Raw genomic sequence first — 57,671 nt, forward strand, 5'->3', positions numbered from 1 at the left:
CGTATGCGGTAGTTCCGCACGTACGGATCTGTGCGGGGGGCGGCAGGTAACTGCCGTCCCTACCGCGACCGCTGGTAAAAAATCTTCCCCATCGAAAAGCTCCAGTCCTCAGGCATCGGGAACCTGTACTCGCACGCGGTGCAAAATCCATAGCCATAAAAAAACCACCAATCTGGTGGTTTTTTTATGGTTGAGTTCAACTCAGTCGCCGCGGTATTCACAACCGCTTGTGCAGGTCTCATGAATACGAATGGCTGAGAGCTCTGGGAGCAAAGGCTTCAGCTGATCCCAAATCCATTTCGCCAGGACTTCGCTGGTTGGATTTTCAAGACCCGGAATGTCATTCAAATAGTTGTGATCGAGGCGCTCATAGAGTGGCTTGAAGATCGCTTTGATTTCGGAAAAGTCACGAATCCAGCCGGTATGAGGATCGACTTTGCCCGCCAAATAGACGGCCACACGAAATGAATGCCCATGCAGACGTCCGCACTTATGGCCCTCAGGAACGTGGGGCAGGCGGTGTGCGGATTCGAACGTAAACTCTTTGAAAATTTCCACAGTGTATTCGACTCTAGAAAGTGGCTATCGCCAAGGCGATAAAAGCAGGCGGGCAGTTTAGCAGTAATGGTTTGTCCTATGCGCTAAAACAAACCGCAGGCCCAGCACAGCTGTAAGCTGTTCACGTGAAGGCCCGATGGCTGATGGCACCTAGCCAGATAAATTCAGCTTCAATTAAGTTGAGTTGTTTATCGTTGTAGCCGTACAAAGCATTTATTTTTACGGAGGCCTGATATGAAAGCCGTCACAGCACTGCAGGACACGTAATGAAAGTGAGTGAGCATCCTTACAGGTTTTTCGCATTGCTCCTGGCTCTGTTCTGCTCTGGGCTGGGCGCCCGGGACCTGGATCAGGATGAAGCGCTGAAATTACGCCAGCAAGGAGTGATCCTGCCGCTCGAACAACTGATAGGGCAAGCTCTGGGACGTTACCCTGGCTCAAAGCTGTTGGAGGCTGAGCTTGAGGAGAAACACGGCGTATACCTCTACGACATAGAGTTGCTGACCGTGGAAGGTGTGGTCCGGGAGTTGAAGTTCGACGCTCGCGACAGTCGATTATTAAAGGACAAGGAAGATGATTGATGCGGCTGTTATTGGTTGAAGACCATGTGCCGCTGGCAGATGAGCTGGTCGCTGGGCTTAAACGTCAGGGCTACGCAGTAGACTGGCTTGCCGATGGACGTGATGCGGTTTACCAGGGGGGCAGTGAACCCTATGATTTGATTATCCTGGACCTGGGACTTCCAGGTTTGCCGGGTCTCGACGTACTTCAGCAATGGCGTGCCAGTGGTTTGGCTACCCCCGTCTTGATTCTGACCGCCCGAGGCTCATGGGCTGAGCGCATTGAAGGGCTTAAGGCGGGCGCCGATGACTACCTGAGCAAGCCTTTTCACCCCGAAGAGCTACAGCTGCGAATTCAAGCATTGCTGCGGCGTTCACATGGTCAGGTCAATAAACCCAGGCTAGAGGCTGCGGGTTTGCATCTGGACGAGGGCCGTCAATGCGTGACCCAGGGCAGCGTTGAAATTCAGCTGACCGCTGCTGAATTTCGTTTACTGCGCTACTTCATGCTGCATCCCGAGCAGATACTGTCTAAGAGCCATTTGGCCGAGCATCTCTATGACGGTGAAAGCGAACGCGACTCAAATGTGATCGAAGTTCACGTCAATCACCTACGGCGCAAACTCGGCCGCACGGTGATCGAGACGCGTCGCGGTCAAGGCTATCGCTTCGGTGAGGAAGTCGAGTGAGGTCCATACAGGCTCGTCTCAGTCTGGGATTGATCAGTGTGCTGCTCATCGTGGGGCTGGTGTTGGCTCAGACCAGCTTGTGGTTGTTTGAGCTGGGATTGCAGCGCTACCTTGAGTCAGGGCTGCGCAATGAAAGCCAGAACCTGTTAGTAGCACTTTCACGGGGTCCAGAAGGCCTTCAGCTGGATGAGCGTCACCTGACACCTGCCTACCAGCAGCCTTATTCGGGCCATTATTTCCAAGTCGACTTTCCTGAAGGGCATTGGCGCTCTCGCTCGCTGTGGGATATTGAGTTCCCCACCCCGGAAACGCCGGGCCTGCACACCAATTTCGAGCTGGGACAAAGCGGTCAGTCATTGCTGGTTCTGCGTGCGGACTACCGTCGATTCGGGCAGGCGATTTCCATTACCGTGGCTCAAGACTACACCCCGGTGGAAGCCAGCTTTCAGCGTGTGCAGCAAATTGGTCTGGGGTTGGGGGGCGCGGCGTTGATTTTGATCCTCGTCCTGCAACGCCTCACGGTGCGTCGTGCGCTTAGACCACTGGAGACTGCCCGAGAGCAGATCGCTCAGTTGCAGCTGGGGCAGCGCTCACAGCTCGATGATCAAGTGCCGGTCGAGCTTGAGCCGTTGGTTGCACAGATCAACCACTTGCTCGCTCATACCGAGGACAGCCTCAAGCGTTCACGTAATGCCCTCGGCAACATGGGACATGCGTTGAAAACGCCTCTGGCGGTGCTGGTGAGTCTGGCTGCCAGTGAAAAGCTTGATGCTTACCCCGCCTTGCGCAGCACGTTGCGCGAACAACTGGAGCAGATTCAACAGCGCCTGACCCGTGAATTGAACCGTGCTCGCCTGTCTGGAGACGCCTTGCCCGGTGCGCAGTTCGATTGTGACGCAGAGTTGCCAGGCCTGTTCGCAACACTGGGCATGATCCATGGCGATCACCTGCAGATGAGCATGGCGGTTACGTCCGGCCTACGTCTGCCATGGGACAGGGAGGACCTTCTTGAGTTGATGGGCAATCTGTTGGACAACGCGTGCAAGTGGGCCGACAGCGCGGTGCGCCTGAGTATCACGCACCCGTCGAAGAGTTATTGTTTGCTGATCGATGATGACGGCCCTGGTATTCCTGAGGCTCGTCGCGACGAGGTGCTCGGCCGTGGTTCACGGCTGGATGAACAGGTCAGCGGCCACGGTCTCGGGCTGGGTATCGTGCGTGATATTGTCGATGCATGGGGCGGTCAGCTGAAGTTGCTGTCCAGCCCTTTGGGCGGGCTTCAGGTGCGCATTGATCTTCCCGAGCGAACGATGCTCGATCATTCGGGTACCCACCGTTAATTTCCATTGAATGGAAAGCTGTCTGAGCGACATGGAGAGGTCCTTCTAGCGAGTCGGGCGGGCGTTTTATCGCTATCCGCGATTCACATTGTTTCTTCATCCCGACAACAAATGACGCTTTTGCCTACAACGCTGACGGACGCTTCTCAACTTTTTAGGGTTGGGGCCGCTAACCAATAAAACGTTGCGACCTAAACATTGGAATACCAATAAGAGTGAAAACTTATGCGTCTTAATTTGAAGACCAAAGTACTGTCATTGGCAGTCCTGCCGGTGTTGATTTTTGCTCTGGTAATCAGCGCTACCACGGTGTTGATGTTGCAGGGACAGGCAAAAAAAGAGGTCGAGGACACCCGACAGCGCCTGCTCAACGAAACCAAAGCCACGCTGCAAAGCTACGTCGCCGTGGCGCTGGGTAGCATCAAACCTCTGTACGACGCGGCAGCCCCTGGGGACGCGAGCGTGCGAGCGCAGGTGGTGAAAATGCTTTCCACCATTACCTATGGCAAGGACGGTTATTTCTTCGGTTACGACTCGGAAGCGGTACGTCTGTTCAAGGGCAGTAGCCCGGAAGACATTGGTAAAAGCTTCAAAGACGCCCGCGATCCGAATGGTGTTTACGTCAACCGCGAACTGGTCGCGGTCGGCAAGGCCGGCACCCATTATTTACAATACTCGTCGTCGTTGCCCGGCAACTCTCAAGTATTGATTCCCAAGCTCGCTTTCACCGAATACCTGCCCAAGTGGGACATGGTCATTGGTACCGCCGTCAACCTGGACGGGATCGAAGCTCAGGTCGCGGAGGTCAAGAAGAACGTTGATGCGCGCCTGGAGGAGATGTTGCTGAGCATTGTCGGCGTTGCTCTGCTACTGCTGGTGTTAATTGCCGTCGTTGGGGCGGTCCTGGCGGGCACCATTGTGCGTCCATTGCGTTTGATGAAAGCCAATCTGGACGACATTGCCGCTGGCGAAGGCGATCTGACTCGTCGGCTGGTGGTCACGAGCGGGGATGAGTTAGGCGATCTGGCGAGCTCGTTTAACCGCTTCGTCGACAAAATTCATGGGATGGTGCGCCAAATAACCGAAATGACCACGCAACTGACTGGACTGGTCAGCGAAGTGTCCGACCAGGCCCATCGCTCCGAGCAAGCGATGGAGCGTCAGCGTCACGAAACCGATCAAGTAGCTACCGCGATCAACGAAATGTCCGCAGCGGCTCAAGAGGTGGCTAAAAGTGCACAGGGCGCAGCAGTCGCCGCTCAACAAACCGACGTCGAAGGCCAGGCGGCCAAGCGTGTGGTGGATGGCAGTATCAAGCAGATCCATGCGTTGGTTGATGACATCCGTAGCAGCGGCACGTCGCTGGACAGCCTGCAGAATGACGTGTCTTCGATTGTGAGCGTGCTCGGGGTGATTCGCTCGATTGCTGATCAGACCAATTTGCTGGCGCTAAACGCGGCGATTGAGGCCGCGAGGGCAGGGGAGGCTGGGCGTGGCTTTGCCGTGGTGGCGGATGAGGTGCGGGCGTTGGCCAGTCGGACCCAGCAGAGTACCCAAGAGATCCAGGGCATGATCGATCGTCTGCAACTGGGTACGCAGGGCGCCGTAGACTCCATGCGTCGTTCCAGTGAGGCGGGCGATGGTACGTCGGCGCGAGCCAACGAAGCAGGCGTCTCGCTGGACACGATTGCGGCGCTGATCGGTACGATTAACTCAATGAACGCGCAGATTGCCAGCGCGGCCGAAGAGCAGACCGCCGTCGCCGAAGAGATCAACCGCAGTGTGCATCAGATAGCCCAGTCGGTGGACAGTGTCGCCGACCAAACCCAGCAAAGCGCACAGACTTCGCGCAGCCTGGCAGACCTGGGGCAACGCCTGGGCAAATTGGTTGGGCAGTTCCGTATCTGACCCGCACGGGATAAGGCCGCAATGGCCTTATCCCGCTTAGCTATACCCCATGACCTCTTCCCTATCCAGGCTGATCGCACAGCGGATGGCACTCGTCTGTGGATTGGTGGACTAAGCAGTAGGCCGAGTGAATCCCGGGTCTTACTGACGTGGACAGGACATGAACGAAAACACGCTGCAATACAAAACCTTTCTCGTGCTGTTGGTGCTGGTGACCATCGCATTCATCTGGATTCTTTTGCCCTTTTACGGCGCCGTCTTCTGGGCGGTGATCCTGGGGATTATCTTCGCGCCCCTCCAGCGGCGGTTGTTGCTGCGCTTTGGTTGGCAACGCAATCTGACGTCGCTGTGCACCTTGATGGTCTGCCTGGTGATCGCGATTCTTCCGGTTATCGTAATCAGCACGTTGCTGGTCCAGGAAGGCGCTTCCCTTTACAAGGCTATCGAAAGCGGGCAACTGGACATTGCCAAGTACCTGGCACAGTTCAAAGAAGCATTGCCGCCGTACTTCAGGCATTTACTTGATCGCCTCGGCATGGGCGACCTTAATGGCCTGCGCGATAAAATCGTCAAAGGTGCAATGCAAGGTAGCCAATACCTGGCGACACAGGCGTTCAGCGTGGGTCAGGGCACGTTTGATTTTGTGGTGAGTTTTTTCATCATGCTGTACCTGCTGTTTTTCTTCCTGCGCGATGGTCCTGAGCTGGTGCGCAAAATCCGTATCGCCGTGCCATTGGCCGAACCGCAAAAACGCCGTTTGCAGCTGAAGTTCACCCGAGTGGTACGGGCAACGGTCAAAGGCAATGTTGTGGTAGCCGTGTCCCAGGGCGCGCTGGGTGGGTTTATTTTCTGGGTGCTCGACATCCCAAGTGTCTTGCTCTGGGCGGTCATGATGGCCTTTCTATCATTGTTGCCAGCGGTGGGGGCGGGAATCGTCTGGGCGCCAGTGGCGGCTTACTTCCTGCTCAGCGGCATGATCTGGCAAGGCGTGGTGCTCGGGCTGTTCGGGGTATTCGTGATCGGACTGGTGGACAACGTCCTGCGGCCTATTCTGGTAGGCAAGGACACTAAAATGCCGGACTACCTGATTTTGATCTCTACCCTGGGTGGCATGGCGGTATTCGGCCTGAACGGGTTTGTCATCGGGCCAATGGTGGCCGCGTTGTTCATGTCGACCTGGGGTTTGTTTGTCGGGGCCAAGCGGACCATGCGTTTGCCTGGCTAAATTTCCTGCAAAAAAACCCTGCCTGAGCAGGGTTTTTTGTGCTTCAACGTATCAGCTGACCAGTTGCAGGCCTGCGTGTTGCACCATGTCCAGCAATGGTTGTGGGTAGACACCCAAAACGAAGGCCAGGACTGCAATCACTAGGAGCATCACGCCACCGGTACGCTGTGCCCAGTTGAATGGGGCATCGTGACGGTGCAGCTTGGGCTCGACCAGGTACAGCGTGACCATCACTCGCAGGTAATAGAACACGCCAATACCGCTGCCGATGACCAGCGAACCCAACAACCACCACAGGTGCGACTCGACGCCCGTGGTGATGATGTAGAACTTACCGATGAAGCCGGCCGTCAGCGGGATACCCGCCAGCGATAGCATCATCAAGGTCATCACTGCAGTCAGGTAAGGACGACGCCAGAACAGGCCGCGGTATTCGAACAGAGCGTCCGCGTCACGACCGCTGTAAGGCGAGGACATCAGGGTAACAACACCGAAAGCACCCAAGGTGGTGATCACGTAGGTCACCAGGTACACGCCGATCGCCTCGACCGCGATGCCATTGCTGGCAACCAGCGCGATCATCAGGTAGCCGAAGTGGGCGATAGACGAATAACCGAGCAGACGCTTGAGGTTGGTCTGAGTCAGCGCCAGCAGGTTACCGATCAGAATCGAAGCGACTGCAATGACCGCCAGTACATCGTGCAGCACGCCACTGCTGGCCGCCGGGGAGATCTGGAACAGTCGCACCAGGACAGCGAACACTGCCACTTTACTGGCGGTGGCCAGGAAAGCCGCCACCGGGGCAGGGGCGCCCTCGTAAACATCCGGGGTCCACAAGTGGAAAGGTACCAGTGACAGCTTGAACGCCAGGCCTACCAACATCATGCCCAGGCCCAATGTCGCAATCGGACTAGGCAGGCCGGTCGCCGCCAGGGCCACACCGATACCGCTGAAGCTCAAGCTGCCAGCTTCGGCATACAGCAACGCCATACCGAACAGCAGGAATGCAGAACCTGCGGCCGACAGCACCATGTACTTGATGCCGCCTTCGAGTGAGCGCTTGTTGAAGAAGGCGTAAGCCACCAGACCGTAGACCGGCACCGACAGCAGTTCCAGACCGATGAACAGGCCCGCCAGGTGTTGCGCGCTGACCAATACCAGACCACCGGCCGACGCCAGCAGAATCAGCAGGTAAAGTTCTTCGCGGTTCCCGGGGTAGCCTGAAGACTTCTCACCGAGATAGGCGTGCGCCAAGGTCACGCACGCCAGGGTCGAGGCCAGGATCAGCGCCATGTACAAGCAGGCGAAATTATCGATTTTCAGCAGCGGTGTCACCACCAGTGGCGCAACTTTCAGCGCCGGGTAGATCGACAGCAGTGCCAGGTTGAGTCCGGCCACGGTGAGCAGGAATGTTTGCGAATGATTGCGACGCCAGGCGATACCCAGCATCACCACGACAATCGTGGCGCTGGTAATCAGCAGCGGCGCAAGCGCAATAAAGTGTTGAATCGTCAGGTCCATAATGCTCTACCGGGCCGAAGCAAGTTGAGTGAAGGCGGTGCCGAGCCATTGCTGCACGCCATGCATCGTAGCGGCAGAGGTATCGAGGAACGGTTGCGGGTAGATGCCGATCCAGATCAGCAGTGCCGCCAGTCCCAGCACCATGATCAATTCACGTGCATCCATCCCGGCCAGAACTGCATCCGACTTGGAAGGGCCGAAGTAGGCGCGGTGGATCATGATCAGCGAGTAGACCGAGCCGAGTACCAGGCCAGACGTTGCAATCGCGGTGATCCAGGGGGCGCTGACAAACGTGCCCATCAGAATCAGGAACTCGCCAACGAAGTTACCGGTGCCGGGCAAGCCGAGGGACGCGGCCGCGAAGAACAGGCTGATCGCGGGCAGGTAGGCGATGCGTGACCACAACCCTCCCATTTCCCGCATGTCACGGGTGTGCATGCGCTCGTACAACTGGCCGCTGAGGATAAACAGTGCCGCTGCCGAGATACCGTGAGCGAGCATCTGAATCACGGCACCCTGCAGGGCTTGTTGGCTACCGGAGTAGATACCGATCAACACGAAGCCCATGTGCGAGACGCTGGAGAACGCGACCAGGCGCTTGATATCGGTCTGGGCGAACGCGAGGAACGCACCGTAGAAGATACCGATCAGGCCCAGGGTCATGGCGATGGGCGCGAATTCTGCCGATGCGTTGGGGAACAACGGCAGGGCGAAGCGCAGCAAGCCATAAGCAGCTGTTTTCAGCAGGATACCGGCCAAATCGACGGAACCTGCGGTCGGTGCTTGAGCGTGAGCGTCCGGCAGCCAGGAGTGGAACGGCACCACTGGCAGCTTCACCGCGAAGGCGACGAAGAAGCCTAGCATCAGAATGTATTCAGTGCCGGGTGCCAGCTTCGTCTTGAGCAGCTCGGTGTAGTCGAACGTGATCACACCGGTGGTGTTGAAGTTGACCAGCACCAAACCCAGGATCGCCACCAACATGATCAGGCCGCTGGCCTGAGTGAAGATGAAGAACTTGGTCGCCGCGTAGATCCGGGTCTTCTTGCCGTCTGATGAACTATGACCCCAGAGCGCGATGAGGAAATACATCGGCACCAGCATCACTTCCCAGAAGAAGAAGAACATGAACAGGTCGATGGCGAGGAACACGCCAACCACGCCGCCCAGGATCCACATCAGGTTGAGGTGGAAGAAGCCAACGTTACGCTGGATCTCTTTCCACGAACACAACACCGACAGCACACCGAGCAGGCCGGTCAGCAACACCATCAGCAGCGACAGGCCGTCGAGGGCCAGGTGCACACTGATGCCGAAGCGTTCGATCCACTGATGCTTGAATTCGACAACCCATGTGGGGTCGACGCCAGGCGCCGGAGCAAAGTGGAAGTCTCCATGGGTCCACAGCCAGAGGCCGAGGGCGAGTTCCAGAGACATGGTCAACAGCGCAATCCAGCGTGGCAGGGTAGAGCTGAAGCGCTCACCCAGCCAGCACAGCAGGCCGCCGATAAAGGGGATCAGGATTAGCCAAGGCAGAATCATGACGGGCTCAATTCCTTTCGCAAATTCGCAAGGTTCATGTCAGACCGCAACCAGCACGATGGCGCCAAGCACCAATACAGCGCCTGCAGCCATTGAAGCAGCGTACCAACGCAGTTGGCCGGTCTCGGTGCGGCTCAGGGCGTTATGACTGCCCTTGACCAGACGCGGGATCAAACCAATGGTGTGGTCGAGTGGGTCTTTGCGCAGCACATGGCTGATCATCAGATAAGGTTTGACGAACAGCTTGTCGTACAGCCAGTCGAAGCCCCATGCCGCGAACCACCAGGTCGTAAGGAACCGCCCCGGAGCGCTGTTGGCGACAGCAGTAGCAAAGCGACGCTTGCCGAGAAACAGCAGGGCCGCGAGCAGGATACCGGCCATGGCAATGGCCCCCGAGGCGATTTCCAGACTGTGCTTGGCTTCACCACCGGCATGGCCGACGCTCTGCGGCAAGACACCGGCCAACGGTGGGGTGATCAGTGCGCCGATAAAGGTCGACAGAATGATCAGCACCGACAGCGGCAGCCAGTGAGCGATACCGTGACCGGCGTGCGCTTCGGTCTTCGCTTCACCGTGGAAGGTGATGAAGATCAGGCGGAAGGTATAAAGGGACGTCATGAACGCGCCGACCAAGCCTGCATACAGCAGCGCATGGTTACCGCTGGCGAAGGCTTCCCAAAGAATCTCATCCTTGGAGTAGAAACCGGCGGTCAGCAGTGGCAGGGCAGACAACGCAGCGCCACCGACGATGAAGCTGGCGTAGGCCAGTGGCAGTTTTTTCCACAGGCCGCCCATCTTGAAGATGTTCTGCTCGTGGTGGCAGGCAACGATCACCGCACCGGACGCGAGGAACAGCAGCGCCTTGAAGAAGGCGTGGGTCATCAAGTGGAAAATCGCGCCTTCCCAGGCACCCACACCCAGCGCCAGGAACATGTAGCCGATCTGGCTCATCGTCGAGTAGGCAAGGATACGTTTGATGTCGGTTTGCACCAACGCCGCGAAACCTGCCAACACCAGCGTTACGCCGCCGACGATACCGACCAGGTGCAGGACATCGGGTGCCAGTTCGAACAGACCGTGGGTCCGTGCGATCAGGTAGACACCGGCGGTCACCATGGTCGCGGCGTGGATCAATGCCGACACCGGCGTTGGGCCCGCCATTGCATCTGCCAGCCAGGTTTGCAGCGGCAGTTGCGCGGATTTACCGACCGCACCACCGAGCAGCATCAAGGTTGCCAGCACAATCCAGAAATCACCTGCACTGAAATGCTCCGGTGCACGCACCAGAAGCTCCTGGATATTTAGCGTACCCAGTTGCTGGAACAGAATGAACAGGCCAATGGCCATGAACACGTCGCCGATGCGGGTGACGACAAAGGCCTTGAGCGCTGCGTTACCGTTGTTGCGGTTGCTGTAGTAGAAACCGATCAACAGATAGCTGCACAGGCCCACGCCTTCCCAACCCAGGTACAGGAACAACAGGTTATCGCCGAGGATCAGGAACAGCATGCTGGCGATGAACAGGTTGGTGTAGGCGAAGAAGCGCGAGTAACCGGCCTCACCGCGCATGTACCAGGACGCGAACAGGTGGATCAGGAAGCCTACACCCACCACCACACCCATCATGGTCACTGACAGACCATCAAGGTACAGGGCGAAGTTCGGTTCGAAGCCGTCCACTGACATCCAGCGCCACAGCAGTTGGGTGTAGTGACCACCCTCAGGCGGTGCAACGTTGAATTGCCAAATGATCCAGGCTGTCACGATGGCCGACAGTCCGATGGAGCCAACGCCGATCAGCGCGGCAAGGTTTTCCGAGATGCGTCCACGAGAGAACGCGAGCAACAGGAAACCGATCAGGGGGAATACGAAAGTCAGAAAGAGAAGGTTCATCCGCGCATCTCGCTGGCAGCGTCGATATCGAGAGTGTGGAAGCGGCGATACAGCTGCATCAGGATCGCCAGGCCAATACTGGCCTCGGCGGCTGCAAGGCTGATCACCAGGATGAACATGATCTGTCCATCCGGCTGCGCCCAACGGCTACCGGCAACGACGAACGCAAGAGCAGACGCGTTCATCATGATCTCCAGGCTCATCAGCACGAAGAGGATGTTGCGCCGTACCATCAGACCGACCAGACCGAGGCAGAACAGGATGCCGGCGACCGCCAGACCGTGTTCAAGAGGGATTGCATTCATGGCTTTACTCCTTCGCCTCGTTGCGGCCGAGATGGAATGCCGTTACCGCTGCCGCGAGGAGCAGCATCGAGGCAAGTTCCACCACCAACAGATAAGGACCAAACAGGCTGATACCTACCGCTTTGGCGTCCACCGTGGTGTGGCCGATGCCAGCGCCGGTCGGATTGGCGAACAGCACGTACAGCAGCTCGGCGAGCAGCAGTACGCCCAGTGCCACCGGGCCGATCCAGATGCCGGGTTTGAGCCAGGTACGTTCTTGCTGCACCGAGGCCGGGCCCAGGTTCAGCATCATCACCACAAACACGAACAGGACCATGATGGCGCCTGCGTAAGCGATGACTTCCAGTACGCCGGCGAAGGGAGCTCCGAGGCTGAAAAAGGTCATGGCGACGGCGATCAACGAAATGATCAGGTAGAGCAGGGCGTGCACCGGGTTCGTGTTGGTGATCACCCGAAGGGTGGACACAACAGCGACGCCGGATGCGAAATAGAAAGCGAATTCCATCTTTCTTCCTTAAGGCAGCAAGCTCTTCACGTTGATCGGTTCGGCTTCATTCTGCGCGGAGCCTTTAGGCTTACCGGCGATGGCCATACCGGCAACGCGATAGAAGTTGTAATCAGGGTTTTTACCAGGGCCGGAGATCAGCAGATCTTCCTTCTCGTAAACCAGATCCTGACGTTTGAACTCGGCCATTTCGAAATCCGGTGTCAGCTGGATCGCGGTGGTCGGGCAGGCTTCCTCGCAGAGGCCACAGAAAATGCAGCGCGAGAAGTTGATGCGGAAAAACTCCGGGTACCAACGGCCGTCGTCGGTTTCGGCTTTCTGCAACGAGATGCAGCCAACCGGGCAGGCTACGGCGCACAGGTTGCAGGCTACGCAACGCTCTTCACCGTCAGGGTCGCGGGTCAGGACGATGCGGCCGCGGTAGCGCGGCGGCAGGTACACCGGCTCTTCCGGGTATTGCAGCGTGTCGCGCTTGCGAAATGCATGGGAAAACACCATCACCAGGCTGCGAAGCTGGGTGTAGGTGCCATGCACGATGTCAAACAGATACTTGAGCATGGGTCTTTATCCTCACTGAGCCGCGACAGCGGGCGTGTTCAACAACACGATCGCAGCGGTCACCAGCAAATTGATCAGGGTCAGCGGCAGGCAGAATTTCCAGCTGAAATCCATCACCTGGTCATACCGTGGGCGCGGGATAGAAGCGCGCAACAGAATGAAGAGCATGATGAAGAACGCGGTCTTCAGGGCGAACCAGAAGAACGACAGCGAAGGCAGGATGTCGAACGGGCCATGCCAGCCGCCGAAGAACAAGGTCACCAGCAGCGCCGAGATCAGCACGATACCGATGTACTCACCGACGAAGAACATGCCCCACTTCATGCCGGCATATTCGATGTGGTAACCATCGGCCAACTCTTGTTCGGCTTCCGGTTGGTCGAACGGGTGACGGTGAGTCACCGCAACGCCTGCGATAAAGAACGTACAAAAGCCGAAGAACTGCGGAATGATGAACCACAGATTCTGTGCCTGGTACTCGACGATATCGCGCATGTTGAACGAGCCAACCTGCACCACGATGCCCATCAGCGCCAGACCCATGAACACTTCATAGGACACGGTCTGTGCTGAAGCCCGCAGGCTGCCGAGCAAGGCGAACTTGTTGTTGCTCGACCATCCGGCGAACAGCACCGCATAGACCGACAAACCGGCCATGGCGAAGAAGAACAGCAAGCCGATGTTCAGATCCGCCACGCCCCAGGTCGGGGTGATTGGGATGATCGCGAAAGCAATCAGCAAGGCACTCATGGCCACAACCGGTGCCAGGGTGAAAATCACCTTGTCGGCGAACGGTGGTGTCCAGTCTTCCTTGAAGAACATCTTGATCATGTCGGCAGCGATCTGGAAGGCGCCGAAAGGGCCAACCCGGTTCGGGCCATAACGATCCTGCCAGAGGGCGAGCAAACGACGCTCGACCCAGCTCAGCAGCGCGCCGCAGACCACGACGGCCAGCAGAATCACAATGGCTTTGACGACCGAGATGATCGAGTCGATCACTTCAGGGGTAAACCAGGTCATAGCGCTGCCTCCTGCAGACCGTCAACGGTTTTGCCGAACACCGCAGGCGGGATTCCGGCCAGACCGGCAGGCAGGGCCACGAGACCGGCACCCAGCTCTTCATTGATCCGCAGCGGCAGACGCAGGGTATGACCGGCAACACTCAGGTTGAGCATCGCGCCGTCGTTGACACCCAGACGATCCGCTTCGGATTTGGCCAGCGCCACATAGGCTTCAGGAATGCGTTCCTGAACCGGTGCGGCTTTGGACGATGTTTCGTCGCTGCCGAACAGGTGATAGAACGGCACCACTTGCCATGTGCCACGAGCCGGGGAAAACGCGCCCGGTATGCTGGCGAACCAGGACAGACCATCGCCTTGGCTTTCGATCAAGCGAGTTCCCGGATCACCTGCACGCAGGTGGCCGCCGACTTCGTCTTGAAACTTGTTCCAGGCTTGCGGCGAGTTCCAACCCGGCGACCAGGCGAAAGGCACCTGCTGGCGAGGTTCTGCCGAACCCGAGTAACCTTCCATGGAGAAGGAGAACGCGGTGTCGTTGTCTTGCGAAGTACGCGGTTCATGCACGCTGATGTTGGCGCGCATGGCCGTGCGACCGCTGTAACGCAATGGTTCACGCGCCAGTTTCAAACCTTTGATCCGGAACGCCGCAGACGGTGCCGCGTTGACGATCCCGGCCAATTGCGCGGTGCTGGCTGCGCAGGCTTCGGTGACGTGATCGAGCAACGTCCAGTCCACTGCCTTGTTCAGCAGGGTGCTGCGCAGGGCGTGCAACCAGCGCCAGCCTTCGTGGACCAGAATGCTGGCGTCCAGATAAGTCGGGTCATACACCTGGAAGAAGCGTTGGGCGCGACCTTCCTGGCTGACCAGGGTGCCGTCGCCTTCAGCAAAGCTGGCTGCCGGCAGTACCAGATCAGCGCGATCGCTGGTCGGAGTTTTCTGATGGTCAGCGACGATCACGACTTTCGCAGCGTTGAACGCAGCATCGACCGTAGCAGCGTCGACGCGGTGGTACAGATCGTTTTCCAACACCACGATGGCGTCAGCTTTGCCGGAAATAACAGCCTGCAATGCGTCGTCGAGGGAATCACCGCCGAACATTGCCAGGCCCATGCTGTTGGCTTCCGGGACGATCAGGCTGATCGATCCCTGTTTGTCGCGCAGCTTCAATGCCTTGGCGATGTTCGCTGCGGCCTCGATCAGTGCGGTCGAGCCCAGGGAGCTACCAGAGATAATCAACGGACGCTTGGCCGCGAGCAGGGCAGCGGCGATGCGCTGGGCCAGGTCAAGGGCTTCAGTGTCCAGACCTTCGACTGCGGGCGCGCTGGCGTCCAGGGCGTGGGCAACGGCAAAACCGATGCGCGCCAGGTCGTCGGGGGCTGCGTGAACGCACTCTTCGGCGATGTCATCGAGACGGGTCTCGGCGAGGCTCGCGATGAATAGCGGGTTCAATTCATGCTGGCCGATGTTCTTCACTGCGGCATCGAGCCACGGCTGGACTTTCATCGCAGCGGCCATGTCTTCGGCCTTGCCCTTGACGGCTTGACGCAGGCCGAGGGCCATACGTGCTGCGGTTTGGGTCAAGTCTTCGCCGAGGACGAAAATCGCATCGTGATCTTCGATGTCACGCATTGTCGGGATCGGCAGCGGGCTCTCATTGAGCACCTTGACGATCAGACGCAGGCGTTCCAGTTCACCGGCTTCGATACCGGAGTAGAAATGCTCGGCGCCGACCAGTTCGCGCAGGGCAAAGTTGCTTTCCAGGCTGGCGCGAGGTGAGCCGATACCGACGATGTTACGGCCGCGCAGCAAATCTGCAGCCTTGTCCAGCGCAGCATCGAGGCTCAGTTTGACGTGACCATCAGCCAACAGTGGCTGGCGCGGACGGTCTTCACGGTTGACGTAGCCATAACCGAAACGGCCACGGTCACACAGGAAGTACTGGTTGACCGAACCGTTGTAGCGGTTTTCGATACGACGGATCTCACCGTAGCGCTCGCCAGGGCTGATGTTGCAGCCGCTGGAGCAACCATGGCAGATGCTCGGCGAAAACTGCATGTCCCACTTGCGGTTGTAGCGCTCGGAGTGAGTCTTGTCGGTGAACACACCGGTCGGGCAGACCTCGGTGAGGTTGCCGGAGAACTCGCTTTCCAGTGCGCCATCTTCGACACGGCCGAAGTACACGTTGTCGTGAGCGCCGAATACGCCCAGGTCAGTGCCGCCGGCGTAGTCTTTATAGAAGCGCACGCAACGGTAGCAGGCGATGCAGCGGTTCATCTCGTGAGCGATGAACGGGCCGAGTTCCTGGTTCTGGTGAGTCCGTTTGGTGAAGCGATAACGGCGTTCGTTGTGACCGGTCATTACGGTCATGTCTTGCAGGTGGCAATGACCGCCTTCTTCGCAGACCGGGCAGTCGTGCGGGTGGTTGGTCATCAGCCATTCGACGACGCTGGCGCGGAAGACCTTGGCCTCCTCGTCGTCGATGGAAATCCAGCTGCCGTCAGTGGCGGGGGTCATGCAGGACATGACGATACGACCACGTTTGTCGTTCTCGTCACTGTACTGCTTGACTGCGCATTGGCGACAAGCGCCAACACTGCCAAGGGCGGGGTGCCAGCAGAAATAAGGAATGTCGAGGCCCAGCGACAGACATGCCTGTAACAGGTTGTCTGCGCCATCGACCTCGAGCGCTTTGCCGTCTACGTGGATAGTGGCCATGGTTCAAAGTTCTTCGTTGGCCCGTTGTCAGCGGGCGTGGCTAATGGAATCTCGGTGCTACCCGTATCAAACAGCCTGTAAGGCGTCATCGGGTATGAGGTCGGCGGCTTTATGGGCTACCGACCTTTTCTGTCTTGTTATGCGCCAACCACAATCGGGCGTTGGGCCAGGCTCGCGTTGGCATCACGCTGTGGCGCGATACCCGCCTCGAATTCCGGCCGGAAGTATTTGATTGCGCTGCCCAGAGGTTCCACAGCGCCCGGTGCGTGGGCGCAGAAGGTCTTGCCAGGGCCGAGGAAGTTGACCAACCCCAACAGCGTTTCGATATCGCCCGGTTGGCCTTCGCCGTGCTCGATAGCGCGCAGGATTTTCACGCTCCACGGCAGGCCGTCGCGGCAGGGGGTGCAGAATCCACAGGACTCCTGGGCGAAGAACTCTTCCATGTTGCGCAGCAGGGAAACCATGTTGACGCTGTCGTCGACGGCCATGGCCAGACCCGTACCCATCCGCGTACCGACCTTGGCAATGCCACCGGCGTACATTTGGGCGTCGAGGTGTTCAGGCAACAGGAAGCCGGTACCAGCGCCCCCTGGCTGCCAGCACTTGAGCTTGAAGCCATCACGCATGCCGCCGGCGTAGTCTTCGAACAACTCGCGTGCGGGCAGGCCGAAAGGCAGTTCCCACAGGCCTGGGTTCTTGACCTTGCCGGAGAAGCCCATCAGCTTGGTGCCTTGGTCTTCACTGCCGGCACGGGCCAGGGATTTGTACCAGTCGTTGCCGTTTTCGACGATCGCTGGCACGTTGCACAGGGTTTCGACGTTATTCACACACGTCGGCTTGCCCCAGACGCCGACAGCGGCCGGGAAGGGCGGCTTGGAGCGTGGGTTGGCGCGGCGGCCTTCCAGGGAGTTGATCAGTGCGGTCTCTTCGCCGCAGATATAACGACCAGCGCCGGTGTGGACGATCAGTTCGAAATCAAAACCGGTGCCCAGAATGTTTTTGCCCAACAAACCGGCCGCTTCTGCTTCTTTCACGGCGCGTCTGAGGTTCTTGGCTGCAGTGGTGTACTCGCCGCGCAGGAAGATATAGCCACGATAGGCTTTCAACGCCCGGGCGCTGATCAGCATGCCCTCGACCAGCAAATGGGGCAGTTGCTCCATCAGCATCCGGTCTTTCCAGGTGTTGGGTTCCATTTCATCCGCGTTGCACAGCAGGTAGCGGATGTTCATGGACTCATCTTTGGGCATCAGGCCCCACTTCACACCCGTGGGAAAGCCTGCGCCGCCACGACCCTTGAGGCCGGAGTCCTTGACTGCTTGAACGATTTCGTCAGGCGACTGCTCGGCGAAAGCCTTGCGTGCGGCGGCGTAACCGTTTTTGGTTTGATATTCATCAAGCCAGACTGGTTCGCCGTCATCGCGCAAGCGCCAGGTCAGCGGGTGAGTTTCTGCCGTACGCGCGATGCGGTTGGCGGGGCCGAAAGACGTGATGGTCATAGGTAACCCTCCAGCATTTTGGCTACGCCAGCAGGCTGTACGTCGCCGAAAGTGTCTTCATCGATCATCACGGCCGGGGCCTTGTCGCAGTTGCCCAGGCAGCAGACGGGCAGCAAGGTGAAGCGGTTGTCAGCGGTGGTCTGACCCAGGCCGATACCCAGTGAAGTCTGGATTTCGCTGAGCACTGACTCGTGGCCACCGATGAAGCAAACCATGCTGTTGCAGACGCGGATGATGTGACGGCCGACAGGCTGACGGAAGATTTGGCTATAGAACGTCGCCACCCCTTCAACGTCGCTGGCCGGAATGCCAAGGATTTCGCCAATGGCATATACAGCGCCATCAGGCACCCAGCCCCGTTCCTTCTGGACGATCTTCAGTGCTTCGATAGACGCCGCACGCGGGTCTTCGTAGTGGTGCATCTCATGCTCGATGGCCGAGCGCTCTGTTTCGCTCAATGCGAAACGGTCTGTCTGGATAAGCGTGCTGTTCATGCTTAGCGGTCCACGTCGGCCATAACGAAATCGATACTACCCAGGTACGCAATCAAGTCCGCGACCATGCTGCCTTTGATCACCGAAGGGATCTGTTGCAGATGCGGGAAGCTTGGTGTGCGAATCCGGGTACGGTAGCTCATGGTGCCGCCGTCGCTCGTCAGGTAATAGCTGTTGATGCCCTTGGTCGCTTCGATCATCTGGAAGGATTCGTTGGCCGGCATGACCGGGCCCCACGAAACTTGCAGGAAGTGCGTGATCAGGGTTTCGATGTGCTGCAAGGTGCGTTCTTTCGGCGGCGGCGTGGTCAGCGGGTGATCCGCCTTGTACGGGCCTTCCGGCATGTTGCGCATGCACTGGTCGATGATACGGATACTCTGACGCATCTCTTCGACACGCACGATGCAGCGGTCATAGGCATCGCCATTGACGGCCAGCGGTATTTCGAACTCGAAATTCTCGTAGCCCGAGTAAGGGCGTGCCTTGCGCAGGTCGAAGTCCAGGCCGGTGGAACGCAAGCCAGCGCCAGTGACGCCCCATTCCAGCGCTTCCTTGGTGTTGTATGCCGCAACGCCGATGGTCCGGCCGCGCAGGATGCTGTTGTCCAAAGCGGCTTTCTGGTATTCGTCCAGGCGCTTGGGCAGCCATTCAACGAAGTCTTTGACCAGTTTTTCCCAGCCGCGTGGCAGGTCGTGAGCGACACCGCCAATGCGGTACCAGGCCGGGTGCAGGCGGAAGCCGGTGATGGCTTCGATCACGGTATAAGCGCGCTGGCGGTCGGTGAAGGTAAAGAACACCGGGGTCATTGCGCCCACGTCCTGGATGTAGGTACCCAGGAACAGCAGGTGGCTGGTGATACGGAAGAACTCGGCCATCATGATGCGGATGGTGTCGACTTTTTCCGGCACCTTGATACCGGCCAGCTTCTCGACCGCAAGGACGTACGGCAGGTTGTTCATCACGCCGCCGAGGTAGTCGATACGGTCGGTGTACGGAATGAAACTATGCCATGACTGACGCTCAGCCATTTTCTCGGCACCACGGTGGTGGTAGCCGACGTCCGGTACGCAGTCGACGATCTCTTCACCGTCGAGTTGCAGGATGATGCGGAATGCGCCGTGAGCCGAAGGGTGGTTCGGGCCGAGGTTGAGGAACATGTAGTCCTCGTTCGTGCTCGAGCGCTTCATGCCCCAGTCTTCAGGGCGGAAGCGTGCGGCTTCCTCTTCGAGCTGTTGTTTGGCCAGGGTCAGGCTGAACGGATCGAATTCGGTAGCGCGTGCCGGGAAGTCCTTGCGCAGCGGGTGACCTTCCCAGGTCGGCGGCATCATGATGCGGGTCAGGTGCGGGTGACCGGCAAAGTCGATGCCGAACATGTCCCACACTTCACGCTCATACCAGTTGGCGTTGGGCCAGATGCCGGTGATGGTCGGCAGGCTGAGGTCGCCCTCAGACAAGGCCACCTTGATCATTACGTCACTATTACGCTCGATCGACAGCAGGTGGTAGAACACGCTGAAGTCAGCACCCGGCAAGCCGCGGCGATGAGTGCGCAGGCGCTCGTCGACACCGTGCAGGTCATACAGCATGACGTAGGGTTTTGGCAGCTGGCGCAAGAAGGTCAGCACTTCGACCAGTTTGGCGCGCGCAACCCACAGCACCGGCATGCCGGTACGGGTTGACTGGACGGTGAACGTCTCAGGGCCAAAACGGGTATTCAATTCAACGACGACGTCTTGGTCGTCAGCCTTGTAAGGCGGGATGTACAGAGCGGTGCCTGCAGTCATGGTCTCGATCGCTTTCGGTCAACGTAAAGAATGAACCCAGAGTCTTGTCTCTTTTGTAAAAAGAAAGAGTGGGATCAGACTTCGTCGGGGCTGCGCAGGTTAGTAACCTGAATACGCTGTTCGCGGCGCTGTTCCTTTTGCGACGGCATCTCGGCGCGATAGACGCCTTGATCACCGACGACCCAGGAAAGGGGGCGACGCTCCTGGCCGATAGACTCCTGCAACAGCATCAATCCTTGCAGGAAAGCCTCGGGGCGTGGCGGGCAGCCAGGCACGTAGACATCCACGGGAAGGAACTTGTCGACCCCCTGGACCACTGAATAGATGTCGTACATGCCACCGGAGTTAGCACACGAACCCATGGAAATGACCCACTTGGGCTCGAGCATTTGCTCGTAGAGGCGCTGGATGATCGGCGCCATCTTGATGAAGCAGGTCCCGGCAATAACCATGAAATCCGCCTGGCGCGGTGATGCCCGGATAACCTCGGCGCCGAAGCGTGCGATGTCATGGGGCGCCGTGAAAGCGGTGGTCATTTCCACATAGCAGCACGACAAGCCGAAGTTGTACGGCCACAGGGAGTTTTTACGTCCCCAGTTGACCGCGCCGTTCAGCACGTCTTCAAGCTTGCCCATGTAGATGTTTTTGTGAACTTGATCTTCTAACGGATCGGAAACGGTTTCCCGTTCACCGATTGGATACTCCTCGTTAGGCGCATCCGGGTCGATCCTGGTGAGAGTGTATTGCATCGACAAAGCCTCATTGTTTTAGCTTCGCTTGCCGCTTACGACGACCTTCAGGAGCCCAATCGAGCGCCCCAACCCGCCATAGGTAGACAAGACCTGCCAACAGAATTGCTATGAAAACGAGTGCTTCGACGAATCCGGTCCAGCCGCTTTCGCGGACGGACACAGACCAGGCAAAGAGAAAGAGGGCTTCAATGTCGAAGATCACGAAAAGCATCGCGACCAGATAGAATTTTGCCGAAAGCCGCAGACGGGCGCCGCCCGTGGGCAGCATGCCGGATTCGAACGGTTCGTTTTTGCTGCGCCCCCAGGCTTTGCTGCCCAGGAGGCTGGATACACCGAGCATGAAGGCGCAGAGGCCGACAACACCCAAAAGGAAAATGGCGAAGCCCCAGTTATGGGCGATCAGACCTGTCGATTCGGGCATTCTGGTAATCCTTGGCAGAGAGCAAAGGTCTCTGGGCTTGATAAAGAAATAAAGCAGTGACGATATGTCGCATCGAAATCTATCCCGATGATTTTATGGGTAAACAGGTAGCAAGTAAATTTTCTACAGCGAAATTATTCTAATACTTTAGGACATCGAGACCTTAAAAGCAGGCGCAGGCCATACGCTGCGGGCATTAGCCGGAGTTTTGTTGAATGTGTTTTGTCGGAGTTGTAATGAAGGTCGACACGCATAAATGATAATGGATGTCATCTGTGGGGGTTTTTAAACTGTCGCTCGGGGTTAAAGCGGAGAAGTAGTCTTTATATGCCGTGTGTCGCAGTTTCGAGATTCGTTGTTTTACTCTTTTTTGCGGCGTTGAATACCGCTCTGGATCAATGTTTAAAGGCTCGCGTGATGTCTCATGCGAGTGTTGCACCTCCGGTGGAGGTCACGACCTGCTTTCACGATTGTGGCGGTGTCACGCTCGGCTGAGGCCGCCATAAAAGCTTCAGCAAAAAAAACGCCCCGAACCAGTCGGGGCGTTAGTCATGTGGCATTCCAGTTGCTCTTTAAACGGTCTGGAATGGCCGCTTGCTTAGGTGGCTAAGCGGTATCAGTGGAACTGTTCTTCTTCGGTCGAACCGGTCAGCGCGGTCACGGAGGACGCGCCACCCTGAATCACGGTGGTCACGTCGTCGAAGTAGCCAGTGCCGACTTCTTGCTGGTGAGCCACGAAGGTGTAACCCTTGGCGGCGTCAGCGAACTCTTGCTCTTGCAGTTTCACGTAGGCAGTCATGTCGTTACGGGCGTAGTCGTGCGCCAGATTGAACATGCTGTGCCACATGTTGTGGATGCCAGCCAGAGTAATGAACTGGTGCTTGTAGCCCATGGCCGACAGTTCGCGCTGGAACTTGGCGATGGTCGCGTCGTCCAGGTTTTTCTTCCAGTTGAAGGAAGGCGAGCAGTTGTAGGACAGCAGTTGGTCCGGGTATTCCTTTTTGATCGCTTCGGCAAAGCGACGTGCTTCGGCCAAATCCGGCTTGGCGGTTTCGCACCAGATCAGGTCGGCGTACGGCGCGTAGGCCAAGCCGCGGGAGATAGCCTGGTCCAGACCGGCGCGAACCTTGTAGAAGCCTTCTGGAGTACGTTCGCCGAGCACGAATTCCTTATCGTAAGGGTCGCAATCGGAGGTCAGCAGGTCAGCAGCGTTAGCGTCGGTACGGGCCAGGATGATGGTCGGTACGCCAGCAACGTCAGCAGCCAGACGGGCAGCGGTCAGCTTCTGTACGGCTTCCTGGGTTGGCACGAGAACCTTGCCGCCCATGTGGCCGCATTTCTTCACGGATGCCAGTTGGTCTTCGAAGTGAACGCCAGCAGCGCCCGCTTCGATCATGCTTTTCATCAGCTCGTAAGCGTTCAGTACGCCGCCGAAACCGGCTTCAGCGTCAGCAACGATCGGTGCGAAGTAGTCGATGTAGCCTTCGTCACCTGGGTTCTTGCCGGCTTTCCACTGGATCTGGTCAGCACGACGGAACGAGTTGTTGATGCGCTTGACCACGGTTGGAACCGAATCCACCGGGTACAGCGATTGGTCAGGGTACATCGATTCGGCGGAGTTGTTGTCCGCGGCTACTTGCCAGCCGGACAGGTAGATCGCCTGGATGCCTGCCTTGACTTGTTGCACGGCTTGGCCGCCAGTCAGGGCGCCCATGCAGTTGACGAAATCTTTGTCGGGACGGAAGGAAGGCTTGGCACCTTGGGTGACCAGATTCCATAGCTTTTCAGCGCCCAGCTTGGCGAGCGTGTGTTCAGGCTGAACCGAGCCACGCAGGCGGACAACGTCAGCGGCCGAGTAATTGCGGGTCACGTGTTTCCAGCGTGGATTTTCAGCCCAATCTTTTTCAAGAGCTGCAATTTGCTGTTCGCGTGTCAGTGCCATGGAGATAAACCTCGTCGCATAGGTTTCGGGTGGAAAATTCTTGCTCCGCCAAAACGTCCTGGTTTTCAGAAGGTACGTTGCTGGCTACTCACTTGTCAGAAACTTAAGCGGTCGAGCTGGGGTTTGGCAGGGCGCGACGGATGGTCGAGGGGCTCGAGAGGGGAAGAGTGCGAGGTTGAGGGCATGTCTGATGTTCGCAGTTTGGCTCGTGGATGCCTTGATGCGATCACGCAGAGGTATTGCCGATCTACCGTATTACGCTTCCGTCCCTCGGGACAACTTCGATCCAGTCGCAACCTCGTCAAACTGCCTTGTGGGCGGTCCAGACACGAATCGGCTCAGGTGTGTAAGTTAGAGCAGCGATTCGAAAGCTCTTTGCAGAGCCTCTGATAAGCGGGAGCGGGGCAATCATGCCTCGTGAATTTTGACCCGTCAAATGTTTTGTAGTGCTTTTTATATGGCACTACATCTTTGGTCTAATACGACCAGTCAGTCAGTTCAGGGCGCTTTGGTCTCGGTGTTCAGTCCAGAGCGTCAGTCCAGTGCCTCGACTTTCACGCGCAACGTCATATCGCTCCGGCCCTGCGTGGTGCGGCGCTGCACCAGTCCCTGTTGATCTGCCCGGGATTGCTCGCTGACGCTGGCAAGGGTAATCCACTCGCCCAGCCGACCGCTGACCTGGGTGTCGGTGCTTTGCACGTTTACAACATCAGGCTGTTCCTGATTCATGCGATCGTGATTGGTGCTGATGCTCAGGTGCACGGTCTCGCCCGTCAGGCTGGCGGTGACGTAGAAGCCTTGGGTGACATTGCGGTATTGGGTTTGGCTTTGCGCGTAGCCATAGGCGTCTGTCTGGGTCGTCGTCAGGGGGACCGACTGGCCTACCTGAATGAGCGCAGGCGTGCCTTCGCTGGCTTGAACCTGCTGCACACCTCCGTCACGGCTGTCAGTGCCGCTATGGATGATGCGGGTCTGGCTGCGGACGCTGACATCGCCGTTTTGCGTCTGCACGGTGCCATTGGTGGCGTAGCCCTGGTCGTTTTGCGCATTGCTGTCGCTGGTATCGACGCTGATCAGCAGGCGTCTGGGCGCCTTGTCCAGTTGCGAGAGCAGGCTGCGTAACGCCTGAATTTTTTCTGGCTCGGCATTGACGATCAGTTGGTTGTTGTAAGCGTTGACCGTGCCTTCATTGCCCAGAAAAGACCTGGCCACCGGCAGCAGGTCGTCACTGGTGCGATAGTTCAGGGGCACGACCTCGGTCGCGGCAATGGCGTTAAAGCTGCAGGCCACCAGCAGCGACGTGAACAGTGTGCGTAGGAACATGTCCGTTATCTCCGCAATTGAGGTGCGTAAAGACGTGAGTTTGACAGTTTATCGGCCCGGGTTGGGCCAGGTTGAATCGCAGGCAACAAAACGCCCCGACCTCTTCGACCTCAGCATAGTTAGCCTAGGGTGAAGCGGGCAGGGCGTCAGGGATGCATCTTCGCTAAGTCTGGCGATTACGCTGCGCTACGCACCATGTCGACGTGAGGGATCCCGGCTTCGAGAAACTCTCCGCTGACAATGACAAAGCCCAGGCGCTCATAGAAGCGTGTGGCCTGGACTTGTGCGCTGAGCATCTGTTGCTTCAGGCCGCGGCGCTCGGCTTCGCCAATCACTGCTTCCATCAGTGCATCACCGACTTTAAGGCCGCGCCAGTCTTTGAGCACCGATAGGCGCCCGATTTCACCGTCAGGCAGCAAGCGGGCAGTGCCAATGGGAAAGTCACCCTCAAATGCCAGGAAGTGCACTGCACTGGCGTCTTCGGCATCCCATTCCAGTTCAGGTGGTACGCATTGTTCGGCGATAAAAACGGCTTCCCGAATACGCCGAATGTCGGCGTTATCTTTCTGCCAATCGGCGACACGTACGGAGATCTTATTCATCGGCAAACCCCAGACTTCCTTGTTTGACCAGCTCGCAGAGCAGGTTGCGTCCATAATCATCGGCCAGCCATGGGCCGAGGTTTTCGCTGTGTAATGCGTCGGCAGCGCAGATCAGTTTGAGCAGTTCGCGCAGATTGCCCGGCAACAGTCGGCTTTGGCCGCTGGCAAACAACAGAAGGTCGTCGTCCACTTCAGACCAGGCGAGGCGCGCGCTCGGGTTACGGATCAGTATCGCCCCTTGTTCCAGGCTGAGGAACAGGTCCTCTTCTTCCAGTTCTGGGCCGACGACCAGCTCGGGATAGCGTGGCTCGGTCATGAATTGGCCGAACCAGGTCAACAGCAACCGCTCATCGCTCATGTGCTCGGCCAGCAAGCTTTTCAGGCGATCGAGGGCGTCACGCTGAATCTGGTGCGGATCGCTGACCGGCTGTACGTCGGCGTCGGTGTAGCGTTCTTCGTCCGGCAGGAACTGGCTGAGGAAGTCGGTGAAGTGCGTCAGCACCTCAGCTGCGCTTGGCGCTCGGAAGCCGACCGAATAGGTCATGCAGTCATCCACGGCAACGCCGCAATGGGCCAGGCGCGGCGGCAAATACAGCATGTCGCCGGGCTCCAGGGTCCACTCCTCAGTGGCTTCAAAGTCCGAGAGGATGCGCAGGTCTGCGTGCTTCAGCAGCGGGGTTTCGGAATCGCACATTTGGCCTATCTGCCAGTGGCGCTTGCCTTGGCCCTGCAGCAGAAACACATCGTAGTTATCGAAGTGCGGGCCAACGCTTCCGCCAGGTACGGCGAAGCTGATCATCACATCATCAACGCGCCAGCTGGACAGGAAACGGAAGTTTTCCAGCAGTTCACTGACTTCAGGTACGAACTGATCAACCGCTTGCACCAGCAGGGTCCAGTCGCGTTCTGGCAGCTTGCTGAACTCGTCTTCAGTAAACGGACCGCGGCGCAGTTCCCATGGGCGTTCGCCATTCTCGAGAACTATGCGGGATTCAACCTCTTCTTCCAGGGCGAGGCCAGCCAGTTCGTCGGCGTCGATCGGGCTCTGGAAATCCGGCAGCGCCTGACGGATCAGGAGCGGTTTTTTCTGCCAGTAGTCACGCAGGAATTCACGCGCGCTGATGCCGCCCAGAAGTTGAAGAGGAATATCAGGATTCATTTGTAAGCCCTTGAAATGAAAACGCCCGGCACAGCCGGGCGTGTGCAAAAGTTGCTGCAGGTCAGATGCGCTTGGCTTGAGCCGCGGCGTTGCCGATGTAATTGGCCGGGGTGAGCTTTTTCAGCTCAGCCTTGGCTTGCTCGGGCATTTCCAGACCGTCGATAAAAGTTTGCAGTGCTTGCGCGCTGATGCCCTTGCCCCGCGTCAGCTCTTTCAGCTTTTCGTACGGGTTTTCGATGTTGTAGCGACGCATGACCGTTTGAATCGGTTCGGCCAGCACTTCCCAGCAGGCATCCAGTTCAGCGGCGATTTTCTGCGCGTTGAGTTCCAGTTTGCTGATGCCTTTAAGGCTGGCTTCGTAAGCGATGATGCTATGGGCAAAGCCCACGCCCAGGTTGCGCAAAACGGTGGAGTCGGTCAGGTCGCGCTGCCAGCGGGAAATCGGCAACTTGCTGGCCAGGTGCTGGAACAGCGCGTTGGCGATACCCAGATTGCCTTCGGAGTTTTCGAAGTCGATCGGGTTGACCTTGTGCGGCATGGTCGATGAGCCGATTTCGCCAGCGATGGTGCGCTGCTTGAAATACCCCAGGGAGATATAGCCCCAGATGTCGCGGTCGAAGTCGATCAGGATGGTGTTGAAACGAGCGATCGCGTCAAACAGTTCGGCGATGTAGTCATGCGGTTCGATCTGCGTGGTGTAGGGGTTGAAGCCCAGACCCAGCTCGTCTTCGATGAACGCGCGTGCGTTCTCTTCCCAGTCGATGTCCGGGTAAGCCGAGATGTGTGCGTTGTAGTTGCCGACTGCGCCGTTGATCTTGCCCAGCAGCGGAACCGCTGCCACCTGAGCGATCTGGCGCTCCAGGCGATAGACCACGTTCGCCAGCTCTTTGCCCAGAGTGGTTGGGGACGCTGGCTGGCCGTGGGTGCGCGACAACATCGGTACGTCAGCGAAGCGTATGGCCAACTCGCGAATGGATTCGGCGATCTGACGCATCAACGGCAGCAACACCCCGTCGCGACCTTCGCGCAGCATCAGCGCGTGGGACAGGTTGTTGATGTCTTCACTGGTGCAGGCGAAGTGGATGAACTCACTGACATTGGCCAGCTCAGGCAGCTTGGCGGCCTGCTCCTTGAGCAGGTACTCAATGGCCTTGACGTCGTGATTGGTAGTGCGCTCGATCTCTTTAACGCGTTCGGCGTGGACGGTGGAGAAGTCCTCGGCCAGCGTATTGAGGATCGCGTTGGCTTCAGCCGAAAAGGCCGGAACTTCAGTGATTTGTGGGTGAGCAGCCAAGCGCTGGAGCCAGCGGACTTCAACCATGACGCGAAAGCGGATCAAGCCATATTCACTGAAAATCGGGCGCAGGGCCTTGGTTCTGCCGGCGTAGCGGCCGTCAACAGGGGAAACCGCAGTGAGCGAAGAAAGCTGCATGGGGTGATCTCGGACAGTCGGGCAACGAAAAGGGGCGCATATCATACATTAAATGCTGGTCAGTTCGATTCGGACTGACCAGCGTAGAGCGCGCAATAGTTAATAGTGTCGGTGTTCAAGGGGTAGTCGTACAGCGTTGCGAATCAGCCGCGCAACATCGGGTAAAGCTCTTTGAGTAGCTTGCGACGGCTAATGACCAATTGCCAGCGATGACCGCCCAGCTGTCGCCATAATCGCGCCGAGCGAATACCTGCCAGCAGGAGGGCGCGGATTTTCGACGCATTGTTGGGTTGTTGCAGATTGCGCATGTCGCCATGTACCTGAATTCGTTGGCGCATTGTGCTCAGAGTGTCCTGATAAAGCGCGCCGCTCGCGGCAATCACGTTGTCGTGAACCAGACCGAAATGCTCAACCTGGGACTTGATCTGCGGCAAGCGTTTGCCGATCACTTCAAGCAGGTCGTCACGCTTGGCCAGCTGCCGCTCAAGGCCCAGCATTGACAGGGCGTAACGCAGTGGCTCGCGTTGCAGGCTGGTCGGGTCCCTTTCCAGCGCGCTGACCAACGAGCGATAACCCTCGCGCAGGTTCAGGTCGTCGCCGCCGTAGACTTCCAGTGTGTCTTTGGGGTCCATGACCAACAGGCTGCCCAGCATGCAGCCGAGCGCTGCTTCGCTGACCTGGCCGGTCTTGGCAATCTTGTCGACCAGCACGGCCGCCTGGAATACACCGCCCAAGGCGACCAGTTGCTCTTGCATCGGAGTCATCAGTGCTTGTCCTTGCTGTGCCAAGGCTCGGCCACTTCGATGACGCCGCCGCCCAGGCAGATTTCGCCCTCGTAAAACACCACGGACTGGCCTGGTGTGACTGCGCGCTGGGGTTCTTCGAACGTGACACGGTAGCCGGTGGCTGTCTGTTCAAGCGTGCATTTCTGGTCGCTTTGGCGATAACGCACTTTCGCGGTCAGTTGACGTGGGGTGCTCAGGTCGATCGGGTTGACCCAATAGATTTCCGACGCAGTCAGTGCTTGCGAGAACAGCCACGGATGATCATTGCCCTGGCCGACGATCAGCTCGTTGTTTTCCAGGTCCTTGACCAGTACGTACCACGGGTCGTCGCTGGCGTCTTTCAAACCGCCGATGCCTAACCCCTGGCGCTGGCCGATGGTGTGATACATCAGGCCATGATGGTGGCCGATGACTTCGCCTTCGGTCGTCTTGATCTCGCCGGGTTGAGCGGGCAGGTATTGCTTGAGAAAGTCGCTGAAACGACGTTCGCCGATGAAGCAGATACCGGTGGAATCTTTTTTCTTCGCCGTGGCCAGTTCGTGTTTTTCCGCGATGGCGCGCACGGCAGGTTTTTCCAGTTCGCCGACCGGGAACAGGGTCTTGGCGATCTGTTCGCCGCCTACGGCATGCAGGAAGTAGCTCTGGTCCTTGTTCGGGTCCAGGCCTTTGAGTAGCTCGGTGCGGCCGTCGATGTCGCGACGACGAACGTAATGGCCTGTAGCAATCAGGTCTGCGCCAAGCATCATGGCGTAATCGAGAAATGCCTTGAACTTGATTTCACGGTTGCAAAGGATGTCCGGGTTGGGCGTGCGTCCGGCTTTGTATTCAGCCAGGAAATGCTCGAACACGTTGTCCCAGTACTCGGCGGCAAAGTTGGCGGTGTGAAGTTTGATGCCGATTTTGTCGCACACGGCCTGCGCATCGGCCAGGTCTTCGCGGGCGGTGCAATAGTCGGTTCCGTCGTCTTCCTCCCAGTTCTTCATGAACAGGCCTTCCACCTGATAGCCCTGCTCAATCAGCAGGAGGGCAGAAACGGAAGAATCCACGCCGCCGGACATACCGACAATGACGCGGGTCCTTTCTGGATCATGAGGAACTGGATCGTGGGGGGCTGGATCACGCATAGGAATTCAATGAGTGGCTTCAAAAAGGACGCAATTCTAGCAGGCCGTGATCAAGCAGTCTCACGCAGTAAGCCTAAACCGAAGCGTTCACCGGTCAAATAATCGTCGATGCAGCGCATCACCAGTTCGCTGCGCCAGCGGTCGCGCTGCTCCATAAGCGCTTCTCGGGTGAGCCAGCGTGGGCCAATGATGCCGTCGTCGAGCGTGTAATCAGGGCGCTGCTGCAATGGCTTGCCGGCGAAGCAGACGCGTTGGTAGGTCACACCGTTGCTGGGGGCGGTGTACAGGTAGATGCCGATCACGCCGGTCAGCTCCACATCCCAGCCTGTTTCTTCCAGTGTTTCGCGCAGAGCGGCCTGGATCAGACTTTCGTCGGCTTCCAAATGCCCGGCAGGCTGATTAAATACGGCTCGGCCCTCAGCGACTTCCTCGACCATCAGGAAACGGCCCTCGTCTTCAATGACGGTTGCCACGGTCACGTGCGGAATAAAACGCATGAAAGGTGGATCTCCTTTAATTAAGCGGCGTCGCTTGGCCGCGAGAGGAGCCATAATAACCGTTCGCCCTGTTTTTCAGCGAACCGACGTTTGGTTCCGGAGTGATGTCAGTTCACCCAAAGCAGCGATGTAGTCGCTTTGTAGTTTGGCTACATGCCTTGCATTCAGGGGGTTGTAGCGGGTGAGGGTGACATCGGACGATGGAAAAGTGCGTGACTTTCTGTAGAAAAGCTACAAGAATGATGCGCCTTTTCGCGACCCAAATATCCATCCGTTGCGCTATCCGCGCAGCAGATGTCAGACCACGAAAGAAACGGAGTCCAGCATGGGATACCAGAAGATTCAGGTTCCAGCAGTCGGCGACAAAATCACCGTCAACGCAGACCATTCTCTTAATGTGCCGAACAACCCGATCATCCCTTTCATTGAAGGTGATGGTATCGGCGTCGACATCAGCCCAGTCATGATGAAAGTTGTTGATGCTGCAGTTAAAAAGGCTTACGGCGGCGAGCGCAAAATCTCCTGGATGGAAGTCTACGCTGGCGAGAAGGCCACCCAAGTCTACGATCAGGATACCTGGCTGCCTCAGGAAACCCTGGACGCTGTTAAAGACTACGTCGTTTCCATCAAGGGCCCGCTGACCACTCCAGTCGGCGGCGGCATTCGTTCCCTGAACGTTGCCATGCGTCAGCAGTTGGACCTGTACGTCTGCCTGCGCCCAGTGCGTTGGTTCGAAGGCGTGCCTAGCCCGGTCAAGAAGCCAGGCGACGTCGACATGACTATCTTCCGTGAAAACTCCGAAGATATTTATGCTGGCATCGAGTGGAAAGCCGGTTCGCCGGAAGCGATCAAGGTCATCAAGTTCCTCAAAGAGGAAATGGGTGTTACCAAGATTCGCTTTGATCAAAACTGCGGTATCGGCATCAAGCCGGTTTCTCTGGAAGGCACCAAGCGTCTGGTACGCAAGGCTCTGCAGTACATCGTCGACAACGACCGTGACTCGCTGACCATTGTGCACAAAGGCAACATCATGAAGTTCACCGAAGGTGCCTTCAAAGAATGGGCCTACGAAGTGGCTGCTGAAGAATTCGGCGCTACCTTGCTTGACGGCGGTCCTTGGATGCAGTTCAAGAACCCTAAAACCGGCAAGAACGTTATTGTTAAAGACGCCATCGCCGACGCCATGCTTCAGCAGATCCTGCTGCGCCCGGCCGAATACGACGTGATCGCGACCCTGAACCTCAACGGTGACTACCTGTCCGACGCACTGGCTGCTGAAGTTGGCGGTATCGGTATCGCTCCTGGCGCTAACCTGTCCGACACCATTGCCATGTTCGAAGCTACCCACGGTACTGCACCGAAGTACGCTGGCAAAGATCAGGTGAACCCGGGTTCGCTGATTCTGTCTGCTGAAATGATGCTGCGCCACATGGGCTGGGTCGAAGCTGCTGACCTGATCATCAAAGGCACCAACGGCGCAATCTCGGCCAAGACAGTGACCTATGACTTCGAACGTCTGATGGACGGCGCTAAATTGCTGTCTTCTTCCGCGTTTGGCGATGCCCTGATCTCTCACATGTGAGCTGATCAGCGCTAAGCAAAACCGGCCAGTTCAATTAACTTGAACTGGCCGGTTTTTTTTCGGCTGGTTTTTGGTTTAGCGACCTGATTGCTGAAGAATCAGGCGGTTACATCCAGCGGTTTATGAGTCAGATTTGGAGTGTCAGCAGGGGCACAGGTTTGGGTCTCGCTCGCAGTTGCAATCTCTACAGCGTGCAAACCCTTCGGTCCCTGAATGATCTCAAAATTAACGGCTTGACCTGCTTTCAAGGTCTTGTAACCGTCCATTTTTATCGCCGAGTAATGGGCGAACAAATCTTCGCTCTGGCCGTCTTCAATAATGAATCCATAGCCTTTTGCGTTATTGAACCACTTAACCTTACCGCGCTTGGGGTTACTGCTTGCCATGCTCACATCCCTCTGCAAAGGACTCCGTCTGGAGTATGATCCACCTCATCCGCCGGACCGAAAAAAATTTGGTTGACTGCACGGACCCTTTTTACCCAATGTGGGTTCTATTCTTTGTAACACCGTTTTGCCGATAGTCAAGGTCATGCGGCGGTCCACTTGAAAACCGGTCAGACTGCGACTAATTACTGAACCCGCCCACCTACGAACCTTTCTTTCCATGCATGCATTCAGCCAGATTCGACTAACATTCAATCAGGACCGTCCGACACACGAGGATGGTGCTGCTGGAGTGGTGCTACAGGAGGCCAAGCCAGCACTGCAGGCGCCACCGATGTACAAGGTGGTTATATTTAATGATGATTACACACCGATGGATTTCGTCGTCGAAGTGCTCGAGGTGTTTTTTAACCTGAATCGCGAGCTGGCGACCAAGGTCATGCTGGCCGTCCATACAGAGGGACGGGCAGTATGTGGATTGTTTACCCGCGATATCGCCGAGACCAAGGCAATGCAGGTCAACCAATACGCCAGGGAAAGCCAGCATCCGCTACTCTGTGAGATCGAGAAGGACGGTTAACGCCGACCACTTGGGTATGAGGTGAAGCTATGTTAAACCGTGAGCTCGAAGTCACCCTCAATCTTGCCTTCAAGGAGGCACGTTCCAAGCGTCATGAATTCATGACGGTTGAACACCTCTTGCTGGCTCTTTTGGATAATGAGGCTGCCGCGACCGTCTTGCGCGCTTGTGGCGCAAACCTCGACAAACTCAAGCATGATCTGCAGGAGTTCATCGACTCCACGACACCGTTGATTCCTGTCCATGACGAGGATCGCGAAACCCAGCCAACCCTGGGCTTTCAGCGGGTACTACAACGTGCTGTCTTCCACGTCCAAAGCTCGGGCAAGCGTGAAGTCACTGGCGCTAACGTGCTGGTTGCCATTTTCAGCGAGCAGGAAAGCCAGGCAGTGTTTCTGCTTAAACAGCAGAGCGTTGCACGGATCGATGTCGTCAATTACATCGCTCATGGTATTTCCAAAGTGCCAGGGCATGGCGATCACTCAGAAGGTGAGCAAGATATGCAGGATGACGAGGGCGGCGAGTCTTCTTCTTCAGGCAATCCTCTGGATGCCTACGCCAGCAACCTGAATGAGTTGGCGCGTCAGGGTCGCATTGATCCATTGGTCGGACGCGAGATGGAAGTCGAGCGTGTGGCGCAGATTCTGGCGCGCCGTCGCAAAAACAACCCGCTGCTTGTCGGTGAGGCCGGGGTGGGTAAAACCGCCATCGCCGAAGGTCTGGCTAAACGCATCGTCGACAATCAAGTGCCTGACCTGCTCGCCAATAGTGTGGTGTATTCCCTCGACCTGGGTGCCCTCCTTGCTGGGACCAAATACCGCGGTGACTTCGAGAAGCGCTTCAAGGCGTTGCTCAACGAGCTGAAAAAGCGTCCGCAGGCGATTTTGTTCATTGACGAAATCCATACCATCATCGGCGCAGGCGCTGCTTCTGGTGGCGTGATGGATGCATCGAATCTGCTCAAGCCGCTGCTGTCTTCGGGGGATATCCGCTGCATCGGCTCGACAACGTTCCAGGAATTTCGCGGGATCTTCGAAAAAGATCGAGCATTGGCGCGGCGTTTCCAGAAGGTTGATGTGTCCGAGCCGTCGGTGGAAGATACCATTGGCATCCTGAGAGGCCTCAAGGGGCGTTTCGAGCAACATCATGGTATCGAGTATAGCGACGAGGCATTGCGCGCCGCTGCCGAGCTTGCATCGCGCTACATCAATGATCGGCACATGCCGGACAAGGCCATCGACGTTATTGACGAAGCCGGGGCTTATCAGCGCCTGCAGCCCATCGAGAAACGCGTGAAGCGTATCGAGGTGGCTCAGGTTGAAGATATCGTTGCCAAGATTGCGCGTATTCCGCCCAAGCATGTCAACAGCTCCGACAAGGAACTGCTGCGTAATCTCGAGCGCGACCTCAAAATGACCGTGTTTGGTCAGGATGCAGCGATTGATTCGCTGTCGACCGCGATCAAGTTGTCGCGGGCGGGTCTGAAATCGCCGGATAAGCCGGTCGGTTCGTTCCTGTTTGCCGGTCCTACGGGTGTCGGCAAGACCGAAGCGGCTCGACAGTTGGCCAAGGCCTTGGGCATTGAGCTTGTGCGCTTCGATATGTCCGAGTACATGGAGCGTCATACCGTTTCGCGCTTGATCGGTGCACCGCCAGGTTATGTTGGCTTCGATCAGGGTGGTTTGCTGACCGAAGCGATTACCAAGCAGCCGCACTGCGTACTGCTGCTCGATGAGATCGAGAAGGCGCATCCGGAAGTCTTCAACCTGCTGCTGCAGGTCATGGACCACGGTACGCTGACCGATAACAACGGGCGCAAGGCGGACTTCCGTAATGTGATCGTGATCATGACCACCAACGCTGGCGCGGAAACTGCTGCGCGTGCCTCGATCGGCTTCACGCATCAGGATCACTCTTCCGATGCAATGGAAGTGATCAAGAAAAGCTTCACGCCGGAATTCCGTAACCGTCTGGACACCATTATCCAGTTTGGTCGCCTCAATCATGAGGTCATCAAAAGTGTGGTGGACAAGTTCCTTACCGAACTGCAGGCGCAGCTGGAAGACAAGCGTGTGCTGCTTGAAGTGACGGATGCCGCCAGAACCTGGCTGGCTGAAAGTGGCTACGATGCACAGATGGGTGCGAGACCCATGGCTCGTTTGATCCAGGACAAGATCAAGCGTCCGCTGGCTGAAGAGATTCTCTTTGGTGAGTTGGCCGAGCACGGTGGTGTGGTGCATATCGACGTCAAGGATGGAGAAATGACCTTCGACTTCGAGACAACGGCAGAAATGGCTTAAGCCAAAACCAAAAAAAGCCCTGCTTCTCACCTTTGATCGGGTGGGGGCGGGGCTTTTTTATGGGCGAAATCTGTGTTGCGCAACAGTGCGAGTCAAATCCCGCCCACACAAAAACGCCCGGCACAGGCCGGGCGTTTTTGTTAAGACCTGTTAGCGGGCGCGGTACGTGATGCGCCCTTTGCTCAAGTCGTAAGGCGTCATTTCGACGCGCACTTTGTCACCGGTAAGAATACGGATGTAGTTCTTGCGCATTTTGCCGGAGATATGCGCGGTGACGATGTGCCCATTTTCCAACTCCACACGGAACATGGTGTTGGGCAGGGTGTCGACGACAGTACCTTCCATTTCCAAGCTGTCTTCTTTCGACATGCAGTAAAAGCCCTCGGTAACCAAAGAATGGCCCGGTGCAACTGCGCCAGGCAAAAGCGGCGTGCATTGTGCCCGAAAAGTAGGGGTTAAGCCAAGTGCTTCAATAAAGAGTGACCCATCTCTGGTTTGTAAGCAGCTCAATCGGGCGATATTGGGTTTTGTAATTCATTTTTTTGCAGTTCTTTATCCAATAGCCCAGGTAGACCGCATGGAGCTGCAATCTGGCCGCCTCGGCGATCTGCCAGAGAATCGCGTAGCGGCCCAGACTGCGGCGCTCTTCGCCGGGTTCATAGAACGTATAAACCGCCGAAAGACCGGTGGGTAAAAGGTCAGTAACGGCGACTGCCAAGAGGCGTTCGCCGAGGCGAAATTCGTAGAATGTCGAGAAAGGCAGGTCGCGTACCAGAAATGTTGAAAACTGGTCACGACTAGGGGGGTACATGTCGCCATCAGCATGCCGCTGCTCGATATAGCGCTGATACAGGTCGAAGTACTCTTCGCTGAATCGTGGCTGAGTCGGGGTCACCTGCAGATCGGCATTGCGTTTGAAAATGCGCTTTTGCTGACGATCTGGAACAAACAGTCCCACAGGGATGCGAGCAGGAACGCACGCGCTGCAATTCTGGCAGTGGGGCCGATAAAGATGGTCCCCGCTACGGCGAAAGCCCATGTCGGAAAGATCGGCGTACACCTGAACATCCATCGGCTGGCTAGGGTCCAGAAACAGCGTCGTCGCTTGTTCCTCAGGCAAATAGCTGCAGGAATGGGGTTGAGTGGCATAAAACTTAAGCCGCGCCAGCTCTGTCATGATCAACCCTCGGATAAAATCTCTAGTTAAGAGTGTATGTCAGGCTATGAAACTCGCCTAGGCAGCCAGTCGGCGATATTGGGTTGATCCAGGTGCTGGCGAAGGTAGTCGGCAAATGTCGTGCGGGTAATCGCTCTGGCGCCGAAGCTGTGCAGATGTTCGGTTGGCATTTGGCAGTCGATCAGTACGAAACCCCACGCCTTCAGGCGCTCGACCAGCGTTGCGAAGCCGACTTTCGAGGCATTGTCCGCCCGACTGAACATGGACTCGCCAAAAAACAGCTGGCCTATTGCCAGGCCATACAGGCCTCCGACCAAGGTGTCTTGCTCCCAAACCTCCACGCTGTGGGCATAGCCGCGTCGATGCAGCTCAAGGTAGGCCGATTGCATCGAGTCGGTGATCCAGGTGCCATCGGCGTAATCGCGCGGCGCGGCGCACGCTTGAATGACAGCCATGAAATCCCGATCGAAGGTCACCTGATAGCGGTTCTGGCGCAATATTTTGCTCAAGCTACGAGAAATGTGCAGCTCCTCGGGAAATAATACCGTGCGCGGGTCCGGCGACCACCACAGGATCGGCTGTCCCTCCTGAAACCAGGGAAAGCAGCCGTGACGATAAGCCTGAATCAAGCGGTCGGCGGATAGATCTCCGCCTGCGGCGAGCAAGCCGTTCGGCTCGCGCATGGCTTTTTCCAGTGGCGGGAAGGTCAGGCTGTTACGTTGTAACCAGGTCAGCATGGCATCAAGACTTCTCGAAAGGGGAGGGCGGTACACTCGACGACTGCAACTCTACGGCGTCGGTGTGGTCGTAGACGGTCCCGTTGACGAAACCTGAGGCGGATATGTGTAGCAAAACGATGCAATCAATGGCTTGAGTGTGCAACGCGGCACGATCCGGATGTTTGATGTCGTTCATAAAAACACCCCATAAGCCTTTGTCACGAAAGACAATGCATGCTCAAATTGAGTCGTTCGTCCGGCGCTTGAAGATATGCTACACGCAAGCCAGACTAGCGTGGCAACGTCGGTGCAAACCCGTACAATGCCGACCTTATTGGTGTTTTTTCAAGTGATTAGCCGGGTTGTAGATAAACGTATCCATGTGTTTCATTTTTACCGAACGCTAGACAGTAGTATTTCGTAGTCAATCATCAGATGTTCGCGCTAAGGCGCAGGAAAAGAAGCGTTTTGAAGAAATCCACCGTAGCACCCAGTTCCGTTCCGCTCTGGCGTCAGCAGTTGCACTACCGGCTCAAGGAAGGTGCGCTGATCGCTATCGGCGCCCTGTGCCTGTATTTGATGATGGCGTTGTTGACCTACGATCAGGCCGATCCCGGTTGGAGCCATACCAGCAGTGCCCAGCAGGTGCAGAATGCTGCGGGCCGCGCTGGCGCATTCTCGGCTGACATATTGTTTATGGTGTTGGGTTATTTTGCGTACATCTTCCCGCTGTTGTTGGCGATCAAGACGTATCAAATCTTCCGTCAACGTCATGAGCCGTGGCAGTGGAGCGGTTGGTTGTTCTCCTGGCGCCTGATTGGCCTGGTCTTCCTGGTGTTGTCTGGTGCGGCCCTGGCCCATATCCATTTTCACTTCACTGCGGGCCTGCCGGCATCGGCCGGTGGTGCGCTGGGCGAAAGCCTGGGCGATCTGGCAAAAAATGCGTTGAATATCCAGGGCAGCACCCTGATGTTCATTGCGCTGTTTCTGTTTGGCCTGACGGTGTTCACCGATCTTTCGTGGTTCAAAGTGATGGACGTCACCGGCAAGATCACGCTTGACCTGTTCGAGCTGTTCCAAGGGGCTGCCAATCGCTGGTGGACGGCCCGTGGCGAGCGTAAGCAGATGGTTGCGCAGTTGCGCGAGGTCGATACTCGTGTCAGTGAAGTAGTGGCGCCTGTTGCCCCTGACCGTCGGGAACAGGCCAAGGCCAAAGAGCGTTTGATCGAGCGTGAACAAGCGCTCAGCAAGCACATGACCGAGCGCGCAAATCACGTACCTGCGGTGATCGCTCCGGCTCCGGCCAAAGTAGTGGAGCCAAGCAAGCGCGTGCAGAAAGAGAAACAGGCGCCCTTGTTCATCGACAGTGCGGTGGAAGGTACCTTGCCGCCGATTTCGATCCTTGATCCGGCAGAGAAGAAAAAGCTCAACTACTCCCCCGAATCGCTGGCTGCCGTCGGTCATCTTCTGGAGATCAAACTCAAAGAGTTTGGCGTGGAAGTCACCGTTGACTCCATTCATCCTGGACCGGTGATCACCCGCTACGAAATTCAGCCCGCCGCCGGGGTCAAGGTCAGTCGAATCTCCAACCTGGCCAAGGATCTGGCGCGTTCGCTGGCCGTGACCAGTGTGCGTGTGGTTGAAGTCATCCCGGGCAAGACCACCGTTGGCATCGAGATCCCTAACGAAGACCGGCAGATCGTGCGCTTCTCCGAAGTGCTGTCCACTCCGGAGTTCGATGACGCCAAGTCCCCGGTCACTCTGGCCCTGGGGCATGACATTGGCGGCAGGCCGGTGATTACCGACCTGGCGAAGATGCCGCACCTGCTGGTGGCCGGTACTACCGGTTCTGGTAAGTCGGTGGGGGTCAACGCGATGATCCTGTCGATCCTGTTCAAGTCGGGGCCGGAAGACGCCAAACTGATCATGATCGACCCGAAAATGCTTGAGCTGTCGATCTACGAGGGCATTCCGCATCTGCTGTGCCCGGTCGTTACCGACATGAAGGACGCGGCCAACGCACTGCGCTGGAGCGTCGCCGAGATGGAGCGGCGTTACAAACTGATGGCGAAGATGGGTGTACGTAACCTGTCGGGCTTCAACCACAAGGTCAAAGAAGCTCAAGACGCCGGCACGCCGCTTGAAGATCCGTTGTACAAACGCGAAAGCATGCACGACATAGCGCCGCTGCTGACCAAATTGCCGACCATCGTGGTAGTGGTCGACGAATTCGCCGACATGATGATGATCGTCGGTAAAAAGGTCGAAGAACTGATTGCCCGAATCGCTCAAAAAGCACGGGCGGCCGGTATTCACTTGATTCTCGCGACCCAGCGGCCATCGGTGGACGTGATCACAGGTTTGATCAAGGCCAACATCCCGACTCGCATGGCGTTTCAGGTATCGAGCAAGATCGATTCACGGACCATCATCGATCAGGGCGGCGCTGAACAACTGCTCGGTCACGGTGACATGCTGTACATGCCGCCGGGCACCAGCCTGCCGATTCGTGTCCATGGCGCTTTTGTGTCTGACGAAGAGGTCCACCGCGTCGTGGAGGCCTGGAAGCTGCGTGGCTCACCTGACTACAACGAAGACATCCTTGCAGGCGTTGAAGAGCCCGGTAGTGGCTTTGATGGCGGCAGCGAAGGCTCTGATGACAGCGAAAGCGATGCTCTGTATGACGAAGCGGTGCGTTTCGTCCTGGAAAGCCGGCGTGCTTCCATCTCCGCGGTACAGCGCAAGCTGAAGATCGGTTACAACCGCGCCGCCCGAATGATCGAAGCCATGGAAATGGCGGGCGTTGTGACGTCCATGAACACCAATGGCTCGCGTGAGGTCATCGCACCGAGCCCTATGCGCGACTAATCCTGACCGCGCGACTGTGCGCTGTCAGGGCTCCACTGAATTCAATGAGGACTCCCATGCGTCTTATCCGCATGCTGTTGGTATCTGCACTGGCTTTTTCCGCTATCCCGGCCCATGCCGATAGCAAAGATGTCGCGCGACTCACCCAGTTGCTTGAAAAATCGCAAACCCTGACCGCCCGATTTTCCCAGCTGACACTGGACGGCGGCGGCACCCAGTTGCAGGAAACAGCCGGTGACATGGCGTTGCAGCGTCCGGGCCTGTTCTATTGGCATACGGATGCACCTCAGGAACAGTTGATGGTATCCGACGGGAAAAAAGTCTCGTTGTGGGACCCGGATCTGGAGCAGGTGACCATCAAGACCCTCGACCAGCGGCTGACCCAGACCCCTGCGTTGCTGTTGTCCGGTGATGTGTCCAAGATCAGCGAAAGCTTTGACATCAGCGCCAAGGAAGCTGGCGGCGTGATCGACTTCGTGCTCAAGCCCAAGACCAAGGACACGCTGTTCGACAGCCTGCGTCTGTCTTTTCGCAACGGCGTCATCAATGACATGCAGTTGATTGACAGCGTCGGCCAGCGCACCAATATCCTGTTCACGGGTGTGAAAGCCAACGAACCGATTGTTGCCGGCAAATTCAAATTCAATATCCCGAAAGGCGCTGATGTCATTCAGGAATAAGAGGTTTTAACCGCGGCCCATGGACTTGTTTCGTAGCGATCCGATAGCTCAGCCCTTGGCCGCACGCCTGCGTGCGGCCAATCTGGATGAGTACGTCGGTCAGGAGCACCTGCTCGCTCATGGCAAACCTCTGCGTGAGGCGCTTGAGCAGGGCGCTTTGCATTCGATGATCTTCTGGGGACCGCCGGGCGTGGGTAAAACCACGTTGGCACGGCTGTTGGCAAAAGTGTCCGATGCGCATTTCGAAACGGTTTCGGCAGTGCTGGCCGGGGTTAAAGAAATCCGTCAGGCCGTCGAGATTGCCAAGCAACAGGCGGGGCAATACGGTCGCCGAACCATCCTGTTCGTTGACGAAGTGCATCGTTTCAACAAATCGCAGCAGGACGCCTTTCTGCCTTACGTAGAAGACGGCACCCTGATTTTTATCGGCGCGACCACTGAGAATCCGTCTTTTGAACTGAACAACGCCTTGCTTTCCCGTGCGCGGGTTTACGTGCTGAAAAGCCTCGACGAAGCGGCACTGCACAAGCTGGTGCAGCGCGCACTGACGGAAGAGCGCGGCTTGGGCAAGCATCGACTGAGCCTGAGCGACGAAGGTTTCAAGATGCTCCTGGCTGCGGCTGATGGTGACGGTCGGCGTTTGCTCAACCTGTTGGAAAACGCCTCTGACCTTGCCGAAGACGGCACTGAGATCAGTGTCGAGTTGCTGCAAAGCCTGCTTGGCGACAGTCGTCGTCGGTTCGATAAGGGCGGCGAAGCGTTTTACGACCAGATTTCCGCGCTGCATAAATCGATTCGCGGCTCCAACCCTGACGCGGCGTTGTACTGGTTCGCGCGGATGATCGATGGCGGTTGCGACCCGTTGTACCTGGCTCGCCGCGTTGTGCGCATGGCCAGTGAAGACATCGGCAATGCTGACCCCAGGGCGCTTACGTTATGCCTGTCGGCGTGGGATGTGCAGGAGCGTCTGGGCAGCCCCGAAGGTGAGTTGGCAGTGGCGCAGGCCATCGTTTATCTGGCCTGCGCACCAAAAAGTAATGCCGTGTACATGGGCTTCAAGGCAGCGATGCGTGAAGCGACCGAGCATGGTTCGCTGGAGGTTCCGCTGCACCTGCGCAACGCGCCGACCAAGCTGATGAAGCAACTGGGCTATGGCGAAGAATACCGTTACGCCCACGATGAACCCGACGCTTATGCCGCTGGCGAAGACTACTTTCCGGACGATCTTGAGCCGCGCCAGTACTACCAGCCGGTACCGCGTGGCCTTGAGCTGAAGATCGGAGAAAAGCTTAATCATCTGGCGGCACTGGACAAAGCAAGCCCACGTAAGCGGAGAAAGTAGTGATTCGATTGATTCTTGCAGTATCCGCCGGGGGTATCGCTGGTACATTATTGCGCTTCGCCACCGCCAGCTGGATCTCGGCGAACTGGCCGCGACACTTCTACACCGCAACATTGGCCGTTAACATCGTCGGCTGCTTGCTGATCGGTTACCTGTACGGACTGTTCCTGTTGCGTCCCGAAGTACCAATCGAGCTTCGTGCAGGCCTGATGGTAGGTTTTTTGGGTGGCCTGACGACATTTTCATCTTTTTCACTGGATACGCTGCGCTTGCTGGAAAGCGGGCAGGTGCCGCTGGCGCTGGGCTACGCGGCAATCACCGTATTCGGCGGGCTGCTCGCGACGTGGGCTGGCCTGTCCTTGACCAAACTTTGATAGACGAGAGAACGATATGCTCGATTCCAAACTGTTACGTACCCAACTTCAGGACGTAGCGGATCGCCTGGCGTCCCGTGGATTTACCTTGGACGTGGCCCGCATCGAAGCGCTGGAAAACCAGCGCAAGACCGTCCAGACCCGCACAGAACAGTTGCAGGCCGAGCGTAATGCCCGCTCCAAATCCATCGGTCAGGCCAAACAGCGCGGCGAAGACATCGCACCGTTGATGGCTGACGTCGAGCGTATGGCTGACGAACTGAGCACCGGTAAAGTCGAGCTGGACAGCATTCAGGCTGAGCTGGACGGGATGCTGCTGAGCATGCCGAACCTGCCACACGTATCGGTTCCGGTTGGCGCTGATGAAGACGACAACGTTGAAGTTCGTCGTTGGGGCACACCTACCGTGTTCGACTTCGAGGTCAAGGATCACGTCGAACTTGGCGAAAAGTACGGCTGGCTGGACTTTGAAACCGCCGCCAAGTTGTCTGGCGCGCGCTTCGCGCTGTTGCGGGGCCCTATTGCTCGCATGCATCGTGCGTTGGCGCAGTTCATGATCAACCTGCACGTCACCGATCACGGCTACGAAGAGGCTTACACCCCGTATCTGGTTCAGGCGCCCGCGTTGCAGGGCACAGGCCAGTTGCCGAAATTCGAGGAAGACCTGTTCAAGATCACTCGCGAAGGCGAGGCGGACCTGTACTTGATCCCGACTGCGGAAGTGTCGCTGACCAATATCGTTGCTGGCGAAATTCTCGATCCAAAGCAATTGCCGCTGAAGTTTGTCGCGCACACCCCATGCTTTCGCAGCGAGGCCGGTGCATCGGGCCGCGATACACGCGGGATGATTCGTCAGCACCAGTTCGATAAAGTCGAGATGGTTCAGATCGTAGAGCCTGGCCAGTCGCAAGCGGCACTGGAAACCCTCACTGGTAACGCTGAGCGCGTTCTGCAGCTGCTGGAACTGCCTTACCGCGTACTGGCCTTGTGCACCGGTGATATGGGCTTCAGTGCGGTCAAGACGTACGACCTTGAAGTCTGGATCCCGAGCCAGGACAAATACCGCGAAATTTCCTCGTGCTCCAACTGCGGTGATTTCCAGGCGCGACGCATGCAGGCGCGCTGGCGTAACCCGGAAACTGGCAAACCAGAATTGGTTCACACCCTGAACGGTTCCGGTCTGGCTGTAGGTCGGGCGTTGGTCGCCGTGTTGGAAAACTATCAGCAGGCCGACGGCTCGATACGTGTTCCTGACGTACTAAAACCCTATATGGGTGGGCTTGAGGTCATAGGCTAAATGGAATTCCTGCCGCTGTTCCATAACCTGCGTGGCAGTCGCGTACTGGTAGTCGGTGGGGGTGAAATTGCCTTGCGCAAGTCACGCCTGCTCGCTGATGCCGGTGCGGTATTGCGGGTGGTTGCACCCGAAATAGAAGCGCAATTGTGCGAGTTGGTTGAGCGCAGCGGCGGAGAACTGATTTTACGTGGCTATGCCCAGGGCGACCTTGACGGGTGCGTACTGATCATCGCAGCCACCGATGACGAGCCACTTAACGCTCAGGTGTCGCAAGACGCCCGGCAGCGTTGTGTGCCGGTCAATGTGGTGGATTCGCCTGCGTTGTGCAGCGTGATATTTCCGGCCATCGTTGACCGTTCACCGTTGGTGATTGCAGTGTCCAGCGGCGGTGATGCTCCTGTGCTGGCGCGGTTGATTCGCGCCAAGCTTGAAACCTGGATTCCTTCGACATATGGCCAACTGGCCGGCCTGGCGGCGCGATTCCGCAGTCAGGTAAAAAGCCTGTTCCCCGATGTTCAGCAGCGCCGGGCATTTTGGGAAGAAGTGTTTCAGGGACCTGTCGCTGACCGCCAATTGGCCGGGCAGGGCGCTGAAGCCGAGCGTCTGCTGATTGCTAAAATCAACGGTGAGGCGCCCAGCGCACCCGGTGAGGTGTATCTGGTGGGCGCAGGGCCGGGCGATCCGGACTTGCTGACCTTCCGCGCTTTACGTCTGATGCAGCAAGCCGATGTGGTGCTTTACGACCGCTTGGTGGCGCCGGCGATTCTGGAACTTTGCCGACGCGATGCCGAGCGGGTCTATGTCGGTAAACAGCGTGCCGATCACGCTTTGCCGCAGGATCAGATCAATCAGCAGTTGGTTGATCTGGCCAAGCAAGGCAAGCGTGTACTGCGTCTCAAAGGCGGCGATCCGTTTATTTTCGGGCGTGGCGGCGAAGAGATCGAAGAGCTGGCGGCTCACGGCATTCCGTTTCAGGTGGTGCCGGGCATTACCGCTGCCAGCGGTTGCGCAGCCTATGCCGGCATACCTCTGACCCACCGTGATTATGCGCAATCAGTGCGCTTCGTTACCGGGCATTTGAAGGACGGCACCACGGACCTGCCCTGGAGCGATCTGGTCTCACCGGCGCAGACATTGGTGTTTTACATGGGGCTGGTCGGCTTGCCGATTATCTGTGAACAGTTGATCCAGCATGGCCACTCCCCGGACACCCCTGCTGCGCTGATTCAGCAAGGCACCACCTCGAATCAACGGGTATTCACTGGCACACTGGCCAACTTGTCACAACTGGTCGCTGAGCATGAAGTGCATGCGCCAACGCTGGTGATCGTCGGCGAAGTGGTCAAGTTGCGGGAAAAGCTGGCGTGGTTCGAAGGCGCTCAAGGACAGCTCTAGCGCATAGGCTTTAAGTGCGTGCCTTGATGATCCGCGTGTGCGGGCGGTCAAGGCATCACCTCATGCCTTATTCTCAAACTCCTGTTTTGTGCCAGACTCCACGGCCTGTAAGCCGTTCGCGGTCATGACTGGCGTCAAGGTGCAGCGCTGGTCCTTTCGGCACGATCCCGGTCGGGTTTATAGTCCGGTGGCTCGTATAGTAGTGACCTTTGATGTGCTCAAAGTCCACCGTCTCAGCGATGCCCGGCCACTGATACAACTCGCGTAACCAGTCACTCAGGTTCGGGTAATCGGCTATGCGGCGCAGGTTGCATTTGAAGTGGCTGTAATACACCGCGTCAAAGCGAACGAGGGTGGTAAACAGGCGCACATCGGCCTCGGTCAGGTACTCACCGGCCAGGTAACGTTTCTTGCCCAGCAGCTCCTCCAGCCAATCCAGTTCCGCAAACAAGCCATCGAATGCTTTCTCGTAAGCGCCTTGCGAAGTGGCGAAGCCAGCGCGGTAAACGCCATTATTGACCGCTGGGTAGATCCGATCATTCAATCGATCAATCTGCTGTTGCAGCGGTTCAGGGTAGAAATCCAGGCGATCACCGGTCAGGCCATCGAACGCCGAGTTGAACATGCGGATGATCTCGGACGACTCATTGCTGACGATACGTTGTTGCTGTTTATCCCACAGCAATGGCACGGTCACGCGGCCAGTGTAGGCGGCGTCATCGGCGGTGTAGCGCTGATAAAGAAAGTCCAGGCCATCGAGCTTGTCACCGCTGGAGCCCTTTTGTTTATCGAAGGTCCAGCCATTTTCCAGCATCAACCAACTGACCACGGACACGTCGATCAAGCGTTCCAGGCCTTTGAGTTTGCGCAGGATCAGTGTGCGATGAGCCCATGGGCAGGCGAGGGAGACGTAGAGGTGATAGCGGCCAGCTTGCGCGGCAAAGCCACCTTCACCGCTGGGGGCGGGTTGACCGTCAGCGGTGATCCAATGCCGGCGTTGCGCGTTTTCACGCTGGAAGGCGCCGTCTTTGCTGCTTTCGTACCACTGATCATGCCAGCGTCCGTCGACCAGAAGGCCCATGTCTGACTCCTAAGCTCTCTTGCATTGGAGGCCAGTCTAATTGCATTGGTTCGAACGAATAGCGCAAAGCATGGGCGACTATGATCGATTAAATAGATCTGTCGCGATTATCCCAGTACTGCTGAGCCAATTCGAAGGCGGCATCGCGTGGGGTTCCAAGGCCGCGCAATGCCAGAGCGATGGTCGAAATCAGGGCCAGCTGCGGGTAGCTATCTTCTATTTCACCACGCCAAAGGGCCGTTAATTGTGCCGGGTCGAGCGTGGCCGGTTTGACATGACGTCTTGGCGACAGCGCAGGCCATTCCTCATCCCAGCTTTGCCCGGCTGTAGTGCCGTAAAGGTGACTGATGGTGTCCGGGTTTATTTCGACTTCACCGCCATCGCCCTTGATCACGATGGCGTTGTCACCCAGCAAACCGCTGGCTTCGCGGTGCATGCTCTGGTAACCGGGATGGAAGATGCTTTGCAGGCCACAGCGAGCGCCCAAGGGGTTGAGCGCTCGCGCCAGTGAGTGGATAGGGGAGCGCAGACCCAGGATGTTGCGCAGGTCGATCATTCGCTGCAACTGCGGCGCCCAATCCCCTAGCGGGATGAACGCCAGGTTGTGTTGCTCGAGCGCCGTGCCGACCGCTTGCCAGTTACGGCACAGCGGGATGCCCAGCAGATCGAGCAATTGCTCGCTGTACAGGCGACCTGCGGTATGCGCGCCGCCACCATGCATTAGCACGCGGACACCGTTTTGCGCCAGGCACTTGGCCGCGAGCAAGTACCACGGTAGGTGGCGTTTTTTGCCAGCGTAAGTCGGCCAGTCGATGTCCACTTTCAACGCCGGAGCGTGCAAACGCTCTCGTACCGCTTCGGTGAAGCCTGCCAGCTCCTCTGCGCTTTCTTCCTTATGCCGTAACAACATCAGAAAAGCACCAAGCTGGGTGTCTTCGACTTTCTCGTCGAGCAACATGCCCATGGCTTCCCGCGCTTCTTCGCGAGTAAGGTCGCGGGCGCCGCGTTTGCCCTTGCCCAGGATTCGCACGAATTGGGCGAACGGATGCTCGGTAGGTGTTTCAGTGATCAGCGGGGAAAACTCGGTCATATGCAATTCGTCGGTTTGGGCAGGCCCGCCAGCTTGGCGGCGAGTTTGGCGGGAGTGCCATTGAACAGGCGATTGAGGTGCATGCTGTTGCCCTTTTCAGGGCCCAGCTTCAGCGCCGTGTATTTGATCAGCGGGCGAGTTGCGGGCGACAACTGGAACTCGGTATAAAAAGCACGCAGCAGTTGCAGAATCTCCCAGTGTTCCGGGCTGAGGGTAATTTCTTCCCGTAAGGCCAAGGCAGTTGCAACCTCTACGGACCAGTCGTTCAGGTCTACCAGGAAACCATCCTTGTCCAGTGCAATGCTGTGTTCGGCAATCGTGAGCTGTGTCATAGCCAGGTGTTGACCTTGTCGAAGCGTATCGACAACGCGACGAAGCCTGGGTAATCGACGCTTTGGACCCCGCGCGGAACCTCAAGATTACGCGCCAGGATGTCTTCTTCAAGCACGAACAGCTCAAACAACTCTATTTGTCCCTCCAATGCACGACGCGGCGCGGAATCAGGGCGCAAGGCATACGTCGCGTCGCCGCAGAGCAGGATGGCGTCGTCCGGGCCGAGGACGCGCAGGCAACTGGTCAAACGGCTGTCTGTAAAAGGGGAGTGAGACAAAACATGCAAAGTCGACATCAGAGCGTTATCACTTGATCGTAGCGGTCAATAATCATGGGGACTTCTGACGTTTGCAGCAGTTGCAGCGTATCCACATTCAATCCATCAGAGGAAATCCCGCGCTCTGCCAGGCTGTCGCTACAGGCAAAAATATCCTCGACGCCAAACAGCGACAAGGCTTTCAAATTGGCTGTCAGGTCCTTCTGCTGTACTTGAGTGGCCTTTTGCTCAGGCAAAAGCTGCAGCACGCCGTCATCGAGAAACAGCAAGCCGATGGGCAAATCGAACGCACCGCCCGCCAACACTATATCCAGTGCTTCCCGTGCGCCCGGACCAGACCACGGGGCCTGACGGCTGATAATCAATAATGATTTTGACATTTCACGGCCCTCCGAAGCAGATCAGTCGGTCGGCTGCCTGCACCGCATCATGCAACTGGCCGAGTCCGGACAACTCCCACGGGGCTGACACATTGGCTGCTGGTCGCTGATAGCGTTGAGCTTCTTCTTCATTCAATACACCGCGTCGCAAGGCGGCGGCGATGCACACCACGCCATCAAGCTGGTTGAGGGTGACGAACTCGCGCCATTGGCGTGGCAGGTCTTGCTCATCCTGAGGCGTGACAATATTGCCCGACGCGATGTGCACGCCTTCCTGATAGAAAAACAGCCGGACAATCTCATGGCCGCCAGCCAGCACCGCCTGCGCAAACAGCAAGGCGCGGCGGGAGGAGGGCTCATGGGCCGCAGAAAAAATGGCAATGGCGAACTTCATGGTTGGCTCAGTCAACAAATCTTGGGCAATGATAATAGAGTCAGACAGCAAAAAGCCCGCTAAGCGGGCTTTTTGTTGAAGCTCGACAGCGAATCAGTTTCTGCTGCCACCCATCAAGCCAAACAACTGCAACAGGCTGACGAACAGGTTGTAGATCGATACATACAGGCTGATGGTCGCCATGATGTAGTTACGCTCGCCGCCCTGGATGATGGCGCTGGTCTGGAACAGGATGCATACAGAGGAGAACAGCACGAAACCTGCGCTGATCGCCAATTGCAGCCCGCTGATCTGGAAGAACATGCTGGCCAGCACCGCGCCCAGCAGGACGAAGAAGCCGGCGGTGATGAAACCACCGAGGAAGCTCATGTCCTTGCGAGTGATCAGCACATAGGCGGACAAACCACCGAATACCAGCGCGGTCATCGCAAACGCCGAACTGACAACCTCAGCACCACCCTGCATACCCAGGTAACGGTTGAGGATCGGGCCCAGCAGGTAACCCATGAAACCGGTCAGGGCGAAGGTCGATACCAGGCCCCACGCCGAGTCGCGTAATTTATTGGTGAGAAAGAAAAGGCCATAAAAGCCGATCAGCACGACGAATACGTTCGGGTAACGAACGTGATTCTGCTGAGCGATAAAAGCCATCAAGCCGCTGAAAGCAAGGGTGATAGCCAGAAGACCATATGTATTGCGCAGGACGCGGCTGACCTCTAGCTGCTCGGCCTGCACGCCGTTTTTCACTGCGTAATCCTGTTCGCGCATGGCGCAACTCCTGGTGATTGAAATGTTAAGACGCAAAGATCATAACAGACGCTTTGCCGCCAGTTATGAAGAGAGTTTGACAGTGTGTTTCATTCGGGTATTATGGCGCCCGCAACGCAACGGAGGTGTGGCCGAGTGGTTTAAGGCAGCAGTCTTGAAAACTGCCGACTGTAACAGGTCCATGAGTTCTTATCTCAGGTGGTTCTCAGCTGCACGCTTGCGATGCAAGACATGAAAATCGGGAAATTGGCAGAGTGGTTGAATGCACCGGTCTTGAAAACCGGCGAACGTTAATAGCGTTCCCAGGGTTCGAATCCCTGGTTTCCCGCCAACAATCAATAAAATCAAGGGCTCAGAGAAATCTGAGCCCTTTTTTTATGTCTGAAGTCTGTGTGGCAGAGGAGCTGGATTGGGGGTGAGTAGTCCCCAAAGACCTTGTGTCGTAGGGTGCATTTGTCTGTTTGCGTGCTACTGCACTCTGCTGCGTACTTGCGAATGGGCGTGTGCTCAGCTGCACGCTTATGTGTGGGCCTGGCAGCGGTGATTATCCACAGCTTTGCTCCGAGCTTGATGTCTGGTTTAACCATCTATTGATGCGGGCTTGGTTTGTAGTTCTCTCATACCCTGACCTCACCAGGGAGTACCTAGGCCGGATTCGATCGAAAAAGTAATCAAAGCGGTGTGACCGGATGACCCTCTTTGTACCCCAGAGCCTGCGAAAAATGATTTCGCTCACTAGCTTCTAGACTCAGTCGAAGGCTGATTGCCAGAGGACGGTTCACGCTGAGAACTGAGCAACTGAGGCACGCAAATCATCCGCGATGGGGGCCTTGCAGTTACGCACCCACGATCAAAGTTAAGCTGGCCGATGGTGTCCGCGACCTCCGAACACGCAGCTCTAATGCAGGCGAGTTTCGCTGGAGTGTGCAGCGTGAGAGTACTCAATCCCACAATGCCGCGTAGAAGCTGCATGTCGTGCTCTCGCAGATACCCTCGCGCCGTTGCCCGCGTCGTTTGGATGGTGCGTATGCCAAGGGAGACGTCCCTTAGAATCTGGTAGACCTCGCGGGCATTGAGAGGGGAGTTTGTGTTCAAGTTATTTTTTGTTCGAGTCAAGGCCAAGTAGAGCTGGTGGTAGAGAGGGGTAGCCGTGAACGGTGGATATATCTGGCAACCCCTTCAAAGGACGAACGAGGATCGACTACAAATAATTATCATTGATTTGATGGAAAGCTTGCGTGCCTTAAGCCCGGGTAATCATTGAACGTTAGGTCAGGCCCGCAATCGTTCATCGGTGCGGGTACCGGCTTATGAAGCACACCAGCTTCAGCATCCGCACGCATCTGTTCGAGCTCCTTGTGAAACGCCTTATCCTGAACCGTGGGCTTACTGGTGTATGGCTTTCGTTCGGGTTCAGGCTGTGCTGCATAAGTCGTTACCGCGTCAGGATCGTGCTGTAGCTTTTCTTGTATTTGAGCTTCGAGCATCGCACGGAGCGCGTCTCTTATCTGGGCGAGTCAGCAACTTTTAACTCCTAATAAAAACCATCACCCAGTATCGACTGAGCAAGTGGCCGGTTAGTGAAAATAAAATCGACATGTCGAGAATCTGGGCTGCAAGTGCAGTCACGGGGGTTGCAGGTCGAGCGGGGCGCATAAACGCGTTGCGGTCGGTGGGTTTACCCATCCTCAACTCATCAGAACGGCCTGAAATGCGATATCCAGCTTATCGCTATTGATGTGCGAAGGGCAAAACGCCACTAATGGTATGGACGGGGGGTTGTTATTGCCATAGATTCCAATTCATACATGCCATGGAAGTCGAGATGGAACCTAATGACGCTGGCGGAGTTGCCGCCAAGCACGGCTTCCTCTTTCAGGATTGTGTTGCCGCCTATCATGTCACTCGCATGCTGCGTGACAAGTCTATCCGACGTATCCGCTGCGAGGTCACGGACGACGTCGACATTGTCTGCGATGACTTCGTCGAATTCGTGCAGGTGAAAACCACCACGAAAGCACATTGGGATAGATCCCATCTTGTCACCCTCTCCGCAGGTACCGGGAAGACCAAGATCCCCAGTAGCTCCATTCTGCACAAATCTATGCAGAGTGAACCAAGCCTCACAGTGCCAAGAAAATTTCGGCTAGTCACGGAGGAGAAGGTCAATATTACGCTGGAGTACCTGCTGGTCAGCCGCGACGGGCGAGAGGAAAAGCCGGGGCGCGACGAATTGGTCGAGTACCTGAATGTGAAGACAGGAAACTACGTAGCACCCAGCGGCGTGGATGTCCCAGCTTGGGTTGATGCGACGTGCTGGGAAGTCTTCCGGACACTGCGTGAGATTGAGTTGCTCGGCGTGAGGAATATCCGCCTGGCTGCGCAGGATCTTCATGGAGTTTTACTGAGTTCAGAGGCGCGCGCCGAGGACATCTGGTGCAGGATTTTGGACACGATCACTCGCAAAGGTGCACTATCCCGCAGAATCTATACCGCAGATGACAAGTCCTACCTTCGCGCTGATCTGAACACCTGGTTTAAAGCACTGGTTGACGAGGATCAGAGGCAGTCCGGGCGCAAGGTTTACGTTAAAAGAGACTTGCCGCACATTCTCGTGCCCTTCCGGAGATCGCTCGCTTCATCATGCAACAAGCGCACTGGACGGGTGCTCCATCAGCATTACAGCTTGAAACGCTATCGCTACAAGCACATAGCCGAAAATGTGTGCAAATGGCTGGATGAAATGTTTCTTCGGCCCAAGGAGATGGCGGACATCCACAAGCTGTCATTCGTTGAACGGCGACAGCGGTTGAAGACGACAGTGTTCGAATCTTTGACGGACGTCAGTTCTTTTTTAGGTCGGGTGCTCCTCCACGCCACTATTCGCCAGATGCACGAGAGCCAGCCCATCCCATGCCTGCTCTACATGGACGGGGACGGTGAAGAAAAGATCTTGGAGAATGTGCACATCGTCCGCCGTGACCCAGAGGGTGATCAGCTCTGGGTTGGCTTCAGTGAACTGGTGACTGCAGGGAACATTACCACGCGATTGCCGCAGATCCGGGAGCAACTGTATGAAGAAATCTCCGATTGGTTCGACACCGCAAGGGGCAAGATCCTCGACATAAAGGATGATGACTTCCTGCTGCGCCATGACATCGACGAGATACTAGACGGTAGCCATGCATTCGAGGCTCATCTGGAGCGATTCCGATTCGTGCTCTTCGTCGGTTATGACTCGTCGCTGCTGACGGAGCCTGAGACGTCCGGGCATGAAGACAATCTGGAGCAGGAAACGACAGCACTGTTCGAAGCGTTCGCGGATGATCTGCAACATGACTCGCCATTCGCGGAGCTCGCTATTGATGTGTTCATTTACCCCGCCCCAAGTTTGGGAAGGTTGACCAGGATGGTTGAGGACAAGGTAAGGGGCGCCATATGACTGAAGTTTATGATGTCGCGAAACTCAGCTTGGGGCGTGAGGGTTTTTCGGCGTTCCGATACCTGGCAGCCATCAATTCTCTCCTGTCCAATCCGGTATCGAACAATCTAGGGCGAGACTTGATCGTCAGAGCACTGGATGCCCGCGAACAGTTTTCAGACCAGACCGGCATCTTGCGAAACATGGTAAGGAAGTCGGGTCTGTTTCCATACCTCAAGAAAGAGTTCACCGACCTCACCCCCGGAGACCGCGTCGCGCTCGACCTGTATCGGACACCGTTCTCTGACAAGTACGTGTTCCACTCGATGCAGTTCCACATCTTCGACCTGCTGAAAGCGGGCCGCAACCTAGTGCTCAGTGCTCCTACGAGCATGGGGAAGAGCGCGATCGTTGACTCGCTCCTAGGGCTTGGGAAACTGAACCGTGTGGTGCTAGTCGTGCCTACAGTGGCCCTGGCCGACGAAACCCGCCGCCGTCTACAGGATCGGTTTGGTGACAAATATCAAATCATCCATCACAGCTCACAGGAGTGCCGTTCCGACAGGGCTGTATACGTCCTGACCCAAGAGAGGGTCAATGAGCGTGACGATATCCTGGACATCGATCTGTTCGTCATCGACGAGTTTTATAAGCTGGCCTTCCGTCAACTGAAAAGCGGCGGAACTGATTTCAAAGATGAGCGGGTTATCGAGCTTAATATCGCCTTGAGCAAGCTCTTGAAGGTATCCAAGCAGTTCTATCTCACCGGCCCCTTTGTGAACAGCATTCGCGGGCTAACAGAGCTCGGATACAAACACACATTCATTTCAGCAGATTTCAATACGGTCGCCGTGGATGTGCAGACGTTTGGCGTGGAGGCAAACGATGACAAGGGCAAGCTCAGAGCGCTGGCCAAGATTGCCAAGCAGTGTGAAGGTGCCACGATCGTTTACTGCAAGTCCTCCGGGGTTGCCGGAAAAGTGGCACGGGAGCTCATCCGGCTAGGGTATGGCCAGGAGTTCAAGAGTCAACACATCGACTGGGTCGCTGAAGAGTATGATCCTGAGTGGGACTACACCGTCGCGCTGAAAAACGGCATTGGTTTGCATTTTGGTGGTCTGCCCAGAGCGCTCCAGCAGTACACGGCGGATCGTTTCAACGCCGGTGACATCCGATTCCTCCTGTGCACCTCGACCATCATTGAGGGCGTGAATACGGTCGCGAAGAATGTAGTCATCTACGACAACAGGGACGGCAGTCGTGGTATCGACAAATTCACCCATGGCAATATCAAAGGGCGCGCTGGCCGAATGGGTGTCCACTTCGTTGGCAAGGTGTTCTGCTTGGAGGATGTGCCGGAAGACAACCTCAACCAGGAGGTGGCCATCCCATTAGGCGTACAAGATGAAGACACCCCACTCAACCTCCTCGCTAGCGCGCAGCCTGATCATCTGTCCGACTATTCCCAGGACAGGTTTGAAGATGCATTCGATCAAGACCGTTTCTCCATTGATCTGGTGAAAAAGCATTCCCATTTCAGGATGGAGCAGTTCGAGCAATTGTACAGCTTGGTTGAGATGTTGAGGGATGAGGAATTTGTGTCGCTCGTTTTCCATTGGCTGCCAGCGGCAGAGTTCCTCAAGACCTTTGCCAAGGTGATCTCTCGGGTAGTGCCCCACACATTTTCTAGAAACGGGGTGCAGACTAAAACTACCGAGGTAATCGTGGCAAAGCTGGTCGGCTACCTGAACGCCTCGAGTTATTCTGACTATTTGAAGAGCCAGATTGTGTATGCGAAGCAGCGAATCGAGCAGGGTGATGAGCACACGCTTTCGAACATGCTCAACAACGACCTGAAGCTAGTGACCAACACCTTCGGATACACAATTCCGAAACTGCTGGGACTGCTGGAGGATGTAGTCCGTCTGCACGCTGCGAAGCGCAACATTCGGAGCAAAATCGATTATGGTCATCTGAGGATGATCTTCGAGAATCTACATCTTCCGCCTGGGGTAAATGCCCTAGAAGAAATGGGAATTCCAGTCCAAACCTTGCATCGGATGGCATCGGTGGTAAAGTTTCCGGAGGAGCTTGGTGTTGATGGTTTGGCCGATTATCTCAGGGCTAACGTGGACGCCTGGAAGGATATTGGTCAAGTGGATCAGACATTCGTAAGGCGTGCGCTGGGTCTCGCTCAGGAGTTCAGTTGATAGATACTCAGTAGCGCCTTAGGTTTGCCAGTGGGGAGTTTTCGGCACGCTATTGCAGATCGCGTTCGGTACTTTTTGTCCTTCCATTGTGGCCAGCTGATTACTGTCGGTATTGGGGCGCTTTAGCTATTACGTTCGCCCCTTCGGACTTAAGCCTTGCTCGATTCCGCGCCCTCAGGTGATGTGCCGCATACACGTTACCTGCTTGGAGTAAAACGCTGAACGTCAGCCTGATGTACTGGTTCAGTGAGGCATTTCATGCTTCCTCATTGCCTCGCTGAGCAAAACTGCTTAGCGCTTCATGCAATTGGAGCGGCGGTGTCTGCAGCAGCGATAAGGGGGGAGTTCGGCTTGCTCTCGTTTGCCTTCGCTTCAGTCCCGTTTTTTGTCTTCCCTACGAACCCCTTCAACCAAGTTACCAAACTTTTTTTGCTTGGGTATAGGTCGTATAGGGAGGAGAGTATTTTTGAGACTTGCACGGTTTGCATGTCGATCTTTTGGGAAACCTGATCTGAGGTGTACTCATGGTAGGCTTCGGCATCATACGTGAACGCTCGTCGTATCCTGTAAAAGAAGTCGTCCGAGATGCTGATCTCGTAAACGTCTTTGAGAATGGCTGCGCGAGCACGAAGCGAGGCTATATCCACATTTACAGACGAAACCCAAGCGCGATGGTTCTTGCGATTTTCCGGCTTATCCAGAAGGAAACTCGCAGCGCGACGATTGAGTTCCACAGTAGTGCTTACCACTAGAGTTAGCAGCTCCGTTGCTTCAGCTCGATGCGCTGAGGCACGTGAATCACGTATGACGATAATCCAGCCAAATACAGCTGCCAGTACGGTGAGTAATGGTGAGATAACGATCGTAACAATATCTGAGTATGATTTTAGCTCCATTAAATATGTTCCAAGTATTCGTTAATCTCAAGAATGTAATCTTTGTGGTTTGTGATAATGTTAAGTTTTCTTCGTACATCATTGGCGCTTATATTGCATTTTCTCACTAGGCCAACGAATGCTTCTTCAAGGAAGGACGAACCGTACTCATAACCTTCTTCTACAGTGTCCAAGTAGACATTGACTATTGTAATTTCTGGGTTCTGGAACGCCGGTGCGAGTTTTGCGTCACGAAATGCGGACGCATTATATTTCCCGTCGCGTTCATATCTTCCATATGGGGTTTTTGAAAAGTCCCCTACAGATATATTGGCAATATGTGCATCAGTCATTTCATTTCTCCGTCAAAGCACCATTCAATCAGTGTACCACCGTACCCGTAATTTGTAAGCAGCTCGGAGTTTACAATTTTCTGATCTTTATAGGTGACCGAGCCTCTTCCGCTTGCTATTAAGAGGTGTTTTGCCTGTTTGTTGACGTCTACGGGCTGTTTGATATTGCTAAAACCATTGCCGCGCCCGAAGTTGTCGGGATACCGGGAATTGCCTTTTTTCATGGCGAATTCAATGACTTGGTTGTCAGTCGCGGAATACCACTTCGCCTCGCGAATTTTGTTCTCTAGGCTGCCTGGAATTCCAATTCCGGCATCATATAATATAACGCTGAAGGTTCCATTTGGTTTTATAGACGTTGTGTATTGCCACCAACGGCCATAGAGCTCCTCTGTTAAACTACTTTCATATGCATGGTGGTTTATATTCAGATATCCTTCGCTGAGTGCGGACATCAACCTTTCTGGTGTTTTTCCTAATCGTGCCTTAAGATGTTTGATTAGGGTGGAGATATCAGGTTGAAGCGCGTTGGATGTTTTGAAAGGGTTGTGAGTGTCATTCCAAAGGCGTTCAAGTTTATTTCGTCCTCCTGCTCTAATGGCATCATAGAAGCCGGTACTTCGGAAGAAGTTTCTAACGTCTTTGTCAGTTGGTAACTTGATCTGTATTGATTGATGCCCGAGCTTCATGCCAAAACTGTCGGCTATAAGTTGGTATCTAGTGATTTTTGCAAATGTAATAACGGCAGCAGCAGCACTAATCGATGCGCAATCAGAGAAGTCAATAAGGACTGGCTCGCGAGCTTTGATGAAATCTTCGATATGGTGGAAAAACTTCATGGTTTCAGGGAGGTATTCATCCCTATAAATGCATATATGCTGTGGAGCTAAGGCCGACCTCATAGCATTTCTCATAAAGGGTCAAGACGCACGGACTGTGAAGCTTAACACCCCCCCTTAGGGCTCAGCCAGCGTGTCTAACTGTTACATCTGGCTGGGTATGGTTTGCGAGGGCTTTAGGAGGGGGCGTGAATGGGGCAGCGTAGGGGACGGGCCCAAAATCTGATCCGTAGGATGGGGTAAACAATGAGTCGTTGCGGGCCCCGTTTCGCAATGGAGCTGAAGGGCTTCGAGCTATTCGCCGTGAGGCTGTCAGCAGCAGATACGTACTACAGTAGATTGTCTCGCCAAATCAGTTATGTCACGCAGTGCGGCCTATCATGTAAATATTTCCTTTGAAGGTACCCTATGGCTACCGCGAATCTTTGCTCCAAAGGTTTAATCACGATTCCTGTTCAGGTACGAGCTTCTCTCGGCTTGAATCCTGAGCATAGACAACACCGCCTAGTATCTCGAGCACTCAAAAACTCAGGTCAGCCTCCCATACCTTCTATGCCGAGAGGAGGCGTTCGCTTTCCAAGGTAAGGTACATAAAGTGCCGCATATGCTGGGCCGATCCTTCCTTGGGAGTCGAAAAAATGGTTTGGTAGATCAAAACAGACGAAGATTGACCGGGGTAGAAAACATTCGGTATTGCGCTGAGGCCTGAACCCTTGGTCTTCGGCTTTGCCCTAAACGAGAGCACTAACTAGCAGTGCTTTATTGTTATTGCGAGATGCCCGGCAGAACGTGACGTTGAGCAGG

At 56.4% G+C, this 57,671-nt stretch carries 52 protein-coding genes, 1 tRNA gene and 1 pseudogene; 18 read left to right on the plus strand and 36 right to left on the minus strand.

Going from position 1 to position 57,671, the window contains the following annotated elements; all coding sequences use genetic code 11:
• Positions 1 to 201: 201 nt before the first annotated feature.
• A complete protein-coding gene (gene queD / locus K0F75_RS23685) occupies positions 202 to 558 on the minus strand; it encodes a 6-carboxytetrahydropterin synthase QueD (protein ID WP_219064396.1) in 357 nt (118 codons plus the stop codon).
• 266 nt (positions 559 to 824) lie between these two features.
• Here queD and K0F75_RS23690 point away from each other — a divergent pair, with 266 nt between their 5' ends.
• From K0F75_RS23690 to K0F75_RS23710, 6 genes and pseudogenes are all read left to right on the plus strand, one after another.
• The gene (locus K0F75_RS23690) at positions 825 to 1,139 is read left to right on the plus strand and encodes a PepSY domain-containing protein (protein ID WP_219064397.1); all 315 of its coding nucleotides are present in this window, start codon (positions 825 to 827) and stop codon (positions 1,137 to 1,139) included.
• Positions 1,139 to 1,807, plus strand: coding sequence for a response regulator transcription factor (locus K0F75_RS23695; protein WP_219064398.1), 669 nt, complete (start codon positions 1,139 to 1,141; stop codon positions 1,805 to 1,807). Before K0F75_RS23690 ends, K0F75_RS23695 begins: the two co-directional genes overlap by 1 nt.
• Positions 1,804 to 3,147 (plus strand): ATP-binding protein, encoded by a 1,344-nt coding sequence (locus K0F75_RS23700; protein ID WP_219064399.1) that lies wholly within the window; start codon positions 1,804 to 1,806, stop codon positions 3,145 to 3,147. The genes K0F75_RS23695 and K0F75_RS23700 overlap by 4 nt, the downstream gene beginning before the upstream one ends.
• A gap of 315 nt (positions 3,148 to 3,462) precedes the next feature.
• Positions 3,463 to 4,197 (plus strand): annotated as a pseudogene (locus K0F75_RS26380) (cache domain-containing protein); the annotation flags it as partial.
• A gap of 102 nt (positions 4,198 to 4,299) precedes the next feature.
• Positions 4,300 to 5,055 (plus strand): methyl-accepting chemotaxis protein, encoded by a 756-nt coding sequence (locus tag K0F75_RS26385; RefSeq protein WP_374029278.1) that lies wholly within the window; start codon positions 4,300 to 4,302, stop codon positions 5,053 to 5,055.
• Between the two features lie 160 nt (positions 5,056 to 5,215).
• Positions 5,216 to 6,280 (plus strand): AI-2E family transporter, encoded by a 1,065-nt coding sequence (locus K0F75_RS23710; protein ID WP_219064401.1) that lies wholly within the window; start codon positions 5,216 to 5,218, stop codon positions 6,278 to 6,280.
• A 51-nt stretch (positions 6,281 to 6,331) separates the two neighbouring features.
• On the opposite strand, the gene nuoN is transcribed toward K0F75_RS23710, so the two are convergent.
• From nuoN to K0F75_RS23815, 21 genes are all read right to left on the minus strand, one after another.
• Positions 6,332 to 7,801, minus strand: a complete 1,470-nt coding sequence (gene nuoN / locus K0F75_RS23715; protein ID WP_219064402.1) for an NADH-quinone oxidoreductase subunit NuoN — start codon at positions 7,799 to 7,801, stop codon at positions 6,332 to 6,334.
• Between the two features lie 6 nt (positions 7,802 to 7,807).
• Positions 7,808 to 9,340 (minus strand): NADH-quinone oxidoreductase subunit M, encoded by a 1,533-nt coding sequence (gene nuoM, locus K0F75_RS23720; protein WP_219064403.1) that lies wholly within the window; start codon positions 9,338 to 9,340, stop codon positions 7,808 to 7,810.
• A gap of 39 nt (positions 9,341 to 9,379) precedes the next feature.
• A complete protein-coding gene (nuoL, locus tag K0F75_RS23725; RefSeq protein ID WP_219064404.1) occupies positions 9,380 to 11,233 on the minus strand; it encodes an NADH-quinone oxidoreductase subunit L in 1,854 nt (617 codons plus the stop codon).
• Positions 11,230 to 11,538, minus strand: a complete 309-nt coding sequence (gene nuoK, locus K0F75_RS23730) for an NADH-quinone oxidoreductase subunit NuoK (protein ID WP_219064405.1) — start codon at positions 11,536 to 11,538, stop codon at positions 11,230 to 11,232. Before nuoK ends, nuoL begins: the two co-directional genes overlap by 4 nt.
• Positions 11,539 to 11,542: 4 nt before the next feature.
• Entirely contained in the window at positions 11,543 to 12,043 is a 501-nt protein-coding gene (gene nuoJ, locus K0F75_RS23735; RefSeq protein WP_219064406.1) for an NADH-quinone oxidoreductase subunit J, read from the minus strand.
• 9 nt (positions 12,044 to 12,052) lie between these two features.
• Positions 12,053 to 12,601, minus strand: coding sequence for an NADH-quinone oxidoreductase subunit NuoI (gene nuoI, locus K0F75_RS23740; RefSeq protein WP_219064407.1), 549 nt, complete (start codon positions 12,599 to 12,601; stop codon positions 12,053 to 12,055).
• Between the two features lie 12 nt (positions 12,602 to 12,613).
• Positions 12,614 to 13,621, minus strand: coding sequence for an NADH-quinone oxidoreductase subunit NuoH (nuoH, locus tag K0F75_RS23745; RefSeq protein WP_219064408.1), 1,008 nt, complete (start codon positions 13,619 to 13,621; stop codon positions 12,614 to 12,616).
• The gene (gene nuoG, locus K0F75_RS23750; protein WP_219064409.1) at positions 13,618 to 16,335 is read right to left on the minus strand and encodes an NADH-quinone oxidoreductase subunit NuoG; all 2,718 of its coding nucleotides are present in this window, start codon (positions 16,333 to 16,335) and stop codon (positions 13,618 to 13,620) included. Before nuoG ends, nuoH begins: the two co-directional genes overlap by 4 nt.
• Positions 16,336 to 16,472: 137 nt before the next feature.
• The gene (gene nuoF / locus K0F75_RS23755) at positions 16,473 to 17,831 is read right to left on the minus strand and encodes an NADH-quinone oxidoreductase subunit NuoF (RefSeq protein ID WP_219064410.1); all 1,359 of its coding nucleotides are present in this window, start codon (positions 17,829 to 17,831) and stop codon (positions 16,473 to 16,475) included.
• Positions 17,828 to 18,325 (minus strand): NADH-quinone oxidoreductase subunit NuoE, encoded by a 498-nt coding sequence (gene nuoE / locus K0F75_RS23760; RefSeq protein WP_219064411.1) that lies wholly within the window; start codon positions 18,323 to 18,325, stop codon positions 17,828 to 17,830. Before nuoE ends, nuoF begins: the two co-directional genes overlap by 4 nt.
• Positions 18,326 to 18,327: 2 nt before the next feature.
• Positions 18,328 to 20,109, minus strand: coding sequence for an NADH-quinone oxidoreductase subunit C/D (nuoC, locus tag K0F75_RS23765; RefSeq protein WP_219064412.1), 1,782 nt, complete (start codon positions 20,107 to 20,109; stop codon positions 18,328 to 18,330).
• Between the two features lie 74 nt (positions 20,110 to 20,183).
• Positions 20,184 to 20,858 (minus strand): NADH-quinone oxidoreductase subunit B family protein, encoded by a 675-nt coding sequence (locus tag K0F75_RS23770; protein ID WP_219064413.1) that lies wholly within the window; start codon positions 20,856 to 20,858, stop codon positions 20,184 to 20,186.
• Between the two features lie 10 nt (positions 20,859 to 20,868).
• Positions 20,869 to 21,282, minus strand: coding sequence for an NADH-quinone oxidoreductase subunit A (locus tag K0F75_RS23775; RefSeq protein ID WP_219064414.1), 414 nt, complete (start codon positions 21,280 to 21,282; stop codon positions 20,869 to 20,871).
• 616 nt (positions 21,283 to 21,898) lie between these two features.
• Positions 21,899 to 23,224: an isocitrate lyase gene (gene aceA / locus K0F75_RS23780; RefSeq protein ID WP_219064415.1), complete on the minus strand. Its 1,326-nt coding sequence runs from the start codon at positions 23,222 to 23,224 to the stop codon at positions 21,899 to 21,901.
• 534 nt (positions 23,225 to 23,758) lie between these two features.
• Entirely contained in the window at positions 23,759 to 24,547 is a 789-nt protein-coding gene (locus K0F75_RS23785) for a secretin N-terminal domain-containing protein (protein WP_219064416.1), read from the minus strand.
• A gap of 176 nt (positions 24,548 to 24,723) precedes the next feature.
• Positions 24,724 to 25,149, minus strand: coding sequence for a GNAT family N-acetyltransferase (locus K0F75_RS23790; protein WP_219064417.1), 426 nt, complete (start codon positions 25,147 to 25,149; stop codon positions 24,724 to 24,726).
• Positions 25,142 to 26,308: a cupin domain-containing protein gene (locus K0F75_RS23795; protein WP_219064418.1), complete on the minus strand. Its 1,167-nt coding sequence runs from the start codon at positions 26,306 to 26,308 to the stop codon at positions 25,142 to 25,144. The genes K0F75_RS23790 and K0F75_RS23795 overlap by 8 nt, the downstream gene beginning before the upstream one ends.
• A gap of 61 nt (positions 26,309 to 26,369) precedes the next feature.
• Positions 26,370 to 27,740: an adenylosuccinate lyase gene (purB, locus tag K0F75_RS23800; RefSeq protein WP_219064419.1), complete on the minus strand. Its 1,371-nt coding sequence runs from the start codon at positions 27,738 to 27,740 to the stop codon at positions 26,370 to 26,372.
• A gap of 143 nt (positions 27,741 to 27,883) precedes the next feature.
• Entirely contained in the window at positions 27,884 to 28,504 is a 621-nt protein-coding gene (hflD, locus tag K0F75_RS23805; protein ID WP_219064420.1) for a high frequency lysogenization protein HflD, read from the minus strand.
• Positions 28,504 to 29,649, minus strand: coding sequence for a tRNA 2-thiouridine(34) synthase MnmA (gene mnmA / locus K0F75_RS23810; RefSeq protein WP_219064421.1), 1,146 nt, complete (start codon positions 29,647 to 29,649; stop codon positions 28,504 to 28,506). Before mnmA ends, hflD begins: the two co-directional genes overlap by 1 nt.
• A gap of 50 nt (positions 29,650 to 29,699) precedes the next feature.
• Positions 29,700 to 30,146, minus strand: coding sequence for an NUDIX hydrolase (locus tag K0F75_RS23815; RefSeq protein WP_219064422.1), 447 nt, complete (start codon positions 30,144 to 30,146; stop codon positions 29,700 to 29,702).
• Positions 30,147 to 30,471: 325 nt separating this feature from the next.
• Between K0F75_RS23815 and icd the strand changes: the two genes are divergently transcribed.
• Positions 30,472 to 31,728, plus strand: a complete 1,257-nt coding sequence (gene icd / locus K0F75_RS23820) for an NADP-dependent isocitrate dehydrogenase (protein WP_219064423.1) — start codon at positions 30,472 to 30,474, stop codon at positions 31,726 to 31,728.
• 98 nt (positions 31,729 to 31,826) lie between these two features.
• On the opposite strand, the gene cspD is transcribed toward icd, so the two are convergent.
• Positions 31,827 to 32,114 (minus strand): cold shock domain-containing protein CspD, encoded by a 288-nt coding sequence (gene cspD / locus K0F75_RS23825; RefSeq protein WP_219064424.1) that lies wholly within the window; start codon positions 32,112 to 32,114, stop codon positions 31,827 to 31,829.
• A gap of 220 nt (positions 32,115 to 32,334) precedes the next feature.
• Between cspD and clpS the strand changes: the two genes are divergently transcribed.
• Both clpS and clpA read left to right on the plus strand, forming a co-directional pair.
• Positions 32,335 to 32,694, plus strand: coding sequence for an ATP-dependent Clp protease adapter ClpS (gene clpS, locus K0F75_RS23830; RefSeq protein WP_219064425.1), 360 nt, complete (start codon positions 32,335 to 32,337; stop codon positions 32,692 to 32,694).
• A gap of 29 nt (positions 32,695 to 32,723) precedes the next feature.
• Positions 32,724 to 34,994: an ATP-dependent Clp protease ATP-binding subunit ClpA gene (gene clpA / locus K0F75_RS23835; protein WP_219064426.1), complete on the plus strand. Its 2,271-nt coding sequence runs from the start codon at positions 32,724 to 32,726 to the stop codon at positions 34,992 to 34,994.
• Between the two features lie 150 nt (positions 34,995 to 35,144).
• On the opposite strand, the gene infA is transcribed toward clpA, so the two are convergent.
• From infA to aat, 3 genes are all read right to left on the minus strand, one after another.
• A complete protein-coding gene (gene infA, locus K0F75_RS23840; protein WP_219064427.1) occupies positions 35,145 to 35,363 on the minus strand; it encodes a translation initiation factor IF-1 in 219 nt (72 codons plus the stop codon).
• Between the two features lie 100 nt (positions 35,364 to 35,463).
• Positions 35,464 to 36,171: an arginyltransferase gene (locus K0F75_RS23845; RefSeq protein ID WP_219064428.1), complete on the minus strand. Its 708-nt coding sequence runs from the start codon at positions 36,169 to 36,171 to the stop codon at positions 35,464 to 35,466.
• 44 nt (positions 36,172 to 36,215) lie between these two features.
• Positions 36,216 to 36,908, minus strand: coding sequence for a leucyl/phenylalanyl-tRNA--protein transferase (aat, locus tag K0F75_RS23850; RefSeq protein ID WP_219064429.1), 693 nt, complete (start codon positions 36,906 to 36,908; stop codon positions 36,216 to 36,218).
• 417 nt (positions 36,909 to 37,325) lie between these two features.
• On the opposite strand from aat, the gene ftsK reads away from it, so the two are divergent.
• The 6 genes from ftsK to cysG are packed head-to-tail and all read left to right on the plus strand — an operon-like array spanning position 37,326 to position 44,846.
• Entirely contained in the window at positions 37,326 to 39,758 is a 2,433-nt protein-coding gene (gene ftsK, locus K0F75_RS23855) for a DNA translocase FtsK (protein ID WP_219064430.1), read from the plus strand.
• Between the two features lie 56 nt (positions 39,759 to 39,814).
• A complete protein-coding gene (gene lolA, locus K0F75_RS23860) occupies positions 39,815 to 40,438 on the plus strand; it encodes an outer membrane lipoprotein chaperone LolA (protein WP_219064431.1) in 624 nt (207 codons plus the stop codon).
• 19 nt (positions 40,439 to 40,457) lie between these two features.
• Entirely contained in the window at positions 40,458 to 41,780 is a 1,323-nt protein-coding gene (locus K0F75_RS23865; RefSeq protein ID WP_219064432.1) for a replication-associated recombination protein A, read from the plus strand.
• Positions 41,780 to 42,154 carry a fluoride efflux transporter CrcB gene (gene crcB / locus K0F75_RS23870; RefSeq protein ID WP_219064433.1) on the plus strand — a complete coding sequence of 125 codons (375 nt, stop codon included), beginning with the start codon at positions 41,780 to 41,782 and terminating at the stop codon, positions 42,152 to 42,154. The genes K0F75_RS23865 and crcB overlap by 1 nt, the downstream gene beginning before the upstream one ends.
• Positions 42,155 to 42,170: 16 nt before the next feature.
• Positions 42,171 to 43,451 (plus strand): serine--tRNA ligase, encoded by a 1,281-nt coding sequence (serS, locus tag K0F75_RS23875; RefSeq protein ID WP_219064434.1) that lies wholly within the window; start codon positions 42,171 to 42,173, stop codon positions 43,449 to 43,451.
• Positions 43,452 to 44,846 carry a siroheme synthase CysG gene (gene cysG, locus K0F75_RS23880; protein WP_219064435.1) on the plus strand — a complete coding sequence of 465 codons (1,395 nt, stop codon included), beginning with the start codon at positions 43,452 to 43,454 and terminating at the stop codon, positions 44,844 to 44,846. It begins immediately after the preceding gene.
• Positions 44,847 to 44,919: 73 nt separating this feature from the next.
• Here the strand turns inward: cysG and K0F75_RS23885 are convergent, their stop codons facing one another.
• The 7 genes from K0F75_RS23885 to K0F75_RS23915 form a co-directional block, all read right to left on the minus strand.
• Positions 44,920 to 45,927 carry a glutathione S-transferase family protein gene (locus K0F75_RS23885; RefSeq protein WP_219064436.1) on the minus strand — a complete coding sequence of 336 codons (1,008 nt, stop codon included), beginning with the start codon at positions 45,925 to 45,927 and terminating at the stop codon, positions 44,920 to 44,922.
• 88 nt (positions 45,928 to 46,015) lie between these two features.
• Entirely contained in the window at positions 46,016 to 47,017 is a 1,002-nt protein-coding gene (locus K0F75_RS23890; RefSeq protein ID WP_219064437.1) for a glycosyl transferase family protein, read from the minus strand.
• Positions 47,014 to 47,349, minus strand: coding sequence for a TusE/DsrC/DsvC family sulfur relay protein (locus K0F75_RS23895; RefSeq protein WP_219064438.1), 336 nt, complete (start codon positions 47,347 to 47,349; stop codon positions 47,014 to 47,016). The genes K0F75_RS23890 and K0F75_RS23895 overlap by 4 nt, the downstream gene beginning before the upstream one ends.
• Complete coding sequence (tusB, locus tag K0F75_RS23900; RefSeq protein ID WP_219064439.1) at positions 47,346 to 47,645, minus strand: sulfurtransferase complex subunit TusB; 300 nt, start codon at positions 47,643 to 47,645, stop codon at positions 47,346 to 47,348. The genes K0F75_RS23895 and tusB overlap by 4 nt, the downstream gene beginning before the upstream one ends.
• Entirely contained in the window at positions 47,645 to 48,007 is a 363-nt protein-coding gene (gene tusC, locus K0F75_RS23905; RefSeq protein WP_219064440.1) for a sulfurtransferase complex subunit TusC, read from the minus strand. The genes tusB and tusC overlap by 1 nt, the downstream gene beginning before the upstream one ends.
• Position 48,008: 1 nt before the next feature.
• On the minus strand, positions 48,009 to 48,401 hold the full coding sequence (gene tusD / locus K0F75_RS23910) for a sulfurtransferase complex subunit TusD (RefSeq protein WP_219064441.1): 393 nt from the start codon (positions 48,399 to 48,401) through the stop codon (positions 48,009 to 48,011).
• Between the two features lie 93 nt (positions 48,402 to 48,494).
• Positions 48,495 to 49,169 carry a Bax inhibitor-1/YccA family protein gene (locus K0F75_RS23915; protein WP_219064442.1) on the minus strand — a complete coding sequence of 225 codons (675 nt, stop codon included), beginning with the start codon at positions 49,167 to 49,169 and terminating at the stop codon, positions 48,495 to 48,497.
• 240 nt (positions 49,170 to 49,409) lie between these two features.
• Here K0F75_RS23915 and K0F75_RS23920 point away from each other — a divergent pair.
• The 3 genes from K0F75_RS23920 (at position 49,410) to K0F75_RS23930 (ending at position 54,800) form a co-directional block, all read left to right on the plus strand.
• Positions 49,410 to 49,500: transfer RNA gene (locus tag K0F75_RS23920), tRNA-Ser, on the plus strand.
• Positions 49,501 to 50,994: 1,494 nt separating this feature from the next.
• A complete protein-coding gene (locus K0F75_RS23925) occupies positions 50,995 to 52,611 on the plus strand; it encodes a dsDNA nuclease domain-containing protein (RefSeq protein ID WP_219064443.1) in 1,617 nt (538 codons plus the stop codon).
• A complete protein-coding gene (locus tag K0F75_RS23930) occupies positions 52,608 to 54,800 on the plus strand; it encodes a DEAD/DEAH box helicase (protein ID WP_219064444.1) in 2,193 nt (730 codons plus the stop codon). Before K0F75_RS23925 ends, K0F75_RS23930 begins: the two co-directional genes overlap by 4 nt.
• A 299-nt stretch (positions 54,801 to 55,099) precedes the next feature.
• Here the strand turns inward: K0F75_RS23930 and K0F75_RS23935 are convergent, their stop codons facing one another.
• The 3 genes from K0F75_RS23935 to K0F75_RS23945 are packed head-to-tail and all read right to left on the minus strand — an operon-like array spanning position 55,100 to position 56,930.
• Complete coding sequence (locus K0F75_RS23935) at positions 55,100 to 55,696, minus strand: hypothetical protein (protein ID WP_219064445.1); 597 nt, start codon at positions 55,694 to 55,696, stop codon at positions 55,100 to 55,102.
• On the minus strand, positions 55,696 to 56,028 hold the full coding sequence (locus tag K0F75_RS23940; RefSeq protein WP_219064446.1) for an STAS-like domain-containing protein: 333 nt from the start codon (positions 56,026 to 56,028) through the stop codon (positions 55,696 to 55,698). The genes K0F75_RS23935 and K0F75_RS23940 overlap by 1 nt, the downstream gene beginning before the upstream one ends.
• A complete protein-coding gene (locus K0F75_RS23945; RefSeq protein ID WP_219064447.1) occupies positions 56,025 to 56,930 on the minus strand; it encodes a hypothetical protein in 906 nt (301 codons plus the stop codon). Before K0F75_RS23945 ends, K0F75_RS23940 begins: the two co-directional genes overlap by 4 nt.
• Positions 56,931 to 57,671: the final 741 nt, after the last annotated feature.

This window comes from Pseudomonas sp. UMAB-08 (assembly GCF_900095225.1).
GTDB lineage: Bacteria > Pseudomonadota > Gammaproteobacteria > Pseudomonadales > Pseudomonadaceae > Aquipseudomonas.

Coding starts and splice junctions, on each gene's coding strand:
- tusD (WP_219064441.1), bottom strand. CDS start 48,401: ATGAAGTTCGCCATTGCCATTTTTTCTGCGGCCCATGAGCCCTCCTCC.
- nuoG (WP_219064409.1), bottom strand. CDS start 16,335: ATGGCCACTATCCACGTAGACGGCAAAGCGCTCGAGGTCGATGGCGCA.
- K0F75_RS23785 (WP_219064416.1), bottom strand. CDS start 24,547: ATGTTCCTACGCACACTGTTCACGTCGCTGCTGGTGGCCTGCAGCTTT.
- K0F75_RS23710 (WP_219064401.1), top strand. CDS start 5,216: ATGAACGAAAACACGCTGCAATACAAAACCTTTCTCGTGCTGTTGGTG.
- nuoN (WP_219064402.1), bottom strand. CDS start 7,801: ATGGACCTGACGATTCAACACTTTATTGCGCTTGCGCCGCTGCTGATT.
- hflD (WP_219064420.1), bottom strand. CDS start 28,504: ATGACTCCGATGCAAGAGCAACTGGTCGCCTTGGGCGGTGTATTCCAG.
- cysG (WP_219064435.1), top strand. CDS start 43,452: ATGGAATTCCTGCCGCTGTTCCATAACCTGCGTGGCAGTCGCGTACTG.
- cspD (WP_219064424.1), bottom strand. CDS start 32,114: ATGGCAAGCAGTAACCCCAAGCGCGGTAAGGTTAAGTGGTTCAATAAC.
- K0F75_RS23885 (WP_219064436.1), bottom strand. CDS start 45,927: ATGGGCCTTCTGGTCGACGGACGCTGGCATGATCAGTGGTACGAAAGC.
- K0F75_RS23890 (WP_219064437.1), bottom strand. CDS start 47,017: ATGACCGAGTTTTCCCCGCTGATCACTGAAACACCTACCGAGCATCCG.
- aceA (WP_219064415.1), bottom strand. CDS start 23,224: ATGGCACTGACACGCGAACAGCAAATTGCAGCTCTTGAAAAAGATTGG.
- nuoF (WP_219064410.1), bottom strand. CDS start 17,831: ATGACCATCACGTCTTTCGGCCCCGCCAACCGCATCGCGCGTACGGCA.
- nuoH (WP_219064408.1), bottom strand. CDS start 13,621: ATGACCTGGTTTACCCCTGAAGTGATCGACTCGATCATCTCGGTCGTC.
- nuoC (WP_219064412.1), bottom strand. CDS start 20,109: ATGACTGCAGGCACCGCTCTGTACATCCCGCCTTACAAGGCTGACGAC.
- infA (WP_219064427.1), bottom strand. CDS start 35,363: ATGTCGAAAGAAGACAGCTTGGAAATGGAAGGTACTGTCGTCGACACC.
- K0F75_RS23690 (WP_219064397.1), top strand. CDS start 825: ATGAAAGTGAGTGAGCATCCTTACAGGTTTTTCGCATTGCTCCTGGCT.
- lolA (WP_219064431.1), top strand. CDS start 39,815: ATGCGTCTTATCCGCATGCTGTTGGTATCTGCACTGGCTTTTTCCGCT.
- purB (WP_219064419.1), bottom strand. CDS start 27,740: ATGCAGCTTTCTTCGCTCACTGCGGTTTCCCCTGTTGACGGCCGCTAC.
- icd (WP_219064423.1), top strand. CDS start 30,472: ATGGGATACCAGAAGATTCAGGTTCCAGCAGTCGGCGACAAAATCACC.
- K0F75_RS23895 (WP_219064438.1), bottom strand. CDS start 47,349: ATGACACAGCTCACGATTGCCGAACACAGCATTGCACTGGACAAGGAT.
- K0F75_RS23915 (WP_219064442.1), bottom strand. CDS start 49,169: ATGCGCGAACAGGATTACGCAGTGAAAAACGGCGTGCAGGCCGAGCAG.
- K0F75_RS23815 (WP_219064422.1), bottom strand. CDS start 30,146: ATGCGTTTTATTCCGCACGTGACCGTGGCAACCGTCATTGAAGACGAG.
- K0F75_RS23775 (WP_219064414.1), bottom strand. CDS start 21,282: ATGCCCGAATCGACAGGTCTGATCGCCCATAACTGGGGCTTCGCCATT.
- K0F75_RS23795 (WP_219064418.1), bottom strand. CDS start 26,308: ATGAATCCTGATATTCCTCTTCAACTTCTGGGCGGCATCAGCGCGCGT.
- nuoJ (WP_219064406.1), bottom strand. CDS start 12,043: ATGGAATTCGCTTTCTATTTCGCATCCGGCGTCGCTGTTGTGTCCACC.
- K0F75_RS23935 (WP_219064445.1), bottom strand. CDS start 55,696: ATGGAGCTAAAATCATACTCAGATATTGTTACGATCGTTATCTCACCA.
- K0F75_RS23930 (WP_219064444.1), top strand. CDS start 52,608: ATGACTGAAGTTTATGATGTCGCGAAACTCAGCTTGGGGCGTGAGGGT.
- tusC (WP_219064440.1), bottom strand. CDS start 48,007: ATGTCAAAATCATTATTGATTATCAGCCGTCAGGCCCCGTGGTCTGGT.
- nuoM (WP_219064403.1), bottom strand. CDS start 9,340: ATGATTCTGCCTTGGCTAATCCTGATCCCCTTTATCGGCGGCCTGCTG.
- K0F75_RS23695 (WP_219064398.1), top strand. CDS start 1,139: ATGCGGCTGTTATTGGTTGAAGACCATGTGCCGCTGGCAGATGAGCTG.
- nuoI (WP_219064407.1), bottom strand. CDS start 12,601: ATGCTCAAGTATCTGTTTGACATCGTGCATGGCACCTACACCCAGCTT.
- tusB (WP_219064439.1), bottom strand. CDS start 47,645: ATGTCGACTTTGCATGTTTTGTCTCACTCCCCTTTTACAGACAGCCGT.
- nuoK (WP_219064405.1), bottom strand. CDS start 11,538: ATGAATGCAATCCCTCTTGAACACGGTCTGGCGGTCGCCGGCATCCTG.
- aat (WP_219064429.1), bottom strand. CDS start 36,908: ATGCTGACCTGGTTACAACGTAACAGCCTGACCTTCCCGCCACTGGAA.
- K0F75_RS23790 (WP_219064417.1), bottom strand. CDS start 25,149: ATGAATAAGATCTCCGTACGTGTCGCCGATTGGCAGAAAGATAACGCC.
- K0F75_RS23770 (WP_219064413.1), bottom strand. CDS start 20,858: ATGCAATACACTCTCACCAGGATCGACCCGGATGCGCCTAACGAGGAG.
- clpS (WP_219064425.1), top strand. CDS start 32,335: ATGCATGCATTCAGCCAGATTCGACTAACATTCAATCAGGACCGTCCG.
- clpA (WP_219064426.1), top strand. CDS start 32,724: ATGTTAAACCGTGAGCTCGAAGTCACCCTCAATCTTGCCTTCAAGGAG.
- K0F75_RS23925 (WP_219064443.1), top strand. CDS start 50,995: ATGGAACCTAATGACGCTGGCGGAGTTGCCGCCAAGCACGGCTTCCTC.
- serS (WP_219064434.1), top strand. CDS start 42,171: ATGCTCGATTCCAAACTGTTACGTACCCAACTTCAGGACGTAGCGGAT.
- ftsK (WP_219064430.1), top strand. CDS start 37,326: ATGTTCGCGCTAAGGCGCAGGAAAAGAAGCGTTTTGAAGAAATCCACC.
- K0F75_RS26385 (WP_374029278.1), top strand. CDS start 4,300: ATGGAGCGTCAGCGTCACGAAACCGATCAAGTAGCTACCGCGATCAAC.
- K0F75_RS23865 (WP_219064432.1), top strand. CDS start 40,458: ATGGACTTGTTTCGTAGCGATCCGATAGCTCAGCCCTTGGCCGCACGC.
- nuoL (WP_219064404.1), bottom strand. CDS start 11,233: ATGAACCTTCTCTTTCTGACTTTCGTATTCCCCCTGATCGGTTTCCTG.
- mnmA (WP_219064421.1), bottom strand. CDS start 29,649: ATGCGTGATCCAGCCCCCCACGATCCAGTTCCTCATGATCCAGAAAGG.
- K0F75_RS23945 (WP_219064447.1), bottom strand. CDS start 56,930: ATGAGGTCGGCCTTAGCTCCACAGCATATATGCATTTATAGGGATGAA.
- nuoE (WP_219064411.1), bottom strand. CDS start 18,325: ATGAACAGCACGCTTATCCAGACAGACCGTTTCGCATTGAGCGAAACA.
- K0F75_RS23940 (WP_219064446.1), bottom strand. CDS start 56,028: ATGACTGATGCACATATTGCCAATATATCTGTAGGGGACTTTTCAAAA.
- K0F75_RS23845 (WP_219064428.1), bottom strand. CDS start 36,171: ATGACAGAGCTGGCGCGGCTTAAGTTTTATGCCACTCAACCCCATTCC.